This is a genomic window from Streptococcus hillyeri, from assembly GCF_041081565.1.
Classification (GTDB): Bacteria; Bacillota; Bacilli; order Lactobacillales; family Streptococcaceae; genus Streptococcus; species Streptococcus hillyeri.
Window position 1 is genome coordinate 1781027 of the sequence record NZ_CP163513.1, and the last position, 53534, is coordinate 1834560.

Sequence of the window (53534 nt, forward strand, 5' to 3'; positions counted from 1 at the left end):
TGATTCCATTTCCCGATACCTTCAAAAACAGATACAAGGTCAATGTCCTTGCCATTCAGATTTCCAGGAGCAATGGTACCACCGTAGGCGAAAATCGCAGGAATATCCATGTTAGCAATGGCAATCATGGAACCAGGCATGTTTTTATCACAGCCACCAATAGCGACAAAGGCATCCACATTGTGCCCACCCATCGCAGCCTCGATAGAATCTGCAATGATGTCACGGGACGTCAAGGAGAAACGCATCCCAGGCGTCCCCATAGCAATCCCGTCAGCTACGGTAATGGTTCCAAACTGAACAGGCCATGCTCCAGCATCCTTGACACCCTCTTTGGCCAATTTCCCAAAGTCATGCAAATGAATATTACACGGCGTATTCTCAGCCCAAGTCGAGATAACCCCAACAATCGGCTGCTTAAAATTCTCATCCGTCATCCCTGTCGCACGCAACATAGCACGGTTGGGTGACTTGACCATACTATCGTAAATCGCAGAGCGATGACGCAGGTTAGTTAGATTATTTTCAGTCATAGCACTATCCTCTTACCTTGATTTTTATCTATTTTACCATAATTCTAAAAATTTGGTTGAATTTTCTGTCAATTTATTTTAATATTATTTTTAAAATTTTTAGGAGGAACAAAGTTGACGCTATGAAAGATATTATTCTAAAATAGGTTAAAGGCCCATCACACTAGGATGGACCCTTTAGTTACTATCAATAGCGTAGCTTGATTCTAGGATTCTGTTTTTGAAAATCGTAAATGATATCATCACGATAGACATTCCAATCAGTAATCTCAAATCTGATAGCTTTGTGGTTTTTGGACTTTATTGTCATAAACATACGACGTTCAACACCTCCCTGCGACCAATGCGTTTCTTTTTCAAATCTCAGAGACACAATTTCCTGCCAGCTTAGCTTTTTTCTCCAAAAAATAAAGAATGTATAATAGATAAAATCGCTATCTCCCCAAAGGCAAGGAGCATTTCTCAAAAATCGAGCCAAAGCAGCAAGTAAGATGATGCCATAAAACATAAGAATGACATAATAGAGTTCAGACAGAAATGGAAGAGCAGCCATCCACTCATTTTTAACATTCAAACCATAACAAGCAATTCCCATAAAAAAGATTGCCACAATCATAAACTTCACATCATTAGAACGACGAACACGATAAGTAAATTGCATAAAACCTCCCTTACTATACTATTCGTCATTCAAATTGCTTTTAGCATTTTCCGACGTTATGACCTTAGATTTGAAGGAAAGGCAGATAATTCTGATGGTTTAGGTTTCCTAACAAAAGGGAGCATCCGTCTCTCTGAGGCACCCATAACTGTAAAATTTTCCCTTGCTTCTATCAAGCTAACGGTATTGGCTCCACCGCGCATTGCAGGTTTTTGCCTTTGTTGCCAATCATCTTCCCAAAAACAAACCTCACAAATTTCATAAGAACCATCTGGTACTTCATCCAAGGTATAATAGCCACAACAATGACACTGATATTTTCGAATTAGCGGCACCCGGCCCCAGGTCTGCTCTGCGATTCTGCCGTCTCCCAACTGGTAGATGGCGTCTGCTTGCTGCGTGAGGGCGTCCCAAGGTTCTGCGCCGATTCGAGCGACGATTTCCACAGACTTTTTCACAGCTTTGAGGTGCTCGCGCCCTCTGTCGGTGAATCCGAGGATATGGACGGCTTCTGGTAGCGGTTTTTCCACAGCATTGACCAAGATATAGGTCAACAATCGTCGCACGCGCGCTTTGGTATAGCGCTTGGTGGCGACTTTTTCCACAAGGTCTTCTACCGTCGCTACGCTCCGAATGGCAGAGCGGATACGACTTGCTAGTTCCTCATTGACTTGAAAAACCTGGGTTAAATCTGGATTCGTCAAAATCTGATATTTCAACAATTGGAAATAGTTATTCCAAGAAACCTGTGGAGAATTGAGTATCAAGTCGCTACTTGGTACTGACTTTTCCACAAAGGATTGGTCAGAAAGATGTTTTCGGATGGCTGTCGCAGAAGCGATGGCTACCTTTTCTTCCGAATGAAAGCCTGCTCCAATACGCTGGATGGGCTGTAGTCGTATATTCTTTCCAGCGCAGGCTTTGGCGTAAGCAAGCCCTAGAATGTGATTTGGGGTATCTCCTGAAAAGTTTATCCCAGCAAAAGTTTCCCACATTTTCTGTGTTTTCTGTGGATAAGTCATGGCATCTGGTAGCGTTTGGACAAAAGCCTCCATCTGCTCTGCCATTTCCCCATAAATAGCCGAAAACCGCTGATAATCAAGGACTTCCTCCGTGCCAAATGCCAGTGTGTCGATGCCAAGGCGATGCAAGAGGTCAACTGCGCCTCGGGCGAAATGGTCGGCGGACTGGACAGAGACGAGGAAGGGGAGCTCCACCACGAGGTCAGCCCCATGTGCCAGCGCCATCTGCGCCCGCGTCCACTTGTCAATGAGGGCAGGCTCCCCCCGCTGCATGAAATTCCCACTCATGGCAACAATCTTCATCCCTTTAGTCTGCGCCAAAAGGTGCTTGTGCCCATTGTGGAAAGGGTTAAATTCGGCGATGATGCCTGTTACGGTCATGTGTGGCTCCTTAGTTTAAATGGTAACGGTGATTGCGATTGGTACTGCTCTGTGTTAATAAATCAATCTTGACAAACTTAGCCAGATAACAGCTGGCTGACGCTTCACTAAGCCCTTCTAGTTTTTGTAATTGACTATGTGAAATCTCATCGTATTTTTGTAGGTAGGTTCTCACTTGCTCAAAAACTGCGATTTCTTTATCGCTCATCGGCGTAAACGAATACTCCTGTAAGGTTTCTAAAATGGCATCTAACATAAATTCGATAAAAACAGTAGCATCATTCTGATGATTGCTGAGGGATAAGCTGTCAATTATGCCTATAACATTATTGAAACCAGAGAAAATATAGAGACATTTTTATCTTATATAGCTTCTATAATACTATTATTCTTTTCGAAACAAGTTTCATATTACTTTTAAGATACGATACTTAGTTCTCTTGTTTCGATAATAATTTATTAAATAATTCATCATACATACTTTCTAATAAAAGTGGTTTACTCACTTCAATAATTTGTACATCTTTCTTTTCAATATACTGTAAATTATCTTTTATTATAGCGAATATAGTTTGATTAGGTAGAGTCAAAAAGTAATCATTCACAGACTGATACATATTTTTCTCAGAGGCTTTATCTAACTCGTTTTTAGTAAATGAATCAATTGAAATAGGAAATCTGTAATTTGAATGTGCGCTTAAAAGATTAATGTAAATCAGGTATAAAGATAATAATTGCTTATTCTTTTCAGTGCCACTACCACCAACTTTAGAAAATTCACCATACTTACGATTTGAGATTCCTAATGTTCCAATACTTGTCTCAATATTATTTTTAAGAATTTCAAATTCTTGATTTATATCTGACTTCTTCTTTCGTATTTCAGTTTGAATTTTTCTTATCTCTTTAGCTAAATCATCATAGGTTGACTTTAGCGCCTCTTTATCATTATTTTCTTTTCTTCTTAATTTTCCAAGTTCATTTAATACATTTTGATTTACGTATTTTTTTATACTAATTAAATCATTAATCTCTGAAATTCTCTCTTTATATTCTGCAAATTCATTTTTTAATTGCTTAAGTTGAACTTTATTTTTTGTTCCAACGTCCTGTAGTTTTACAATTTGAAAATCAATCTCTCTTTTCTTTGCATAAATTTGTGATAAATCATCATTCAACTCTAACCTAGTTAAAGACTGTTCTCGTGTAAGTATTGAATGACAATAACTACACTCATAATCAATTGTATCCAATCTTTTTTCTATGTTTTTAGATATTTTTTCTAATTCTAGACTATCTTGTCTATTTATATCCATAAGAACTTGATTATCAGAGATTTTTTTCATAATATTTGAGATTTTACCAGACAATTCATTAGTTTTATCCAAAAATTCATTGACTTGATTTTCTAACTCCTGAATATCTATAGTATCTACTTCTGAAACATTATGTTGCTTTTTATAACTATTATATACATTATCAATTTCATTAATAGAAAGAGCTTTCCCATCTATTTTCTTTTTTATTTCTACTTGTTCTTGCTTATAATTTTTTAATTCCGAATCACCTAAACCTAAGTAATAATCTATGATATCCTTCTGAAAATTTGGAGACTTATACTGCCCTAAACCATTGAATGTATTTTTAAATAGTGTACCATCCCATGATGAATCTTGATCAATATATATTGGAGCAAAAATTGCACTAGCATAAGCCTGTGATATGATATCATTTTTAACCCCTACTAAAGTCAGATTCATCTTTAGAATTTTTTGCAACCAATCTGAATACTCTCTGAAATCCTTAAATATCCTAGTTGTTTTGTTTTCATTTACAGAGATTATTTTATTCTGTCGCTCAATTATATATTCAGTCTCATCAACTATTATGACTATTTGAAATATATAACCATCAATATTCCATCCAGTTGGCAATGATTTCAAATCTGTCCCTAAGGCGTAGTATATTGATTTTATCAAACTGGACTTTCCAGTAGTATTTGATTTGCTAACTATTAGATTAGTATGTTCTCCAAAATTAAACTTGTTTGCTCTTTTGGAGCCATAATCAATTATAGTCAGACTTTTAATACTGAAATTGACCAAAACTAACCTCCTCAATAATATCACAATACGCTGAAATAATAATTGCTATACTCATGTTATCATCTAATTCCTTCAATACATCTAGTTTTAAACACTTGGCTATTAACTCTACTTCTGATAACTCATCTAGCTCTGAAACAAGCTCGGTTTGGATGAACTTTGTAACACTTTGCTTTTCATACATTTGCTGAGTAGAAATTTTTGATTTTTCTAATTTGATTTTAGACTTCTTTAATGGACTATAGGGTAAGTTATCTATAATATTACTAAACATTTCTAAAGATGAAACTTTCAGAAGTATGTCTCTTAGTTCTTTAGAAACCAACTTCTTATATTTTCTATCTGAATCTTGTTTAATAACATATTCTGATTTTCTGTAAATTATAGTTGTTAATTCGCCTAAGACCTGGCCTACTCTATTATCTACAGCAATACCAGTCTTTGCCATTTCACCAAGTAAGTAGTTTTGGGCAACTCCCATGTCATTTTCAAAAGGTGTTTTAATCAACGAAAATCTTTTTACTTTAGAGTTATTTACAATAAGTTCTTGTTCTGCAGATAACTTTAAAGATTGCTGAAATAATTCATCTTCTTCAACTGTCATTTTTTCTAAATCTGATTTAGTAAAATCATATACAACAAATTTATACTCTGAACTACTATCGCCAGATTCAAAGTGTTTGTCAAGCATCGATTTTTTCATCTTTCCCATTCTATCTTTCTTGTGGTTTATCATTTTACTTAAACTAACTGCTTTTTCTCCCTTGACTTGAATATAAGCATGGTAGTTATTATATAGGACCTCAAAATCATCATCTGCCTCAAGTACTAGTTCAAATCCTTCTTTTTCAAAATTTCGAATAGCTACTAAACTAATCACTGCATTCTGATAGTTCATTCCTTTTATAGCAATTGCTCCGCCATTATCAGCTACCATCTACACCCTCCTTATCCTAAATAAAATTATAAATCAGTGACTTTCTTTATTTGTGTATATTATGAATTTATTTTATATCAATCTTTCTCACATCCATCAATATAGTATCATTATACCACAAAAAGCCCTTGGTTTAGGGCTTTCTACTTGTTTCACAATTGACAACTAGTTTAACAGTTATCGTTTTTTGAACAAGAAAAACGTATCATATAAATATCTGATTTTTGATTAAGATGGAGTATTTATGCCTATTTAACTATCACTACAATTTTCTCAAAATTTCCGAATAAATAGATATAGGAAAGTTCCAAAAGGAGCGGGACGGAAATCCAATTTGAAGGGGTGATGCTTATGGCTAAACCTACTAAATTAAGGAGTTCCTGTCATGACTGTTGCAGAGGCGTTACAGCTGATGTTAGAGTTTGGTCTATTGATGATAGCCATTCTGACTTTTAACGATAGAAAAAAGTAAAACAGTAAAACCGCTACCTATCTAACTTTGCATGGTTCAATGTAGCGGTTTTACTGTTATCATCTATCCGTCCCGTCTTTAAAACGGTCCTATATCGGAGTTGGGTTGCAGCCCAACTCCTTTTGTATGTTTAGGATAACAAAGATAGTGTCAGTTGTCAAACGGAACCCATCTTTCATTACGGATTTATATCTGGCGTAGCATTAAAAAAACTCAGTACATATTTGTACCGAGCCTTGGGCTTTTACAGAGTAGTAGAAAATCAGATAGTTATCTATCTTCCCTACTTCTGACACACAAAGAACCATCTCTTACTTGTCTCTGTTGGCTCTTTATCTTCAAAGTCAGCGTAAACTTTGAACGATTTGAATCCTGCTTGTTCCAAGAGGATGTCGTAGGTCAACATATCGTAGGTACGTTCTTCGTGGATTTCATCGTAGCGGGTGAAGCGGCCATCCTCATCCTGAAGGAAGAAGGTCAGCTCATGCACAACAGAGTGGGGCGCTTCGTCTTCGTAAGTATCCCAAACCATGGCAAAGTCATCCGCATTTTCATGGTAGGAGTAACCTGGAAAGACCTCGTCCGTCTGATGGGTCGAGTGCACATCAAAGATAAAAACACCACCCTCATTGAGATGCGCGTAAACCTCCTTAAAGGTATCGCCAACTTCCACTTCATCCTGTAAATAGCAAAGCGAGTCAGAGTAGCAAGTCACAAAATCAAACGTTCCTAGCTCAGACAGGTCCATCATATTCCCCTGCTGAAAAGCGATGTGCTTCTTAGCAGATGCCGCTCGTTTTTCTGCAATATTCAACATCTCTTGGCTGAGGTCAAATCCTGTCACCTCAAAGCCTGCCTGCGCAAAACGAACCGACTGAATCCCAGTCCCGCAAGCCAATTCTAAGAGTTTCTTTTTATCTTTTGCTTTTGGCAAATGGCGGAGCGAAAAGTCTGTCCACAAATCATAAAGTGAGTCGTCCATGATGGCATCGTAGACCGAATGCGAATTTTTCGTAATTTTTTTCCATAATCTTTTTTATTTTTTCATTGTTGCCTTTGGTAGTGGAGTCAGAAGCGACCTGCTTCGCAGTTCCATTCTTAAATCGAAAATCTAGTTTTTTCGATTTCCCTCGAACCTAGCTCGCAAACGCTAGGTTCTTTTCACTACAGTGGCAACAATGGCCTGTCGGGCTCGCTTTTCCCGCCCTACCTCTCTCATCTTTTTTCCTTAAAAACCTTGCCATCGGCAAGGTCTATCTATTATGCAAGACATGTTGACACGTCCACAAGTGGGGCTTCGTGCCAGAGTTTTTCAAGGTTGTAGTGGGCACGTTCTTCTTCTGAGAAGATGTGAACGATGACATCATTTAAGTCAAGGAGCACCCAGCCGTTTTCACCTTCGATGTGGCTGGCATCGCCACCAGCTTCTTTGACTTTTTCACGGATGTTTTCCGCAATAGCTTCTAATTGACGGCTGTTCATCGCTGACAAGATGACAAAGTAGTCGGTCAAGCTAGTCAAACCTTCTAAGTCAAGTGCGACAATGTCCTCGGCACGCTTTTCATCAGCGGCACGGACAACAAGTTCTAAAAGTTCATTTTTATTCAAATTTATTTCTCCATTAGTTCAAATACTTCACAAAAGCATTATAGGTTTCTAGCGTTTGTGGATAAATCGGCTGCGCTTTGCTTGCCAAATGTGCGATGGTTCTAGCCGTCTCAAAAGCGACAGCCTTGTCCAAATCCTCTTGAGCGATTTGGCGAGCCTCATCAACACCAGGAAAATCACGACCTGGCTCGATGTAATCCGCCACATAAAGCACTTTATCAAGCAAAGACATGTCCTCATCGCCAACCGTATGGCGTTCTATGGCGATAAGAATCTCCTCATCTTCAAGGTTGAATTCTTGGCTAATGATAAAAGATCCCACTATACCATGCCAAATGTTGTTGCCCCATTTTTTTAGGTCAGGGTCTAAGTCACAGTCATCAATGACACTTAAAAAATCCTCATCTGGACGCTCTTTAGCGTAGTCATGCAAAAGTGCCGCAAGGCCTGCTTTGGTTTCATCTGCTCCGTAGCGCTTAGCCAATGCCACAGCAGACTCCTCTACACCAAGTACATGTTTAAACCGTTTTTCGCTCATGGCGCTTTGCACTTTTTCCAAAATAGCAGAGCGAGAAAGTCCGGTATACGTTTCATAGGTCATTTGTAGAGCCCTGCCTTTTTGATGTAATCAAGCACGGGAGCTGGCGTCATAAAGTTTGGGGTACGACCTTTTTTGATGAAATCACGGATGTTGCTCGAGCTGATGTCCATGAGAGGTACGTCAACCCAAATGACTGGATAGCTTGTCCCTGCCTTGTATTTAGGGCGTTGCACACCGACAAATTGAACCATCTCAACCAGCTCATCAATGCGGTGCCACTTAGGAAGGTACTCGACCATATCCGCACCTATGATGAAATAATAATCGGTGTCAGGATTAGCCTCTGTTAGTTGCTTCATCGTGTCGTAGGTGTAACTTTTACCCTTGCGCTCAATCTCAATCGTCTCGATATCCAGACCTTCTAAGCCATTGATAGCTAATAGCAACATATTCAGGCGGTGCTTTTCATCAATAGTCTCTTTTTCATCAACATGTGGCGGTTCATATTCAGGCATGAGATAAACGGCATCCAGACCCAATTGCTGGCGCACTTGATCAGCAACAATCAAATGGGCATTGTGAACGGGGTTAAAGTTACCACCTAAAATCCCAACTTGTTTACGATTCTTATCCTTGACCTCAGTCTCTAACTCAACCTTGGTAAAGGGAGTGAGTAATTCTATTGCCATAGGCTTTCCTTCATTTTCTAATTTTTCATTATCCGTGTTTAATCGCTTTGACTTTTGGAGACAGTTTGCGATTTTCTTTTTTAGCTGATTCTTTAAACAAAATCAAGATACGTCCAATTTTAAGAACGGTATCACATCCGATTTCATCTTCCAAAATTTCAGCCACTTCATGGATGTCCTCGTCCGTATTTTGTAAAAGAGTGACCTTAATCAGTTCACGCGCATCCAAAGCGTTACGAACACTGGTCTTGATTTGGTCGTTAAGACCATTTTTCCCGATTTGGATAATCGGTTTTAAGCTGTGTGCTTCTGATTTTAGAAAAGCACGTTGTTTTGATGTTAGCATGTTTTATTTCCTTTAATTTCTTTTTAAATCAACGCCTTACGCAAGACAACTCCGACACCTTCTGGCGCCCAGGCAGCAACGACTGTTGGTTTCTCCGCATTGCCATTGACCCGAATCCAACCAAGCCCTGAATACACGATGTCCATCTTATCTTTGATGGTAAATTCATGACGGACGAGTTTAGGAAAATCGGCAACTTCCTTAGTATTTGGCGGTGTTAGCAAGGTTCCTAAGTGCTTGTCGTAAAAAGCATCCGCTCCTTCAAGCTTGGTACGATGAAGGTTAAGATTATTGTCAAAATAAGCTGTGAAGCCCTGCTTTTCTCCAGACACGAAATCAAAGCGACCAAGACCACCCAAGAAGAGGGTTTGTTCTGGGTTCAACTGGTAAGTTTTTGGCTTGATTTCTTTCTTAGGGCTAACGTATTTGAGGTTTTTAGCCGTCAAATAATGCGCCATTTGGTGACGGTGAATAATCCCTGGCGTGTCAAAGATGTAACTTCCGTCATCCAGTGGAATTTCAATCTTATCTAGAGTTGTCCCTGGGAAACGTGAGGTGGTAATCACATCCTTGTCTCCAGTAATTTCTTTGATAATGGCATTGATAAGGGTTGATTTCCCAACGTTAGTCACCCCAACCACATAAACATCACGTCCTTTACGCAAGTCATCAATGCGTTCAATTAGCTCTTTAATGACGTGATGGTTTTGAGCACTGGTCAAAATGACATCAACTGGTCGCAAGCCCTCTTCATGAGCACGTTCTGTTAACCACTGAGTGACCTTACCATCTTTAACGGATTTCGGTAGGATATCTTTTTTATTTCCCACCAAGAGCACATCATTTCCAGACACAAAACGTGACAGTCCTGGAATAACTGAACCATTAAAGTCAAAAATATCAACAACATTAACCACAAGAGCATCGCTGTCACCAACTTCATGGAGGAGTTTCAAAAACTCATCATCTGTGATATGCACATCAACAATCTCATTATAATGACGCAAACGGAAACAGCGTTGACAGTATAGTTCACCTGTTTCTTCTGCTTTTTCAATACTTGACTTTGGGGTATAACCCGCTTTTTCTTTATCTGTGGTTTGAATTCTCGCCCCACAGCCAATACAAAATAATTCTTCCATTAAATTCCTTTTTTATAAGTAATTTTGCCATATTTGGCTTCAATTTTTTTCAACACACGACGCTCACGCCAACGATTAAACTTGGTATTCCAAGCATCTGATTTCACCAGTGGTTTCACCAAAATGGACTTAATTCCAGCTCTGTGACTGGCACGAATATCCGTCATCAATTGATCACCTACCATGACCACTTCGTCACGATCAAAGCCATAACGCTCAATAGCCATGTCAATCCCACGTGTGAAAGGTTTCATTGCACGACTGACAAAATCCACGCCAAAAGGCTCTACTGCACGCTCGACACGGCTATATTTATTATTTGAGACCACAACCACAGGAATATCAGCTTCGGTCATATCATCAAGCCACTCACGTAACTCTGGGGTCCCATCTGGATTATTCCAAGCAATCAAGGTATTATCCAGGTCCACTAAAACAGCACGAATCCCATGCTCACGTAACATCTCAGGTTTCAAATCATAAACAGCCTCAACCACAAAGGTGGGCAAATAGTCGTCTATACTCATGCTTTCTCCCATAATATTATAATCCTTATTATTATAGCATATTTTATTTTTAGTTACCAATCAATAATATTCAGTTGGTTTTGCTTGTAAAATAAGGGATTTTTGAAATTATAGATACTATTCAATTCCCGTCAATTTAAAAATAACGTATTAAATAACGTATTAATTTTTAGCGCTGGGGTGTGCTTTTTTTATTGCGCTCAAAATAAAAAAGCCCCCAGCGAATGCTGAGGCTAATTCTATGTGACTCGCTCGATTGAGAATAGGGTAAATTCTATCAAACAATCATATCTGATATAGTTATTCGAGACAACCGTTTTGTATAATTTTTAAATGTTGAAAATTTAAACCTCATTGGATCGTTCAATTTGTTACTATCAGCATTTTTGACGGCTTTATTGTAATCAGTTATAGCTTTTATTAATTTATTGATTATAACAATTTCATTATCTTGAATTTTAATAGCATCGTCTTTTTGACGGAGACGAAAAGGTTTATTAATTAAATATTTTGGGTTTTCAACAATTAAGGTTTTTCCTATATCTAGACCTTCAACAAATCCCTTTTTACTTGATGCTCTTAACTTATATTTGAGTTGATATTTATTTGGCATATAACTTCTAAAAGGTATAGCAAAATGAATGCCTTTGATAGTTACCAAAAGCACAGCAAACCCACGACCTTTGTTCATGAGCTTCTTTGTTTGAAAGTTATAATCCAATGCTTGTTCAATATCATAATCCTTACATAAAGTTAGGTCGATTTGCTGAATTTTTAACCTTTTACTTTTCACTAACAACTCCTACAAAAAAGTCCTGCGAGGGGCAGGACAGCATTTCCAATGGGATACTTCTGTTAACGAGCGCGTCCCTCCGCCCCCTCATTGCCAAACGGCTGGGAATTTAACGACAAGCAATGTCGGAACATAGAAAGGAGGTATTTTTTTACCGTTCTTGTTCGTTATTATTATTTCACACTTATATCCGACTTGTCAAGAAGTTAGCTAACTTTTTTAGCGAAAAAACCCCCAGCAATTGCTGAGGGCAGTTGTCTTATTGAAAGGATGTCCTTTCTAAACTGGTTTTTTAGAGATTGTATAGGTTACGCCATTGATTAAAATTTCAATACCCTCAATGGTTACTTCAATTTTGTCAGACTGACCGACATCCGTGACGGTCTGCTTGTCAAATTTATCAAGTGAGCCATTTTCTGCCTCAATAGCCTTGAGGCGACTTGAAGCTCCGACAATGTAATTATCATAGCCTGTGGCAGCGTAGTCATAAACTGCACCGCCTGTCTTAAACATGCCTTTGATAGCCTCGCTAAAAGTTTTGGCTCCTGAAACCTTGTAAGAGCCATCTTTTCGCAATAAGTAGAACCAGTCTGTCAAAAAGTCGTCTACAGTGGCATAGTGCATGTAGTGCCCTCTTTCGACGCTTGGTCGAGCAGTTCCTTGGGTGACTGTAACACCACTAGGTCGCTCAGCTTTTCCTGCCCATGTCATACCGCCCCAGTTGTTATCTGCTTTTCCGACTGCTGAAGTTCCCCAAAGCCCCTCAAAATGTAGGACGGTGATGGCATAGCTTGGTAAGATGTCATACTCTTTACACTTGGCCAAAATCTTGTCTAGTACATCTTTTTTAAGCACGGCACCATTATAAGATAAGTCTCCGTCTTCTTTTGCGACTGGTGTTGTTTCGGTCGGTTTAGGTTTTAACATGTCATTGACAATAGCCATAACACTATCATAGCGACCGCCTAGCGATTTCTTTCGTTGGTCACCATTGCCATGCTTGCCAGCTATAACCTCTCTAGCTAATTCTTTGTCTGTTTTTTCGGATTTATTGGCTTTTCCGTTGATAATATCCATGACAGCTTGATATTTGTCACCTAAACTTGTTATCCGTGCGTCACCGTTACCGTGTAGCCCTATGAGGGTTTCCTGGACGAGCTGATCGATAGACTTATCGGGATTTACAACCACTGCATTTGTCTCCTCAAAGACAATCTCTCGAGGTCTGCCGTTATACTCCCAAATCGTATCGTAGTCATCAATGGTAATACCATCGTTGCCATAATTGCAATGGATAACCTGATGGTCGTTGATAAAAATCATGACGTGACCAAGCGACCCAAGCGAGCTTGAGCCATCACGAGGTGCCCAAATAACGACTATACCACGTTTTGCCACAAAGGTCCCGTCAACAGCATCGTAAATCTTTGCATATCCAATTTGGGGTAAAGCTTGCTGTAATGTCTCTGTATTGTTGTTTAGGTTAATCCCTAGCGCACAACTAACGGCAGAGCTGCAATCCATCTCAATGCGACCGTCACCATCGTTGTCGTTGCCATAACGGTCTCCCATGTCATAATGGACAGGGATAGCTTGCAGACGCAACATCTCTGCGATACTTGACTCAATTCTACTCATGTTATTTTCCTTTCCACGCCTCGTTAGCTTGTTTTACAGCTGACTCGATAAATAGATTTAGGTCATCGTCTGACATGTGGATATTGTATTTTTGTAGCTCTGCTGAAATCTGAGTTTTGGCATGTGCTAACTTATCAGCTCCCTTGTAGCCGGTTTCTGTTGCTACTTGCTCCACAGCGTTGACTGCGTTCCACGCTAAAATCTCAGCAATCTTGACGGCTTTTTCCCCGCCTTTTTTAATCAAGTAAACCTTGACAGCCTGTACTGCAATGCCTACCAAAATGGTCAAAATCCCCATAGCTGAGCTTATAATAATTTCAGTAATTTGTGTCATGTTATTCCTCCATTTTTAATTGTTCATACCGCTCCATGAGCTTATCAATGTATCCGTTACCGCCAAGAGCTTTATAATTTTTGTGCATTCGGCCAATCAGCTTGTACTCTTCTGCTGATGTATTCCCTCGTTCTAAGGCGTGTTTGATGTCTCGCTCAAGTCTGAGATACATCGTTGATAGATGAGCTTCGTCGTGCAAGTCTAGCTTAGACTGCACATTTTTTAGAGCTTCGTTATTGCTATCTGCTGTTGCATTAAGCTGATTGATACTCTCACGTTGCTCGTCTAATCCAGATTTGATTTCGTTGAACTGACTCTTACTGAGGTTATTTGAGCGAGAAGCCATATAGCCAAAGGCACCTGTGGCGATAACACCAATGGTAGGAGCAAGCGCCCCTACCATGTCTAAAACTTGTTGTGGCATTATCTACCTCGCATTACTCTTGTACTTTTACGGTTGGATCAGTCCAATCTGGATTTCCATTTTCGTCAAACTTCATGATGTAAAATTCCTCGTTAAAGAGGTCAGCAACGTTGATAGTAGTCGTTGTCCCACCCCAAGGATTAAACGCCCAGACTGTTTCAACTTCCACCAGTTGACGTTTACCTTTAACAACCGCTGGACGTTTTTGTACATCACGATACATGTAAAAATCATTGTTGGCATTTTTGCAGCGGATAAACTCGCCATTTTCTTTCATATATTGCAAAGCCGTTGCTAAGTCAAAAGGTTCAGTGATTTCTTTGAGGTCTAGTAGAGTTTCTTCAGTTGTTCCGATTTGTTTGATTTCTTTTGTCATGATTATTCTCCTTTTTCTGTTTCAGTTGGTTGTGTTTGTTGGTCAAGCAGAGCTTCTAACTCTGCCTTTTGTTGATTCAACAGATTGATAGTTTCTTGTGCTTCTGTCAGTTGGACAGCTAGCAGATTTTTAGTTATTGATTCTTCGGCGAGTTTCGCCGCCAAATCGTTTACAGTCAAGCGTAACGCTTGATTAAGCTGTTGGTCTTGGTTCATTTTGTCCTCCTATTTGATGGTATTCCATGTTTCGATAACATCACCACGACCGGTGATGTTGACTAAGTGTTTAAAGTTTGTGTTGAATTGCTGTAGGATCTCCTTCAAGCTAATGTAGTTTGTGGCTGTTCTGAACAAATAAACATCACCGATGTTCAGTTTTGAACTAGGCCTGTCACTTGTACGGTGAGCATCTATGTCTAGTTTCCCTGGCAAGGTATTGATATCCCAGCCATCCGAATCTTCATAAGCAGAGCTAGCTAATCTGACCGTATCGCCTACAACATCAATCGAATCATCCTGAACGCCATTCCACGCCCTAATTCCTACAAAGCCACCGTCGTTTGATGACTCTGTTCCATTTCTGTTTGAGCCAATTACGGTAACTCCTACTCTCCTACCATTTGATGTACCAGTTGCGAATTTTACAAATTGAGTAGGATAGCCACTCAAAATTCGTTTAAGTGCAGCTTGATCAGTATAGTAAAGGATTTGACCGTTGTTCATCTGAATTTCCATGGCGTTATTGAGAGCCCTCATAACACCTCCTGAAATCTGAGTAGCTGACATAGTAACAGATTGTACTTGCGTGATAAAAGCATTTTTAGCAAACAGTTGTTTCAGGTAGGCTTCGTTGGCCATCAGTTTGTTAAACAAAGCCTGGTCAACGACGAGCTTGTCAGCAGTGACCGAGTTAGCGGCTAAAATTGCTGCAGTCACCGAAGCAGACTCAAAATTAGCTGTTTTTAGCTTATCAATCATCGCAGACTTGATTACGGCATTATCGATGAGCGTTTGCCCTGTGATGTGTGTCAGACGTCCATCGATACGATTGGTACCGTTAGCTAACAGGTTGAATTGATTAAGCACAGTACCAGCGCTAGTCAGATTTTTAACCGCCCAAGAGCCTGCAAGTTGGCTCATTTGGGTTTCCGCCGCTAACTGCATGGCAGACGTGCTGTCCACAAAACTAGTCGGTGGCACGTCGCCTCTTACGATAGATATTTGACCAATAGCTACTGTCCCGTTTTTACGTATCCAAACGTGCAAGCCATAGTCGTCTGTCGTTGTGGTTGTTTTAGAGACAGTAACAGTACCAGTAAATATTTGCGATGACCCTGTTTGGGTCAACCTGATAGGAAAAACTGCAATCTTATCAGTACCGTTTTTTATCTCAATTCCCACGATGTCGTCTGGTAAAACGTCCACCCAAAGATTAACTCGATAACTTAATTTTTCGCCTGCTGTAAAGCTTTGGGTGTGTAGCGGTACCTGGAATCCTTTCCATTTTGGCGAAGACAAACCTGTCTGCGTAATACGCAAGAGTTTATAACTGCTTGTACCTGTTAGTGCAAGAGTTGAATTAGATGTTCTAGCTTTATATTTCGAAAAATTTGTCGGGTCGTAAACTAAATTTTGACCGTCTGACAGACTTGATACACGACTTACAAGGCCTTTGGCCGTCTCAATCGCTTGATAAATGTCACCACCAGCCACAATCGACCGCTCAAACTTACTAGCCGACTGAATAGCCTGTGAAATCGCACTCCCATCACCAATCACACGCTTGTGAGCATCTACGGTGTCTTTGACTGTGTTAAAAGCAGTGACTACCGATAGCTCTTTTACCGATGGGCTCCAAGGTTGCTCAAGACGACCCTCAAGTAATTGATAACCTGCAACGCTAAAACCTCCGACGTCACTAGCCAGAATCGCAAATCTCGCTCTGATTTTGCCTGAGCGCGTTGGTACAAAATGCAATGTAAACCGTTTAAAATCAGTACCAACATCATCAATATGGTGGTTACGACGAGTTGTACTTGTGATATCGTCACCACCAAAATTATAGAGGTAAAAGTAAACAGTCCCTGTTGTCTCTTTGGCGACATACGCGCTAAAAATGTACTCTTTACCAGCCTCGACTTGCCAGGTTAACGTCGGTGATGCTTTGTTACCACTTTGCCAAGTCAACACATCCGCTCCTGCGACAGTACGACCGTCTAGTCGCCAATTGCCATCAATCCAAAAGTGAGACCCGCTAAAATCCTTTGTCCCGTCTACGAGATTGACGCTTGTTGACGTTGGTATCAGTGCTTTTGTCTCGGTGATAGAGCGCTCAAAACTGCCTGCTGTCTCTGTGACCTTATTTTCAAGCACTGTTGAGGTCACATAAGGCTGTAACGCTGATGATGTGATATAGCCACGGCCTGTGATGTTGCTATCAACCTGAGCTTTAGTCTGATAGCCCTTTCCAGTAATGGCCTGTTCAACCTGTGTACTGGTCAAGCGCTTGTTAATTTCACTGGCATTTTGCTCAATCAGTGTTTGTTGGCTTGTAACTCTACCGCTCAAACTGTCATACTCAGTCTGTGAGACCTTACTAGACACATCACCAATCAACTGTCTAATCTCAGTCTCGGCTTTTGTGATTTTACCTTGAGCCTGTGTCAGCTGTGTTGATAATTGCTCTTGACCTTGAGCGGTTTGGGTGATAGTCGTCTTGACTGATTCAATTTCGGACATTGTATCTTCAGGTGCTGGTGACCAGTCGGTTGGTAGCGTGCTGATCTCCAGCTTAGGTCGTCCAGCTTTAGCATTACCACCGATTTGGATATACATATTAGCGATGTAATCGTTGAAATCAGCTTGGTGTTTAAATGCCTGGTAGATTCTCTTTTTAGGAGTGTCTCCAAGTTTGGTCTCCCAGACCTCTAACCACGATCTGTCGTTAGTGTCTCCACGGCGGGCTGAAAGACTAATGCCCCATCGATTACGATCTGAGCTAGTGATGTTAGTTCCCTCAACTTCAATGCTGACGACAAACGATTTGCCTTTGACGTGCTCGGCAAAATCTGGATGGATTTTCACATTGTGATAGCCAGATGTTATCTCAATGTCTGAGTTTAAAAAGTAGTTCCTCCCACCAATCTCTGTCGGTATTAATGCCTTGGTCTCGGTAATTTGCCTCTCGAAACTGCCTGATGTCTCTCTAACGAGATTTTGCATTGTCGTAGTCGTCGCATAAGGTTGCAAGGCGCTATTAGTAATGTAGCCACGGCCTGTGATGTTGCTATCAACCTGAGCTTTAGTCTGATAGCCCTTTCCAGTAATGGCCTGTTCAACCTGTGTACTGGTCAAGCGCTTGTTAATTTCACTGGCATTTTGCTCAATCAGTGTTTGTTGGCTTGTAACTCTACCGCTCAAACTGTCATACTCAGTCTGTGAGACCTTACTAGACACATCACCAATCAACTGTCTAATCTCAGTCTCGGCTTTTGTGATTTTACCTTGAGCCTGTGTCAGCTGTGTTGATAATTGCTCTTGACCTTGAGCGGTTTGGGTGATGAGCGTCTTAGCATTTATCAGTTCGTCCTGTAGCTCTTCTGGCGCTACGCTGTGCGCTGTGGCAATCTCTCCTATTTCCAGCTTTAATTTATCAATATACAAGATACTGTTTGTCGTGAAATTGTATCCATAAACATAAAAAAGGACACTTTTGCCAAAGTCGCATGTAAATTTATCAAATGGTACTTTAACATTAACACGTTGCCATTTGTTAAACGAGTCTACAATTAGATTAAATTGCCCTGCGTGGAATTTTCTTGTTCCTGATTTGTCATAGTAGTATAATCCACCGAAGATTTTTGTGCCTGCACCAGTTGCAAAAACATCGACCGAAAACATAAAATTATCAGTCGTTTGAGGTATTCGACTAGTTATATTCTGAGAAAAACCTTTCCAATTTCGTTGGCCATTACTTTCATTGAAAACTCCTACAGATTGTCGCTCTGCTCCATCTCCAACATAAGCATGATAGCTTGTTGCAGGATTAGAGATACCACCATTGTATGTATTCCAGTTTTTTGCGCTTTTATCGTAAGCCTGACCGCCAACAACAAACGCAGTAGTTGTTGCTGTCTGCTCAAACGAGCTATTAAGCAATAAGTTAACTCCACCAAATTCCTTTGGTATTAAGCCTTTTGTCTCGCTAATCTCAGTCGTGATACGATTACCTAACTGAGTAATTGAGCTTTCAGCAGTCGTCAAGCGTTGTTTTGCTTGGTCAAAATCACTTGTTTTGACACGACTTGCAATTTCCCCTGCTTGGACTTGTAGGCTAGCCTCTGCCGACGAGACACGGCCTGTCAGAGCGTCTACAGTGTCCCTTGTAGCTAGTAGCTTGATGTTTTCCTTTGTCTGCGTAAGCTCTGTTGATACCCCATCAATCTGACCTGCTAAGAGACTTTTGGTCAACTCGATTAACCTGTTAGCCTCTGCCACTGCTTGACTTTTAGCTGTGGCCAGTTTACCTTCTGTCGCCTGTCTCTCAGCTATATCTAAGCGTTTCGCCTCTGCTATTGCTTGACTTTTAGCTGTGGCCAGTTTACCTTCTGTCGCCTGTCTCTCAGCTATATCTAAGCGTTTCGCCTCTGCTATTGCTTGACTTTTAGCTGTGGCCAGTTTACCTTCTGTCGCCTGTCTCTCAGCTATATCTAAGCGTTGCGCCTCTGCTATTGCCTCAGACTTGTACTGCAAAGCTTTAGTCAAGGCATTAGCTGCGTCCGATTTAGCTTGCGTGCCAATTTGTTGCGCTTGCTGGGCTAGCGTCTTTGCGTCTGTCGCTTGTGCACGGATGTCGGAGACTTGTCGGTCATGCTCAGCGCTGCTTGCTTCGATTTGGGCAGTGACTTGAGCAATTTCTTTCGCAATTCTATCACGCAAGGCTTCGCTGTCATAGGTCCTCAAGATTTCTTCCCAGACTTCTCCTGTCCATCTGAGCATAATCTTATGACCTTCGTGCTCAGAGTCGGGCTTGTACCAAATGTCATTGATAATGACCTTCCCTGGGTATTTCTTGCTAGGGTCTTCAGCGCCATACCAGTTATTGTTAAAACCATCAGCACTTGGCAGAAAGTCTGGGAGGTTTTGCACAAAGTTCGAGAACTCGTTGGCCACAAAGTTATCAATAGCCTTGTCAGCAATGATCTGAGCTTTTGCCTCATTGCTTTCTCCTACTCTGTCCCCAAGCTTGATGTCGCTTGACTGATTGTTGAGGCGGTTGAATGTAATTTCAAAAATACGGGTGTCATAGTCCAGTTTTTTGTCGTGGCGAACCACTCGGATAGTGTCTCCGACCTTCACGCCTCGTAGATAGACACTTGATGTCTTCAAGGTCAGTTGTGGCCGTGCTGTATCAATCAGGGTCTTATAGGTTCGTTCTGCTAAAATCTCTGGGTCTTCCTCTTCAGGAAATTCCACAAATCCGATTTTGGGACGCATTGAACCGTCAGCGTTTTTGATACCGTACAACTTCGTCATTGCAGGTAGTTCAAGATACTTCTGCCCCTTTGGTTTATTGACTGGTTTTCCTTTAGCTGTTGACCAGACTACATCCTCAAAAGTGATTTTACGTCCGTAACCGTCTGATTGTTGCATCGCTTGTGTTGTTTTGTTTTCGCTCGATGAACGTTCTGCTATATCCCCCGCAGAGCTGACTTGCACACCTTTACCACGTCCTACAAGAGCTGTAAAAATGTTTGTTCTTTCAATTTCTTGGATGATTTGTAGAGCGTTATGGCCGTAAACCACTCGCTTACCGATGGCTTGACCGATTTTTTTCTTAAAATCAATGTAACGGGCACCGATTTGGTTGCCGTTCATCTCAACGAAAAATTGCATTTCCAGGTCCCAGACTTCGCATACCTTTTTCAGTGCGTCAAAGGTTGAAACATAATAAAAATTGGTGCTGTGTGGAGTTGTTTCGCCAATAAATCGAACTTGCCAATTTGTATCTTTTAGCAAATCATTGATGACCTCTCTGGCAAAAGCATTTTGAGGTCGTTTGTCATAAACAACCGTTTTTCTAAGCTCCTCGATACCAGACTGGACACCGATTAATGATGTCAGATTATCAGAAGTCTTCTGAGCAACGTAAAAATAATGAAAAGTGTGAGCATCTTCTATGGTCTGTATGGCCATGTACTCCACTTTTTCCAGTTCGTCAGCGTTTAAAGCTTTCATCTCGACAGTCAACCTGTCAGAAACATAGCGCTCACTGGTTAGAGTATACTTCTGGAGAGCTGTCTTGATAGCAGGTTTATTGACAATTTTAAAGAGTTTCTCGTCTTTATCAAATAAATAAATCACGCTCGTTCGTCCCTCCAAACTACTTTTTTTACCGTGGCGTTTTTGGCTGTGATAGTATCACCATTTCGGACAGTGAATTGTTCCAGTGGACTGAATCGCTCTAGCTCGCTGAGAATATTCCTTCCGTTATAGGTGGCAGTCACTTCTTCAATCCCAAAAGTTATTACGATATCTTTTCCCGCTGCATAAGAACCTACGAAAGATAAGATTTTTGTGCCGTTAATAATCTGTACCTGGCCAACTGTCCCAGTCGGTGTGACCGTGATTGACTCAGGTAAGACTTCCGAGGCATCTGATAAAGAAACAAGCCCAGTTGAGTTCTGGGCTGATTTTTTCTTATATCCGTCTGGTACTAGCAGGGTGAACTTGCTGACAATGGAAAGTGATTTTTCCTCAATATCATCAGCGCCACTGAAATAACCGTAATAGGTGTAACCAGGTTCATCCTTAAATGTGATTTCAAGATAACCACTACTAGCATGAGTCCGCAAAATCTTGTTCAGTTTTGCAAATTTATCCCGCATTTCAGCACTGCTTTTTGCTTCAAGTTGGTACTTGATTTCTAAAGTGCGCTCATCATCAGAAATTCCTTCCACCCAAACACCACGGCGACCAGAAACAGAGGTTGTCTTGACCGACTGACCAAGCAAGCCTCTCCCAGTCACTGTCAAATGGCGATACCCCTCAACCAACTGGTTAATAGGCACTCCATTGATGGACATATTATCGCTAGGTTCCACAGGAGCACGTATCCCCTGCGAAATCGTAGTATCTACAAATTCGTACATATTTTCCTTTCTAATAATCACTTAAAATTAATTCCAAATCTTGCATTTCTGTGATGTCTTCGGTAAATGTTCTAAAGCTATGATTACCAAGCGTTAAATTAAAGTGAGCCGCTTCCTTAGTTTGGGTTAGCTCGTAAGTTGCCGACAAGCTACCAGAAACGTTGTTGGTGAATCTGCTTTGGAGTGCGTTGGACATATCGCCAATTTGCCCTTTTATTGAGTCGAATTTAGCTTTTAACAATCCAGAATCTGGAACGGCAGACAATGCCATTGCTTTGGCGGATTTGATAATCCCTTTAGTTGAGTTTTCCATACCAATCGCCATACCCTCGCCTGTGAATCCACCGATTTCTTTCATAACTCGAGAAGGAGAGTGGATATCTAAAGCTCGTCTGATTGTTGCTGCTACATTGTTGGCAATGCTATTGGCAATTGAGTAGATGTACCCAGCTTGACCAGCCAACCCACTAGCAAAACCTTGACCTGCAAAAGCACCGGCAGATTGCATCTGACCAGCTAGACTGCGAAAAATAGAAACAATCTGATTCCCGGAAGACTGTGCAGTAGATACTGCTCTAGACATTCCGGATGAGAAGCTGTTGTTTAAGTTCGACATTGCTGAGTTTGTCGCAGATTTTACCGCATTAAACACGCTAGTAAACGTTGATTTCATGCGATTTCCACCAGCAGTCACCGTGCTATTGATCTTGTTAAATCCTCTAGTGACCGACGTGGCAATACCATTCATTGATTGAGTTGCGTTCATCTTAGCTTGATTAAAACCAGTAGTAATCGCAGTCGATAGAGCCTGTGACTGGCTTTGAGCTGTTGCGGTGGCTGATGCCATCTCGCTAGAAATTCCGGTATTTAATCCGGAGATTGCCGTTGACCCAGCCCCTTGTGCAGCTTGTAGATTGCTTGAAATATTAGCATTAATCGCTTGAGCCTCAGCGGTCGCATTGGCAGAAGCAGTGGAAATGTTTTGACCGATTCCATTAGCTAACGCTAAGGTCTGATTGACACCGTCTAAATTCATTCCTGAGACTGCTTCGCTGACGCCTGTTTGCATTGCCTGTGCTTCGGATGTTGCTATTAGGCTGGCATTTGCCATATTAGATCCAGCAGCAGTTGCGAAATTTAGAAAATCGATACTTCCTTGTATAGCTAAGGCGTTGGTTTGTCCTGTAACATTTGTGTATAGAGCTGTCGCGTCAATTCCAGCCTGTGTACTAGCTTGACTTGTAGCAGTTGTGACACCAATCTTAAAGTTTTCCATGTTTATGCTAGATTGACTAGCTAAATCAGCAGTTGTCGCTTTTACGGATTCTGCTGTTGCGGTTGTGTCAGCTTTTACTTTGGCGTTGCTCTCACTACTTTTCCCAGTTATCCAGTCAAAAGCGTTGGAAAATCCATCTTTAATGCCATTCCAAACTCCCTCAAGTGCCTGCGGGATAGCTTCGAGCATTTTATCCCCTAATCCAGTTATCAAATCCCAACCAGCTTTAGCGATTGTTGGCAAGCCTTTAATCAGAGCCATGGCCAATTGGACGATTAATTGAATACCTGCCGCAACGATTTGAGGAATATTTTGAAGTAATCCCTCTAAGAGAGATCCTATAATCGATATCCCGGTTTGAATAATTTGCGGGAGATTGCTTATGAGCCCTTCGACCAATGTCATGATAATCTGGATACCGCTTTGTAGTATGCCAGGTAAGTTAGAGGATACCGAAGAGATGAAGTTTTGAACAATAGATAATGCAGTAGTTAATAACAGCGGTATGTTTTGCACTACTCCTTGTGCAAGTTGGACTAAGAATTGCATACCGACCGATAGTAATTGAGGCAAAGATGTTAGAATGCCATTAACAAAGACACCGATAATCTGAATCGCAGAGCTTATCAGATTACCAGCATTGCTCCCAACCCCTTGGACAAGGGCGGAAATCAATGCAACGGCGCCCTGGAATACTGCTGGCGCATTCGCAACGATAACTTGAGTAAACTGTTGAATCAGTTGCACGCCTTGATTTATTAATTGAGGAATTTGAGAAACAATTCCGTTCACAAAGTTAGTAATAATTTGCGGACCTTGAGTAACTGCTACTTGTACCATTTGAGCAATTTGGTCACCAAATTGGCTTTGCAATAAACCTAAACCTACTAAAAACGCTCCAAAAATAGCAACAGGTAACAAAGCTTTCATCGCCAATCCGGCGAATGTCTGAATAATAGAACCCATTCCAGAGAATGTAGAACCAAATGCCCCTGCCATTCCTGACAGAGGTCCCATCAAAGCGGTTATTTTAGCCCGAACGCTTGCCAATCCGGCAGATACCCTTGGAAACTCATAACTAAAAGCAGCCATCTTAAATTTGAGGTCATCTACAACATTCAAACCAAGCAAACCTACCTTAGCAATCTTGCTCTCTCCTGCCATCATAGACAACGCAGAGCGTGCCGCGTTAGAACCGCCAACGGCTCCCATAAAAGCGTTTTTGGTATTCAATGCAGCATTTGCCACATTGGAAAAACTTGCCGAAACTCTTGGAAATTTCGCATTAAGCGCTCCAAGACCTGCAGTGACAGGTTTAAATACGTTGGCTAAATCGCCACCAAAGGCGCTAAAGCCATTTTTGACTGCTGTAACTTTAGGTAATAGTCCAGGTATAGAACCACCAAACTTACCCAAAAGCTCAACTCCTCCAGTTATCCCTGCCATCATCGCTGTCGTTCCCAAAAATGACATGGCGCTTTTTAGTATTGGAAATTGATCTGTTAAATATTTGATTTTATTAGCAAAACCATCGATACCTTCTAATTTTGTAAGGAATTTATCAATGTTGTCTGCTAGTTGTTGAATTGTCTCGCCTTTAATTCCACTTAGCTTGTTAATAATGCTCTCGATGCCTGTTACAGCGTGCTTGCTGAAAATCTCAAAAATAGGCTGTAATTTGTTACTTACAGTCTCTTGCAGTCCACCTAAAGCTTCATCTGCTGATTTGTAATTTGTCGCCATATCTTGCATAGAAGCCCCGGCTTTTTTAAACGCTTCTGCAAAATCGCCGGTTTTTACTTCTCCGTCTTGGATTTTAGTGACCAGTTCATCTAACGATAGACCCATTTCTTTAGCAACCGCTGACATCCCCGCTGGCGATTGCTCCATCATCAATTTAAAATCTGCCCAAGTCATCGTTGGTTTTGTCAATGCTTGAACCATTTGCTGAGATAATGTTTTCATTGCTTGACTAGGGTTTTCGGCAGAAGCTGCCAAACCACCCATGGCAGTAACTAAGCTCCCTGCATCTTTACGACCAATAGCTGCTATTTGCGAGAAAGTCGTTCCCATGTCCGAAGCGGAATAGATGGTTTGTGTGGCGTAATCTTGCATATCTGCTTTAGCTTCAGCAATTTCTTTCTTGCCCCACCCTAATTGACTAAGGTTACCGTCGAAGGTTTTCCATGCTTTTGTAGATCCATTTAATTCTCCAACCAATCCAGACAATCCAGTGCTGGCTACACTTGCCATTGAAGATATTGCTGAGCCGACAAGATTAGCTCCCAGCATGCTTTTAAAAGTGCTAGAAGCTCTCCCGCCAACTGTATCAAAGAGTTTTGATTGCTTTTCTAGCCCTTCGATAGCTTTTGAGGCGCTTTTTAGAGTTGAACCGAAGGATTTGTCCACCGCTGACAGTATCGCCTCGACAGAGTACGAATCTGACATATTACCTCCTTTCTAGCTCGTATTAGCCTTAAAGAGTAGATCAAACGCAGTCTTGTCTCTAGGGACATCTGTCTCGTGAGTAATCTTCCTGATAGCTTTTTTATAATCAAAAAATTCATCAAATGTTTTATACATAGGCGTTCCGCGTTTACTATCCTTAACAGATTTTATTTGCCTGTTTAAAAAGGCTTGCATATGGATACGTCTATCAACATCAACTTCTTTTAGATTGCTTCCAGTCATCAAAAGGTCATACTCATAGAGAGTCATTCTGTCGATTTTATCAATATCGACAATCCCTAGATACCTAACGCAGTTGATTACTATTTTTTCATAGGTTTCTCGAGAAGTTTCTTTTACGCTTGGTTTGCCAGAATCTCTTTCTTCGCTTTGGCGATATACAGCTTTGACGCATTAGATGCTTCAAGTTCTGCGACAACCTCATTAAACACCGCTTCGATATCTTCGACGGTATCTAGATAATCGTCAATATCATTTTGCGATGGACGTGGCTTCTCTGTGATTGTCCCATAGTAAAGATAATCAGCTAGTGTAGTGATTTTTTGATTCAACAAAAACCCTGCTGTCGCTTCTAAACCTGCGCCAAATTCAACGCCGTTAGAATTGAGGCGATATTTTTCGTCCATAGCGCGAACAAATTTCACACCAAATCGTACTTCGTAAGTTTTATCATTGATTGTTAATTGCATTTATTTACTCCTTAAAAAATAAAAGGGGCGATAGCCCCTCTGTTGTTAACCTTCTTTGACTGTATCTTTGAATACGTACTGAACAGCGTCAGCTTGCTCTTTTGATAGAGTAGCATATCCTTCTTGTCCAACACCGTTGATAGCAAATTCAAGCTCTAGTTCAAGAGCATCTTCGGCGTTTGCAGTGGCTTTATAACTACCAATATACCCTTGGAAATACGTCGCTTTAAATTTGCCTTTGTTGGTATCTGTTCCCTCTTCCGCCTTGTCGATTTCCCAAATTTCAACAAGATCTCCGTTGATAAGAGCTTTTTTAATTTCATCAACGTGAGAGTCTCCTTTAGCAATAATTGACGTTGCCGAAAAATCATACTCGACTGGTTTCAACGTTTGAATTTTGCCATCTTTTGTATCTACGCTGTCAGTATCACGAGACAATTCGTTTTCGTGCTCTGTCTGGAATGCCATTTTCCACGCTGCTTCTTTTGTTGCGTTCTTAAGCAAACGATAAAGCAAAATGACATCAACACCTTTTTTTGCCTCAAGCGGTGTTTTTGCTTGTGTTGCAGTATCTTGTGCTGCCATATTATCACCTCATTCTAAAATTTAAAGTCACTAGCGCTCTTTTAAGCGGTGGGACGGTTGTTGTATCATCCATCAGACTAATAGATGACCCAGCTTGGTTTAATGACCAAAAATAGCCGTCTGTTTCATTGATGGACATTGCTTGCGCAAAAATAGCCGATGCCATATCTGACACCTGCTTTCTTTTCTTTTGCAATCCCCAGACGGATAAAGTTAACTCAACACTACCTTTTACATCTGTTTTATTTGGGATATGCTCTGTACTTGTAGATTCTAATTCTACAAGTGGATACGGAACGTCATCCATAGGTTTGTAGTCATACACGGTAAATCCTATCTGACTAATCCGCTTGTACATCTCGTCAAAAATTGACTGATCTCTAGTTTTAATCATTTAACTAATTCCTCTAAATCTTGACGGAATTTCTCTTTTTGGGCTTTTACCGCTGGAAGTACAAAAGGTTGCGCTGACATTTTGCGTGTTCCTTTCTCAACATATCCAGCATATTCCGTTGTCGGTCCTGTTTTTGCAGTGAATCCATCGTCTGCAAAGGTTAGATTTGTTGATACACTTCGTTTTGTTGCGCCAGTCGAGAACCCTTTAGTAAAGTTTGCATTGCGTACAATACCCTTCTGCAACTCTACAGCATTTGTTCTGACGATTCGTTTGACTTCGTCTTTTTTTGCTATAAGATTCAGTTTGTTTTTCAAGCCGTTAGTCCCTCTTATTTTTAAAGACAATTTAGCCAAGACTATCATCTCCTTCCAGGTAAAAAACTGTGTCAGATTGCTTTTCGGCAGTTACTTTATAGGTTTTGCCTTTGTACAGAATTTTTGAAAAGACAAAAGACGGCTTCCGTTTGAGAAATACCGTCTTTGTATCTTTTTTAAACTCGCCATAGACAAGTTTCTGCCTATCTAGGCTCATATCCATTACATAAGCCGGCACTCTCAAAGATTGTTCCTCTTTGCCTACATACTCGCCCAAATCGGGGTCGTAACGCTCTTTTGTGACTGCGACCAAGTCAACTCTGTCTGCAAATCTCATAAGACAAAAATCCTGCCTTTCTGAGATTGTCCAGATTGTCCAAATGCCTTCTGTAGCATGTCGTCATAAGGTAAAAACTCATTCTTGTTTTCGTAGTAAGAAACAGAATGACCTTCTACGCTTTCCGATGAAGCTCCTTCTGAACCACGTCTATTAAAGCGTTTAATCACACAATCTTCAAAGATGAAAGAATAGGCGTCATCTATTTCAGACACGCCATATTCCGCCTTGAAATGCTTGATAACACGCTGTAAGAGCATATTTAGCAAACCATCTTGCAAGTTGTCAGAAATATCCAAGTCAAGTTTTACATTTGTAATTACTGTATTTTCGTCAAGTTGCGTCATGTAACGCCTCCTGACTATTCAACAGCTTTCTTTTTGGTTTCTTTCTCCAAAAATCCAGCTTTTACCAATTCTGCGGTGCGATCACCTTCGTATTCGTCACCAATCACATAAATAACCTGAGTTTCCTTGTCACGGAAACCTGCGATAACTTTAGCCATGATCTACCTCCTAGATTTCCGGTGTCGTAGAAAGCATATAGCAATCATCCAAGTTTTCAAACGATGGCAATGCAATCATAGACACTTTTGTTTCAACATTGACTGGGTCTGTGTGTTTAGTTGTTGTGATTGCGATACCAGTATCAACAATCTTAACAGAAGCACCAGTGTTACCACCCATCAAGTCGCTTTCTTCTGGTGTTGTACCAAAAACAGTGCGACCAAGTGCTGAGTTAGGTGCAAGCGTTACACGAGCGTCTGGGAAGTATTTCTTAACTTTGCCGTCTGCGTCCTTGTAAGTACCAGATTTAACAACAATCTTCACGCCGTAATTATCAGCGATATAGTCTTTCAATTCTTGGGCGGTTACGCCGACACCGTTAGGCGCAAGAGGTTTGATAACTGTTGCTGTTGATTTAGCGTTTTTAAGCTGTGCAAATGTCACAGAGTTCATATAAGCGACTTCTGCCTTACCGCCGAGATTTTCAAGCGCTGCAAAAGCAGTATCTAAGTCAGCAAGTGGTGTTGCAGTTTCGGCATCTGACCAAGCTGTTTTTACTTTACCTTTATGGTCTTCAGCAACACCGTAGTCAAAGTCTTGCGGTACACCGTTTCCGATAACGGCAATCTTACCAGTTGCAAGAACTTGCATACGCATTGCCTCAAGCTGAGCACGAGCACCAGTTAAGAGCGTTGTTGTGTCATCAAAAAGACCACGAGTGATTGTATCAATCAAGGCTTGATTCCCTGTTTGAGCGATAAGATTAAGTTGTTGACGATCAGATTCTTTGACAAGCATTGACTCCTTGAAGAATGGCATTTCTTCCTCTGATAGAGTCACATTCATACGTTCACGAAGTGTAGCCTTTGTGTCAAACGCTGATGGTTTAAGCACTACTGGACGACCAGAAGCACCTTTTACAAAAGCGAGTTTTAAACCAAGTTGTTTCTGTGCGGGGAAGATTTTTTCACCCTCAGTAGCATTTACCTTTGCTTGTTTCGTATTCCAGTAACCAGCCACGTTAGGCGCTGTTACGATATCATAAATTAAAGCCATTAATTAAGCTCCTTTCACAAATTGAATGTGTTTCAAGGCTTTTTTAGCACCCTCTGAAACAGTACCGCCGTTTACTTTGTCCTCACGAAGAGTACCACGGTAGACTAGCGTAGCAACTGCGTCACCCTCTGTGACATCAACGTCATAAAGTAGCACGCCGTCTGGTGCATTAGCGTTGACTTTTACTTTCTTGTTACGGTCAGCGAAAACAGAAGCACCGTCACCAGCGAGCAATGCACCAGCTTTCAAGATTTTACGTGCGTTTTCATAAACTGTTCCTGTTGTTGTTTTGTCAACAGTCACAGAAATAGCTTCATAAGGCATATTGTGCAGAATCTCCGCATTGCCAAATAGTGTTTTTTTGGACATATTAGCCCCTCCTTAGATTAAAATAGTTCTCCACCAGTTGCTAGCGAACCCTCAGCAAGACGAGCTCCATAGTTCGTTTGAGAAGAACCGCTACCACCCTCTTGAGGTGCTGGCTGACGTAGTGATTCCTTAACTTTTGCATTAACAGCAGCATTAAACGCCGTTTCAAACTTTCCAACCTGTGCAAGAGCCGTTTCAGCATCTCCAACCGCAAGCATTTCAGCAAATTCAGCGGGCAAACCTTTAGCTACAAGGTCTTTTTCAACCTGTACTACAAGTTTTTCATGCTCAAACTCTGCTTTTTCTTTGGCAAGCAATGCTTTTTGGTCTTCAAATTCTTGTTGAGCCCGCTCAGCAGCTGACAAATTAGCGTAGTCTTTTTCTTTTTTGATAGCTTCTGCGATACGTTTCTGTTCGCCTGCTTTGTAATTTTCTAAAGCTTTCTGTACAGCTTTATTGGTAAGACTGTCTAATTCTGACTGTGATTGCGGAGCTTTAAAGCTGTCTGATTCTTCAGTTTGCTCTGATTGCTCTTGTGAGCTTTCCTCAGCTCCTACTTCTGCACCTCCACCGTTTCCTGTGTCTGGTGCCATCTTAAAAAGTTTTGCTAAAAGTTCTTTATTCATTTTTCCTCCCATGCTAGTCCCGTTCTATTAGATATAACTATCACGTTCATAGAGCCACGAAAACAGGCGCCTAACGCTTTCTAGTCTCGTCTGAATATAAATCTATACCTAACACAAACAAGCCACGCTAGTGACGTTTATTTGCCTAGTTTTACGTCATGCGACAGGACAAAATAAAAACCGCATGGAATTTCATACGGTTAGGTTTATTTATGATTAGACAACCTTGATATTCAATCCTTCGGTTGTTGACCAACCTAAAAACTGAGTAGTGTCAAAAGATGCTACTTTCTTTTCTTGGTGGGTATTCCCGAAATATTTAAATTTTAGTTGTCCGTTTTCTAGGTCAAAAATACCTTCTTCGACGTTCTCAAAAGCAAAAGTTTTACCGTTTGCCAAAAAAATAACGATTTTATGATTCATTTTGATTTCTCCTAGTTTTCGACTTTGTTTGTTATTTTGCATATATTATCAAAGTGTTATCTACAGAGATGTCCACAGCCACTACTTCTAGTTCGCAATTTAAAAATTGATTTGGGAAGTCACCAACTAAATATTTACCATTAGAAACTACGTTTAACGGAGTGTATTCGTTAAACACTTTAGCGAGTTCTTTTACTTTCATTCCGCCACCTCGTAAGTCTCAGCAAAAATGTCTGGTTTGCAAGGATAAAACTCGCCTTGAACGCCTTTGATAATATAGTCGCCTTTTTGGGCTACTATCTCTCCCTCAAGCGTTGGTATCACAATACTTAAATCAGAGCATAAAGTATTTTTCCCAATAAATTCTCGTATTTCTTCATAATTAGAGCCAATAAATCTAACAGCCTCGATTACAACTGGTTTCTTACGATATTTCATTACTTATTTCCTTATTTACGACCAAACAACCCTTTTTTCTTGGTTTTTCTAAACTCGATAATCGCCTCGTCTAAATCAACTCGCGTTGACTTATTTTCAGCTTCTAAATCATCAAAGCGTGCGTTAGTTGCTTGCACATTGCGCTCACCGATATTTTTCAATTCTTCGATAAGGTTATTCTGCCTGCTTACAGCTTCTGTGAGTAAAATATTGCTAGCCGTCAATTGAGCTACCTTGTTTTCAAGCCTCTCAACACGAGACCATTTCTTTTTAATGCGTTTGTTCATGATTTTCTCCTTCAAAATCTACATTGTCTGTGATAATTTCATAAAGCTTCCCATTAAACTTCACAACTGCAACAGGATAAGCAAAGGGATTCCCAAAGCCCATGTCAGTCCCAGCCTTCTGGAAAATGCCGTAAAATTCAACCTTCTCCCACGAAGTGCCAATCTTAGCTAAACAAGTTTCTGTATTGTTGTATATTCTAATTCCGTCGAAATTCATTATTTTTGATTCCTTCCTTGAAACCTTCAAAGGTTGCTTCTGATAATTTTTTATATAAAACAATCGAAGGATTGGGTGGTGCCAGCTTATTTCTAAGATATTCAATGATTTTCATTTAAAAATTACATCTCCTTGAAAAACATAATCAAAAAATCAGCTAGTCCTTTGATTGCTGCCAACACTAAAATAATTGAAAGTGCTCCTACAACCACAAAAATTGTGAATTGCAGTATTAGCCAAGTCAGACTTAAAATCATATCTCCTCCTGTTTTTGGGTACAAAAAAAGCACTTAGATTTCTCTAGGTGCTTAAAAATTCTGTTGCGGTTAAGTTGGGATGCTTTTTGAGCAATTGGGTAAGCTTCATCCCTTTACTCTTATCGATCGAGGTAAAACTTTCTCTCAAAGAATACACTTTCCTAAAGTCGTCAATAAAAGAATAATCTACCTCACTTGACTTCTTGTTCCCGAATTGTCCTCTGACCTCTTCAGGATAGATGTATAACAACCCCCAGCCTATTTCTGTAATTTGCTTATCAGTTGCAGACTTTAAAAAGCGAATACATCTTTCAGGGTCTAGACCACTTAGCGCAAGGTCGACTTTGACTCGAAGGCTATTATCAAAGGGTTTTAAAAATCTCGTTTTAATCATTTAAGACCTCCGCCACAACATTCGTTGTCATTCCTTTTTTGTTGATACTCTTGATTCTAAAAATAGAGTCCGGGCTAAATAAGAATTCTTTCTCTGACGATATATCGCTCAACTCTGAAATATAAGCTCCTTTAGAAAAACCTTTAGGGACTATAAACTCAAAACGATACTCTATCCCACCAACCGCAAAATCATTGATAGCTTTTTTATCCAAGCTAGAACTTATAAACGCCTTGTCTAGTTGCAATATTTGGCTTTCGGAAAGATTTTTATACACATCGTCATCATTATCCCAAAAAGAAACTCCTCGATATGTCTTAAATGGTTTTTCAGTCTTAAAGCCCTTGATGGATTCTTGCAGAACAGAAATAACGCCTATTCTTTCATCTAAAACAGCTTTTGCAAAAAGCAAGTCATCTCCTTGGAAATTCGAAAGGTACTCTTTTTCATAAGTTGCCACCCCTTGACGTAGTGCGTTATTGATGGTTTCGTGCGCCGTTGTTGTATAGAGATTAATTGCCTTTTTACCTTCATCTTCAAGACTATTATACCACTTTTGATAAGATTTCTGCTCTCTAAAAAAGTTGTCAATCTCTTCTGGTGTTTTGGCTTCAAAAGGCTGATCTTCTTTTTCCAAATACGGCACTGTCGTACACCTACAATTTGGATGAAATGGCGGTGCGTTGTGACCTGGTATCATGTCGTCAGTTTTGTAGTGTTTTTCGTCGTATGGCCTGCAGATGTTACAAGCTCCGCTTTCAGCTAGTATCTCATATTCCTCAAAGCCGTTAGCTTTATAATTGGCTTTCTGAGCTTCCGAGTAAACCCTTGCCGTCTCTGTTACCGCCAAACGCCTTGCATAACCGTAAGAGACTTTAAACTCTTTTTCTAGCTGCCTGATTAGAAGCGCTGTTCCTGTACCACGCAAGATAGTATCCGCAACGCTTTTTCTTACAACCTCTCTGAGAGCGTCTTGACGTTCCCAAATCTTACTTGACCAATTAGAGCCGTGGAAGTTTGCGTAAACCATCGTCTCAGCGCTCGTCTTAGCCGTCTGGTAGCTTCCTAGCGTGTCCCTTAATATTCCACTGGAATATAAGTTCTCTTGCCGTACAGCTTCGATTAAGTGCCTTTCCGTAGCTTCTAGTTCATTCATAGCTAGTTCATACTGATGTAACTTCAAATTAGCCTGCAAAACCTCTAAACGGCTCGTTTTCATTTTGAGGTTATAAAGCTTCATCAAGTCATTTTCAGCCTTAGTAAAGTCTTTCTGTGTGACTTTACGACCTTCTTTGCGCCATTTTTCAGCTCTTGCGACTAATTGCTTAGCTTTGTAACTAACAACGTCTATATCAAGCTTATCAGCCTGCTTTTTAGCTTCTAGCTTGGTAATGCCATTCTTATCCGCATACCGTTGCCAAAAAGCATCTATTTCTTTCTGGATTTCGGCGATATGTTGTTTGTAGATAGCATCTAACTGACGTTCTAGCTCTTCGTCTGACTTCGCTCTACGCTGTTCTTCTGCTTCATAACGTTCTTTCCAGTGCTTATTCAGATTCGTTGTCATCAGACATCACTTCCCGACTTAAATCTTTATCGCTAAATCGCTGATTTTGTTCAATTTGGCGTGCCAATTTGCTTGCTGCTTCCTCGGCGCTTTCTATCCGTCCCATTTCAATCTCTTTGGCTACTCCTGTAACAACTTCAAGTGTCCCTAAAACAGTTTCGTCGCTGACCATGCCATAAAGGTTTTTAGCGTTGTTGATAATGTCTGTTGTGTTAGTTGGCAAGTTAGGGGTAAATGTAAACGACAGATTTGTAATATCAAAATCAGTGAGTTCGCTTGCGATTTTTCCAATAGCAGCAATCAACTTATACCTGCGACGTAGCGATTTTTCAAACAAGGCTTGCATATCAACACGAGCTTGATCTAATGCAAAAGTTTTCCAAGCTAAAGCGACACCAGATTGAGTGCCTCCGAAGTTTTCGTCAGACATGTCTGGGAACATCGTAAACTTGTGAATATCATCTACCACACGCTTTTTGTAGGCTTCTGTTCCGCTAACATCGTACTGCTTATACAAATACTTAGCGTCTACATGTCCCTCACGTCCATCTGCATCTACAGGCGGTTCAAGGTTTAACAAACGAGCCTTGCGCATTTTTCGCATAAACTCAATCTGTTTTTCCGCTGTATCACAATCTTCAGGAAATGAGATGCGCCCAACAATCGCTAAAATGGCATCTGATAAATCTTGCATGTAGTTAGCTGTGTCTGATTGAGAAGAATCGTATAGATCAATTAAACTAAGCTCAGTTTCATAGTCCCCGAGACCGTCGCTGTTGTTAAGGTATTCTGTGATTGGCACCATTCCAAAACTATGTGGATTATCATCACCGATTTGTTTTAAATCTTTCGACCAATCAAACTTGATAATCTTATCAGCAGTGTAAACCTCCACTGTTTTCTTGCTATCGTCAAATTGATTTTGATTATAGTAACGCACACCAGCGACTGAGTGTTTTTCCGTAGTCGTGTCGTAAATAACAAAGGTGTTAAGAGGATCTAGCTTTACTGATTTTGTAACGTCATCTTTTGAGCGATAGGTTAGCTCATAAGCTCGACCAGTTTTAGACAAATCAAGGACAAGCGTTCTGTTAAGCTGATGCAATCCTGCTTTATTTTCAAGCTCATCTAGCATTCCCTGAACAGCTTTATCTGATTTCTCGTTACCGCTGTTATACTCAACTTGGATAGGCTTACCGACAAGATATCCTTGCTTAAATGTCGCAATAGCCTTACCAAAATTGTGTATCGCTCTAACATCTGCCATATCTTCCTCACGTCGTCTACCTACTTTGCTGACTTCGTGGTTGTTTCCCTCTGCGTAGTCTAACAACTCTTGGATACGTGGACGTTGTATGTTCTGGTGATGTTCCAAGATTGTTTTTAGCAATTTGTAATTATCGGCTAGTAAAGCCTCGACAGATTCAGCTTGATATCTCAATCTAGCTTCACGATGGAAACGCAACTCTAAAGTTCTACTTTTTCCCGTGCTGTCAACAAACGTTTCTTTATATGTCATATCTCCCTTTCTACAAACCAAAACCAGCTCGAAGCATGTCGAACTGGTTGGAAGTTGCATTTGATTTTAAATGGTATTTTTCAGTAGCGTATCTGATAGCATCGATAATATGATTGTTTTTATCTATTGGTCTATTCAACCAGTTTCCTTCTTTGTCTTGCTCGAATGTATAGGTATTAAATTCTTCAATGGTGTGTTCACAAGATGGATGAATGATAATTTCAAAACCTTGCAAAAATTGAATCCCTTGCATAATAGAGTTACTCCCTTTAATAGATGCTCTAATTCCAGATATACCCTTTTGCTTAATTTCAGCAATTAAACGCTTTTCGGCGCTATCAGCAGATATATATGACTTGTGTAATTCTTTTTTCTTTATCATCGCTACAATATCATCGGTCAGCATTGCTTTTTGGTAGTGCTCGTTGTATAGCCAAATCCGCTTGCCTGTCAAATCAATGGCCAAGCAAATTAACGTAGTTGGGTCATGAGTGAAACCAAAGTCCATTCCAGCAGAAGTGTCATCTGCCTGTTGTATGATTTTGGGGATATCGAAATCTTCAACCTTAAATTTTTCAAAAACCAAACCTTCAGCGACGCCCCACTCGCCATCACATACGATTTTGGCACGTCTGGGATTTGTTTTGTATAAATCTAAGTATCGTTGTTTGTCGACCTCATCAAGCCATTCATTACACCTAAACGTTGTCGTCAATGATAAAGTATCAGCTCTTTTTGTCTCCTCATCAAAAAAGACACGCTTTAACCAATGACGTTCAGACCAAGGGTTAAAACTGATAGTGACTTGCTTAAAAAACGTTGGATCATCAATCGTTCCACGAATGGATTCAACTACAGTAGAGAATTTGTCCTCTGTTTCGACTTGGTAAGCTTCTTCCACCCACAGCCATGACAGTATGCCGACATCAACAGTAATAGAAGTAATCTTCAAAGGGTCGTCCAATCCTCTAAATAGAATCTTTTGGCCTGTGGCTTTTACTGTAATTTCAGGCAAGCTCTCATTGAACTTAAAAAGGTGTGTAACCTTTAGCTGATTACACGCCCATTTAAAATCGGTATAAGTCGACTGCTTGTTAGTGTTCGAAAATCTCCTAATAACTAAAATATTGGCCCAAGGATATTTCAGTAACCTAGTAACATAATTCAAGACAATTGTTTTAGACTTTTTAGAACCACGGCTACCCTTTACCACCCTATAGAAATTCTTAGACCTCCAAAAAGTACCGTAACCACCACCTACCATTTGCGGGAGATTGATAACGATATTCTTAGTCTCTGATGTCGTCTTCATTAGCAAACACCACCGTTCCTTGAATTTCTGTTTCAACTTTGTCCGTCCAAAGTCTGTACCGCTTGCCAAGCAATTCAGCAGCCTTGATGCGGTCCTTAGCTCCAACATCAATATCTACAATCTCTTGTCCAAGCTCCCCGATACTGATCAACGTTTTTTCCTGCTGATCACCACGCATGATTGAGGTAAGATATTGCAGAACCTCTTCTTGTGTTGCGATTTTGTCAGATTCTAGCTTTTTCAACCGTTCATCTATATATGATTTTATTCTCGTATTTTCTAGTAATTTATGCGAATTTGTTTTTGCATACTTTTCGCTATAACCAGCATTTACTGCTGATTTATGTGCATTCCCTGAGATGATGTACTCATCTGCAAATCGTTTCTGTCTCTCGTTGATTTTCCACCACCTCCAATCAAAAAAGCCACTCAATGAGTGACCATTGTTGTCGTCTAGCGACCTTAAAATAATACGTTGTCATCTTGAGGTGTGACCTAACCTAAAGCACCTAGCGGAATCAAACCGCCCAGCCTATAACTTAGCTAGCATATAAGTAGCCGTGCAATCATGCGGTGCTTAGTCCCAGCCGGAACCTTTTCTTAAGTTCTTGAGTGATATATGAATGCTAAGCCTACTGCCTACCCCATTCTGGGACACAAACACTCTACGGAAACAGCAGGATTCGAACCTGCGACTAAACTATCTCGTGACCTAGGACTATCAACGAAATAGAGGAGTCTCACATGTTTCCAAAATACGAACACTGAGATTACATGTTCACCCGATTGTCTTTCTAAGCCTTATGTTTTAGCTTATTATCCACATCAATCCCTTGATGTAACAATCATGCACGGTTGGTTAGACCAACCACCTCTTACGTCACAATCTACTAAGCCATTTTTCAATTAACGAAAACCCCGCTAAAGGTCTAAGCTGCTTTACTCTTTGACTTTGCTATCATCCTTGCGAGAATCAAGCAGGCAATCTAATTGCCGAAGTACACTTTCAATTATGACGGGCGATGACTTTTGCTTTTAACAATATTCATCATTTTTATAAATATCAAACCAATGCTTTGTTTGTTAGCATATCACAGACGTGCATCGCCTTGCGTTTCGTTTCCTTTTGAGAAACAAAATGCGCAACGCCTGTTGTTATCATTGTGCTGGCAACACACTGACTCGTTACATATCCGTGGGAAGTCATCCCAAAGACAAGTAACATGGCATCCGCCTTTGGCGCGACCCTCAGACTTTGATACCTTCTTCCTCTTACCTATTCGCCTCACGCACTACTGACGTAGCCTCTCACCGATTGGCTCTGAGATAAACGCTTTGACTTCATAGATTGACACCTATCAGATGTCATTCGGATTGGATTGCTTAGATTGACCATTGCTGGCGCTAAAGTTGATATGCCTTAACTATAGCTTTCCTGTGTTACCACAGATTATCTAGGCTAAGCCCTTAATTTCAGCAGTTCGATGTCTCGATAGGTGTTCCCTTTATTTAAAAAGGCTCTATGTAAAAGATTATCTCTTCTGCTAATTATTTGATAATACTATTTTATCGCCAAAAAACGCTCATTTACTCTCAATTATCTTGCAAATGTCTCCCAAACTTACGAAATACAAGCAATTTACCACTTTTATAGTTCTCTGCAAATTCAATCGCTCCTCGTTCGAGGATACGATAAAACTCGCTCTCGGAATAACCTAAATCCATGTAAATCGCTTTATCTGACTTGATGTGCCACTTGCAGTATTTTTCAATCAGCACTTGCCTTGTGTATGGATCTATGATTGCATTGATAGCTTTTATAATGGCGTCTGCTTCATTTTGAGCTTGAACGCGCTGTATGACCTGCGTCTCTGTTGCCTGATTAACCTTTCCGTTAAAACTTTTGGGCTCAAAGGAGTAAGTAGCTGTTACTTTAGGTGCGTACTCAACTCCAGCAATTCGAATATAGCGACGATATAACTCTAAGACTTTGTAAGCATTTTTTTTGGTGAAATGACTATCTATTTCCTTAAATAACAGCACGTAGCATCTCCTTTTATGGTAAAATATAGGTACTGATTATATTTACCAAGGAGCTAGCGCAAGCTGGCTTTTTTTATGTCCCGAGGCAACAGCGGGACGGTGTATTATTTTTAGGATTCCTTTCTTTTTTATTTAAAACGTTGCCTTGGATAATCACGACCAGCCTATCAATCGCTTTAGATTTGTTAACATTGAGAAAAAGAGTGTTTCCTCGTTTCTTTTTTTTATTTAGGCTGTGATACCTGCCAGACCTTTGACAGTCTGGTAGGTTGGTTTATTTGCACTCTATTTTATAAAAAGCATTATGCTTGCCATAATCGATAGTCCAAATGTTCCCTATAGCCCACATACGGAAATAAGGGCTAGCATTGATATCTCTTGCTTTAATGTGGTATTTAACGGCTTCTTGAGCCGCTTTTAAGGTGTCAAAACTACCAATTTCGTTTACTATTTTGCTACTATTGTTATAAATTTCCCAAGTCACTTTAAATTTTGTCATTGTTCACCTCTAAAATCTGGGTGCTCTAGCAGTTCTGGATTTTCAAAGATATTCCCAACTTTTTCAAAAACTTTGCTGAGGTAAAAACAGACAGGCTCAAACATGCCGTGGTTAAGTACGACAGGTAAAAGTTCGCCAGAATACATCTTGACAATATCGCCTTCAAAGATTTCTTGGCCTCGCTTGTCTTTTACATCGCTAAAATACATAAGCTTTTTTCTTTCAACGGGGTAGTATATACCTAACTCGTTGGCATAAACTATTTCATTTGTTGAGTAATTAATCTTATAAACATCAGTGATTTCTCCGTTATGGAATGCTCTTAATTTAGTCATTTATCCCTCCAACAGCTCCGGATTTTCGTAGATGTTGCCTATTACTTTTATGTCTTCTTTAAAATCTTCGTACATACCAATAACATCAAATGTAGCAGTTCCTTTGGTTGCTTCAATGTAAAATCCTATATGTTTCGGTTTCTCCTCAAAGACAGAGGCTTCATCTGTATGCTTTCCATACCTAATTATTACATTTTCTGATATCTGTTCATCGCTATCAAAATATGCAACCACATCCCCCTCAAAAATCTCTTTAGGCGGATTTGAATTGTCAAACAGATATGTTGACATCATAGGGATTTGTTTGTGGTCAAAATGTGTTATAACACCTTCCTTATACCCAAGTAACAGATAGTCATCTCCCTTTTCTTTATTGATGATAATATCTTCCCAAGAGTACATCTTTTTCATTTCTGTATCCCAAGTTCTAATTTTTGGAATCATTGCTTACCTCCTCGCTTAAATACTGGATTTTTCTTTTCAAGCTCTTTCTGCTTATGATAGTCATTTTCTTTCCACATAACCCCATCAGCTCCTCTTAGAGTAGATAGTATATAAGGACTTAATCTTTCCATCACTCGTCCTCCACAGGCTCAGCCCACTCTCGATAGCAAGCAGGGATATTGTTGTCTACCTCTGTTTGTGTAAAGGTTTGTTTTAAACTATAATTCCTTCTGCTAGCAAAATACCTACCTACTTTACCAGTCAAATACTGCTGATGTCCATCTGTAGTAATAAGACCCTTCAAAGGGATGGTGTACAGCTTTTCTTTTTCGACCTCGTAGCCGTCAAGCCAAGCGCGGGCAAAAATTTCTTGAGGTGTAGCAGTATCGCCAATTTCTTTTACCCAGTCAATCCACGGAGAATTATTCCAATCAGCGCCACTTAATGCCGAGAACAGAGTTTTGTGTCTGTTTTGTTTGATCCACTCCGCAACAAACTTCGGAATCACAACTTTCTGCAGTCCATCAATTTGGTTGATGATATCTAATACTTGATTTTTAATAACCATGTCAACTTGTTGACCTGCAATTATATCGTTAATGTTCAACGTATCTATGTTATTTATTAATTTAATCGCTTCTTGTTTGTTCATCTTATTTCCCTAACTCTTTACCACATTTCACGCATTTATATCTAATCTTAACTACTCCCGTCCGTAGATTAACAAATCTAGGCAATTCTTTCCATTTGTGTTTACAAATCAATTGTTTTAGGCCCTTTATAAACTTCATTCTTCCCCTCCTGGGGCATTACTCTCCATCCCTCTCTGCTTCAAATATTCTGGTATTTCGTCACCGACGTGCAAACTCTCGTACTGTTCTTTGGTCACAAGAAACTTGCCATAAGCGCCAGCTGTGACTGTGTATCTACCATCTATGATTTCCTTATCAGTTATTCTCCCAAACATTACAGCGCCTGCGTTGTCGACCTGATAGACGATAGTTGGTGTTCTCGCCTCTAAATCAGCTACTTTATCTTTTAACTGATTGATTTTAAGCATAGCTGCAAGTAATATGATGAGCCATAAAGTTCCAAAAAACAGTAATGGTTGATAGTCTTTCATTCCATGACCTCCACTTCTACCTCAATTCGTGGCTTGAGGCTGTAAAATTTACCGACATCATGCAAAGCAATCTGACCGTCATCTTGAAAGACGATACCGCTCATGCTGTCGTATAGCGCCTTTTCGTAGTTATCCACATCAGGCTTTTTACCTACTGGTATAATCTCATCAATGAGTGCCTGCTGGTTCTTTTTGACTTTGGCGATATATTGAGGGGGCTTGATGTAAAATCTCACCTTAGCCCTCAGTGCTCCCTCAAGAATAGGCTGACCCATGTAATGATTAGCAATGAGTAACCTGCATTGATTGCGCCAGGCTTTCATGTCCTTGTCTTCATAGGTCGTGGTAAAATTGCCACGCCTAGCAAATCTTGGCCGTGACTGTGGTTTTGGTTCGATAGGTATTGTTAGTTTAGTCATAAAAAATCAAAAATAGTTGTTTGTTCCATTGTTTCAAAATAAACTAACTTGAAACGTATACAACATTTGCTCCTTAGCTTTTTTATAAAAATCCTTCTTGATTTCAAATCCGTAAGCATTACGGTTCATTTCGATAGCAGCTCTTAGAGTTGAGCCACTACCTGCTACTGGATCAATCACAACATCACCCTCATCTGTAAAAATTTCAATCAATCTTTTTAAAACCGGGATTGGTTTCTGTGTCGGGTGAATAGTTGGGTAAGAGCTATCTTTTTCCCATGGTGCATGATTAAGTATCATTGCCCCACCATTATTAAATTTAGGTAGCTTATCACGATATAAAACCGTTGCCTCCTCAACTGCTCCTACTATTTTCATATTAGCTTTTAGCACTTGTGGACTTGATTTCTTTGTAAAATAAAGTGGATAGGCGTTATTAAAACCATGCTTTTTACCACATTCAATTACCATCTCCCTTTGCTGCCAAGCATGGAAAACAATCATAGCTGGTGCTTTGCCTTTTTCTTTAGGTTCTTTCTTTAAAAGACGACTACAAAAATCAAAAAAGTTGTTGATTTTAAAATCATTATCTGTATCAAAGAATGATTTACCTGCCAACTTACTTTCACCATTCTTGTTATCTCCATCTTTATACCATCTTGGGTCAGAGGCATAAGCATTATTTCCTAGATTATAAGGAATATCCGCTATGATGAGTTGCGCCCGTGGGATGTTATAGCGTTTTGCATTCTCAAAATGGTCATTATAAAGTTCACATTTCATTGCTTTTCACTCTTTCTATCAGCTCTGGATGATTAAACAAAACATCAACATAATATCGTCTAGCTAATTCTTTCGCGCTTCCAATTCCGATTAATTCATCGCCTTTATAGAGGGCGTACTCTTCTTGATGTCTGCTCATCACTTAAAAACTGCGACTGCCATTGTGTGAGTTTTGGCTAAATACGGGCAGTCGCAACATTCGTCCAATGGTCACACGACCGATTTTGACGCTTTCTAGTTCGCTTTTTACATGGTTCACGGCATGTTTTTTATTTGTCTTTTTTATTGCTGTTCTTCATCCATCAAATACTTGTAAGCTCTACTATATGCATCTAGGTAAAGTTCAAAGACATCATTGACGTATCGGCCAGCCCTTGATAGAAATTCATAGACCTCATATTCTTCCATATCTTCGCTAAAACGTTCAAAAGCATCTGGAAGAATATAAGTAAATCCTTTATCTTCGTCAAAATTGTCAAATAATTGATCAAGTAGGAATTCATCCTCAAAATCTAGATCATCATAATCAGCACCATCAAAGAATCTATTGAGAATCTCTCTTTTAGCCTTGTCGGTATCGTAGTAATGAACTGGCCTACTTGAACATAGTAATTTTTCAAGAAAATACCCCAGATTATCAGTGTAGTGCTTGTAGAATGTGTCCCATTCACCCATATTGTAGAAATTGCGTGCAACTAATTCCCCAAAGTCTCCTGTGATAGCAAGGGATGAATTTTTTCTATCGAAAATGTAACGTAAGTTATACTCATAGCCCTTTTCTGGATTGTAATAGTCAACAATGGTTACTGTGTCTGATTCGGTTTTTACAGCAATATGGTTGCTGAAATAGTGGTCAAATTTCTCCATCTTCTTCCTTCTCAATCGTGACATTAAACTTCGTGCCGTTTAGTTCAATCGGCAAAATTACTCCGTTTCTGTTTTTGTCAGTGTGTAACTCAAACAATTCCTTCATAACTTGCTTGCCAATCTGTAATTGTGCGCCTATCAAGGCCTCGTCGTTTCCAATTTCAATTCTCTTATTTGCCATTTTTCCTCCTAAAACGGTAATATCTCTATACAAATCCAATCACGGGCAACTTCCCAAACCTTGTAAACATAAGCATTGAGCAGGTCACTTTCTGAATGGCAGCCTGTTTTGTTCTTGACTTCACCGTTCCATCTCCGAAAAATTACTTCACCATCTCTATCGTGACCCTCCGGAAACTTCAAAAATATAGCTACACACTCATTTTTGTTTTGGTGGATAGCAAAATTGACACAGTGCCTTTTGCAAATATGCTCATCAATTACTTGCTTTACTTGTTTGCTCATAGTTTCGTCCACTCCCCGAGCTTCTCGACCTCAACACCATACTGCTCATATAACCCACCAGGCGCACCAAATTTTTTAGCAGTCTCCAAATCTGGGAAAATAATCTTAAAATCACCTTGCCATTTTGTAACGCTCTTATTCAGCTCTATTTTGCCCTCTACGGCGTTTTCTTGTTCAGTGGTATTATTTATCACCTTATCTGTTTGAGGTTTGTTTTCGCTTAATTCTGCCCCCTCAGACGTCATTTGAGTCAGTTCGGTTTGTTTCTGATGGATTTCTGCAGGTTTTTGAGCTATCTCAGCCTGCATTTTTTTAGAATCATCCATTAACGTCTCAAAGACAACTAGAGCAGTTTCCCCATCCTCTAGCAACTTAACGTATTTATCTGGTTGCAATCCTTCACGTTGTGCTAAGTTCTGTATCTCTTCCACGCGCTTAGACAGCTCTGCTTTACGCTTTTCTTCTTCGCGGACCTTGTCAGCTAGTGCCTTGTCATCTGCTATTGCCTGCAAGATATCGGATAGCTGCGCACCGCCCTCAAATCGTTTGATGTAACTTGCTGGACCAAAATCTGCTTTTGCAGCAGCTTCCGAAATCTGGACAAGCGCCTGCTCACGCTCTTGTTTTTTTGTAACTTCTTCGGCGACCAGCTCCTTGATAGTCTTTTTGGTAGCTGTATTAACCCGTACGTTATCAGCCATAAAGCACCCTTTAGCTGACATGGTATCAAACTGCGCCTCAAATAACCGAATATCAATGCATACACCTGTTTCAGCGATAGCTTCTTCAAAGGTCTTTTTGATAGTGTTTGCGCGTTTTTGACGTTCTATCTCCTCGTATTTTTTTACTCCCCTATCAATTTCATCACGAATTTTTTCGATAGGTTCGATTAGTCCATTCACCCACTCCTTGACTTCGTCAAGAGGCTTATTGTAGTCAGCTAACTGCTCAGATACAAAACCTTTTACTTGCTTTTGTAATTTATTGAGTTCTGCTCGTACCTTTGCATCAGAATCAAAGGTTTCTTCCGTGACTATATAGTTATCGTACTTCCGCTTGTACATCTCTAATGCCAACTCAAGTTTTTCTTTGCCATTGATTTTGATTTCAGCTGGTGTGTAATCAAAAGTAATTTTCAATTCAGATACATCTACCAATTTTTCAGCTGGCTTGATGTCGTTCAAATTCTCAAAAAGTGTAATGTCTTCACTCATTAGAATGGCTCTTCCTCACTTTCTAAAATTTCCCCAGTTTCGACATTGATAGGTGACTCATATAAAGGTGCGTCCTCTGCGTTCATTTTTTTAACCGGCTCATTTAGTTGTTGTTCTTGTTTCATCTGTTCAATCTGTGCCATTTTGCGTGCTCTGACCTCTTCTTGGGTTTCTTGTGGTGTTACATCTTTAGGTTCACGCAGTTCATCAGCCTCATACAGACCGCCCAATTCGTTCGGGAAGGCATTTCTTAAAGCTGTGACCATTGCAACCTTATGAATCATAACAGCCGGTTTCTCATCCCATGTATTAGCCTTTGTAGGTTTTCCATATTGATCAGTAGGACCATTCTTTCTGATCTTTGAGTTGTCGTACTCTGAAAAAGTAACTTCAGCTTTTGTTGGGTGATTGCGGTCTTTGCGATAGACAATCGCCCAACCACCGAGTATTTCAGCGCCTTTAGGAAGAAAAGCTCCTTCTGATCGTTCGATCAATCCATCTTTTTCGTAAATGATTCCAGAATCCATTCCGTCATATTGTGGATGTGCATCAGCTTTCTTCTGGAAAGCTTTTAGCGCTACCACAATATGAGCTGGTTGATTGCCATATTTGATAAAGTATATTTCTTTTGTGAACGGATTTAGATTTTGCACTTTAGCTTGTGCGATAAAATAAGCCAATTCTTCATCAGTCGCCGTCCCTTTAGGGTCTAGGTATTTTCTAACAATATTGCTGTTTAAAGATTGCGGATTTTCCAAGAAGTTTTTTTCCGCTATCTGAATATCTGTAACTGTCATAATTCTTCTCCTTTTATTTTTAAAACTGGTCAAACCAGCTCATGCTTAATAACCTGTTTGACTTCTCCACTCTTCATTCAAGACGTGTATCATTTCAGAACATGTCATTTTAAAAATTCGTACTTTGTCTTGGTGGGAACCATCCCAAATGTTACAGAGAATGTCCTGTCTTAGCTCGTTTTTCCATCGTTTGCGTTCTAGCCGTCGTTTCATCTCTTTCTCCTGTTCTTCGTATTCCACAACTCAGCTTCTAACTGAGTTCGTTTGCGACGTTCTTTTTTTAACTCTTGTTCTAGCAACGTGATCCTACAATCTTTTTCTTCGAGTCCGACAGCCATGTCACAACAAAGCTCTATATATCTCTGTCGCCAATAAGCGTCGCTGTCGTATGTCTCTCTACTTACCATTGCTCATCCTTCCAACGCTCGTAAGCTTCGTCTTCATTTTCAGCATCTTCGTGCACGCAGTAATCTGGCTCATTTGCTAGCCAGTCGTCATAGTCAAAAGTGCCAAACAATCCCTTAACCATAACTATAGACCTGCTTGTGCCAACGAAATTTCGATAGCTAATTGACCCATGGATAAGGTTAAAGCTTGTTTTTCAAAGTTGTCACTAAAAACTTGACCTTGTTCCAGGTATATCGACTTTAATTTTGCGACCATTTTGTTCTTGTTAACCATGACTTCCTCCTGTTTCGTTTAATTCTGCAAGTTTTCGCTCACAATCTGCTATTTCTTCTTCTGAGTCATCCGCCCATAGTTTCAACGCTGCAATCCAAAAACGGTAAAAATCAGCATCAAGCTCAACATTCTTCGTCTGCTGTTTTTCTCTTTCGCTCGCTTTTAACTGCTGGACTGTTGTAATTCCCCTTGATTTCATACGTCTTAGGACACCTGAAACGTAGTTCACGAAATATTTACCATTGCCGATAGCAATTCTTAGTGCTTCGTTAATGAGCTCCGGACTGTATCCTTCCTCAGTCACTAATTTTTGGATGTCTTCAATCTCGAACGGTGATAGCATTCTTCCGAAATTTTCCTCAAAATTTTCAAGCAGTTTTTTTACTGTAATTTTTTCTGCTATATTATTCATCACTACCACCACTTATTGTTAGTTAGTATTTATTTAATATTAGTTTTTATTGTTAGTTAGTATTTATTAGTGTGCGAAAATCTAACTTTAGAAAATCTAACTTTAGAAAATCTAACTTTAGAAAATCGCATTTTAGTCAGTGAGTTCTTTTTCTAGTTCTGCGACTAATTGACTAAAAACTTCGTCGCTAATCTTAGTATCTGAGCAAAAACGATAATGTTGCAATCCTTCAGAACGTCTTACGATTTTTTTGTATGTTCTAATGTAACCAGTCTCTTCTAGTTCTTTTAGCCCCGTCCTTACAGACGCTATGCTATCCTTATGCCGTCTAGCTAACTCCTCCGGATACACTCGCCACTCGTCGTTGTTTCTAAGTATCGTCAGCAACAATCCAACAGCTTTGTAAGATAGATTCTTGTCGTCTATAAACTCATTACTAACGCTTGTGTAGCTCCCTCTCAAAGTTTTGAAAGATGTACTGTGTCACTCTGCTACCTCCTCGTCTATGTAGTAAAACCAAGCAATCCGAACGATGTCTAAGATATGCTCAAAATTCCGTGTCGCTCTAAAGTTGCGATAGGATAATCTAATCTGATGTAGCATTGTCAAACACCACCTTTTCCAAGTTCTGCAAACGAGTCAAAATATCACTCGTATCATCAACTGTCTCAAACACAACTCTTTCAAGTCGGCTAAGACGTTCTAAAATACTATACACACTAATCGCGTTCATCACTCTACTCCCGTTTTAAACTTGATCAGATTTAAAAAATTATGCAATCCTTGCCATTCCTCGTGTTTTAAAGTTGTGTATGAGCTGTCGATATGACTGCTGATAGTTTCAAATGCCTTTTGTACTTTTTTCTTTCTGTTAAACATTTTTACGCTCCTGTTCTTTGCCAATTTTGGTGATACCACTCAATAACAGCATCACGAGGGTATTTCTCACGAGCATTGGCAATTCGTGGGAAATCTTTATGTACTAGAAATCTGATCTCTAATGTCTCAGGAGCAATCCCAAACATTTCAGCACATTTCTTTTTAGTGAGCTCTAATGGATACCTTGCTTTTTCGTCGCTGACATGTTGAACAACCAAAAGCATTCTATCCATCAATCCAGCTTGAAATTGATCTAATAGTTGATTCATAAGTTCATCCATGGTAGAATCTCCTTAGGTATATTTGTTAAGCGCATGTTCCCGCATGTGCTTTTTGTGTCCTCTCAAGCATATCCGCTTGTTTTAGCGTAGACTGTCCAAATTCCAGTGTCTAAATGACCGCAAGCGTAGATTGTTCCAGTCAAACCTGCTTCGTCAACTAAATAAAGGTTATCGGAAGGTTGTATTTTATCTTTATATTTTTTATAAATTTCTCCAAAAGTTGGAGTTTCGCACAAACTAAAATATTCAAGTTGCACCAAGTTTCCAAGCATGATATCGCCTGCCAAGAGATTCCCAACCTCGGTATGTACCGAAGCGTTATCGTCTACAATATCGCCAAGCCTAAGGTTGTTATTCCCACAACAAAAACCCTTAAAAGTCATTTGATTCTCCTTTCTATGCTGTCTCCTCTCCCAATAGCTTCTCAGCAAAGTATAATTGACCTTTTCCTGTGATTTTAGGGGTTTTACTTATACTGATGTGTCCATCAGCGTGATTGATTGTTGTCTCTTTAATCTCAAACAACCCCAAATCCATCGCTTTCTGTGTCGGCATGTTCCAGCTGTTACCTTTACGACCAATCAGATAGCCATTTGCACGCAACCATGCAAACATTCGATTTTGTCCAAAGTCCAAGCCGTTTTGACGCATGAGTTTTGCAAAGTCACCGACCAAAATTGAGGTATGGCTAGCTGACACTGCATCTGCAAAAATGACTTTAGGTTTTTGTTCCTCAATCTTCGCTTCAAGACTGACAATTTTCTTATCGGCAATAAGCAGAGCTCTAGCCATGATTTTCTCAGGACTGTTAAAGTCCTTTTCGACTTGGATAAAATACTGACGGACTTCTTTGCCTCGGTCGGTCCGTTGGATCATTGCAATCTCTTTTGCCATGTCAAGTTTTAGGATGTGGTCAACTTTGTTGTGTCCACCTCGTCCTGTTTGCTTCACAAAATTGTTAAGCAAAAAATCTTGATTTTCTGTAAAGCCATATTCAACCATTCTGTCAAACCACATTGAATATGGTGTCTTTACTCCCAGCGCTTCATGTAGCTGACGACCAGACACGACAGGCTCTTGGTTGTCGTTTAAATTTACTGTGATAATTTCGTTCATTTATTCTCCTCTCTAAATTCATCCAAGCTGACCTCTAAAGCGTCAGCAATTTTGACCACAGTGTCAAAATATAATCTTTTTGTTCGTCCTGCTTTAAGCGCAATCAAAACATTCTGTCCGATACCAGCCTTCTTACTGACTGCGTACATAGTTGTATCTTTCTCAGTGATTAATTGCTCAATTTTATCCCACATTTTATCTGCCCCTTTCCAGAAAACACAATATATTGTGTTTTAAAAAGTTATCCACAACTATATATTGACAAATAACTATATTTTAGTTACAATATAACTATGACAAATCAGTTCAAATTTGAAGAATCCTACCGCTTCAAACCTCCTTATGAATTGACAAGTCAAATAGATTGGAAAGGAGTTGTTAATATGGAAAATAACGAAATTTTAAGAAGTATCAATGATTCTATCAACGATAATTTTAATGTTGATAATCAACTTGTTGATTTTGTAGTGAACGAGCTAAACCAAATGAACACCGGATTAACTCAAGAACAAGCTCAACATCTATTTAACGTTATCGAATATGTTTCCAAAGCATCAGCTAAAAATGGAGCTGTCGCTGCAATCAACGCTATCAACTCGATAGCTGAATAGAACAGGTATCAATAGTCCCTGTTTTTATATTTTCAGAGTCTACAATTTGCGTAGGCTCTTTCTTAATGTCGCCGAATTCTATATCCAGCTCAATACCATTAAGTCGTTGAATTGCTTGTTCCAATTCTTCGGCTTTTTGTTTTACTTCATCAATTGCTAAGTTAAATTCTTCCAAACCTACTAGAGATGCTGAAATTTTAAAACTCATTCTTTCTTTCCTCCTATGCGGTTACTTTTGTCTAAGTATTTGTTGCAACTTCGACAACCGAACACTGTACCGTTCTAAAAAGAATTGCTTGAAATCGTTGTATGTCTCCAATGCTTCTCGAAATTCTTCATCATCTAATTCTTTGATCAGAGTCGCACCGTGTAAAGCTAAAGCTAGCGCCTTTAACGCTTCATGGATATTAGATGTATATAAGCTACTTTTTGAATGATAATAAGCGTTCTTAACCCTATTTAAATGCCTTGTTGTGGAATAGATGGAACTAGTGCTACCGATGTTATCGCTTATTCTCCCCGTTTCGTTTAACGGCATCGTATCATTAGTAAAACTGTTGTAGAAAGGCAAATGCATCTTGTTGTAAATGTCAGGATATAATCGATTAACACCCTCCAAATCGCTGTGATCTATCATGACTTCTCTAAAATCCCGTCTAGTTTTACAAGTTCTATTAGCTATTTCTCTAGCAATCAATTCCTGAAGCTCTGATTTACTGATTGTAATTACATCTTCCATCTCTTTCTCCTATCGAATCTTAAAATCTTCAATTACACGGGCGATAAAACGATTAGCCTGTGGATTTTTTAGTTTGCCGTTAAGAATGTTTGTAACATCTTGACGAACCATTCCATATTGGACAGCTAATGTTGTCATTGTCAGATTATTTTCTTCAAGATATTTCAAAATCTTTTGACGTCCACTCTCTGTGTCTGGCATAGTTTTCTCCTTTGATTTTTATTTGTAAGCGAAAGAGTTAGAAAATTTTATATAATTTCTTGACAGCTTACACCTTTTAGGGTAAAATCAAAGCATAATAAAAACAACGTTTAGAACACTTCTAATCAATTATAAATACAGTTTGGCGACCGTGTTATATTTAATTTTAGAATGTTTTTTGACTTCGTTTTTTTCTAACTCAATCATTTACAAAACATATTTTACACCTTTTGGGATAATAGGTCAACGATTTTACACCAAATTTGTTAAAATATTTTTTGGAATGCTCTGGAAAGGTTGATAAATCAATGTTTTCAACATTTGAAAAAATTAAAGAACTAGCAAAAAAGCAAGGAAAATCCCTTGGTTCAGTAGAAGAAGATTTAGGCTATGGCAGAAATACACTATATAAGATAAAAAATTCTACTCCTAACGCCGAACGTATTGCTGAGATAGCTAGCTACTTCAACGTCTCGACAGATTACCTGCTAGGACGTACGGACAATCCAAGGATTGCGACAGGCGGTGATACACCATCAGAAGTAGATTTAAAGGAATTAGCCAAGGAATCCTTCTTCTATGATGGTCACCATCTCAACGCTGAAGATATCGACTTGATTTCTTCGCTACTTGAGACACGAATAAAAAACAGACAGGACTGATGCTACATGACCCAAATTGCCTACTTTGATGGCAGAGACACCGGTATCAAGGGTGTCTATAATAAACCAATTGATACAATCTTTATTGACGTCTACCTTGACGACCTAGAAAAAAAGAAGGTCACTTACCACGAACTGGGTCACAAACATCATACCAAAACTGATTACGAGTTCAATCGTGAGCGTTGCGAACTCCAAGCAGACAGAAATATGATACACCATCTACTAAAGGAAGAGCTAGAAAATATGGATGATCATAAAGATTTTAACTACGTCCACTTTATGGAAAAATACAAACTAAAAACCATTGCAGATGAAGCAATAGTGAAAGAAGAATTTTATAAATTGGTAAACTAAAAATAAAAAAATACGTGTAAAAAATGAACCACGTTAAAAGCAAAAAAAGGAGATTGAAATGTTAGATTTTATTAACAATGTTGCTACAGCATTAGTTTTGGTTGGTTTATTCGGTATATGGTGGTTTATAAAAAAACAACCTAATACAAAAATGTTGCTAGGTTCAATAGCGCTAGCTATTATATCGTTTATTTTATTCGGAGTTACAAAAGATAATATCAAACAATCAAATGGGCAGGCTACACAAGTTACTTTAGAAACCACTACAACAGAAACAACAACGATCCCTACTACTACAACAGAAACAACAACTGTAGCAGAAACTACAGAAAGTAAGCTGTTAGAATATACCGATGAAGCAAACGCCCAATTTGCGAATTACCTAAAAGATAGAATGAATGAACAGCTTTCTTCAGCGGGTATGCAAGTAAACAGCCGAGCTGTCGGTGGCAACATTGTTTATGTATATGTTCCACAAGATATCAAGTATAGTACAAATGCAGAAATTCAAGAAATCGCTGATACATTATTTAATGTCAAGGAAAATCTATTCACTCAATGGATAATCGACAACGGTTATAGCATGGAATCTAACTCTCCTGCACTTTATGTAAAATCAGAAGACGATACTACTCTTGCTAAAGAAAGTGGTATTTTAAACAGAAAAATGAAACGTGAAATTGATAATTAAACAAAAAATCCCCACACTCTCCGCCGGCAAGCTTGAGTGTGAGGTATCTCGTACAATAAAGAATAGGCATTAAATGGCCCTCTTTACTGTACCCATTTTACCAAGAAATGAGGTATTTTACAATGGCATTTTATCGAAAACTAGACTCTGGTTGGGAATATCGTATTACTTACCGAGATATCCACGGTAAGAAACGTGAGAAGTCCAAACGTGGTTTTAAAACCAAGAATCTAGCTAAAGCTGCAGCTCAACAAGCAGAGTTAGAATTGAATACACTTACTGCTGATTTACTGGATATTACAGTCTTAGATTATAATAAACGCTGGGCTGATATCTACAAACGCCCTCATGTTACACCCAAAACATGGCAAACTTACAAAAAGAATTTTAAACACATAGAAAAATTGTTTGGTGATCGCAAGCTAAAAAGTATCACCCATACCTTTTATCAACAGATTATCAACAGCTTCGGGGAAAAAGTTGCTCAATCGACTTTAGAAAAATTCCATTACCAGATTAAAGGTGCTTGCAAGATGGCGATACGTGATGGAATCATTCGTGATAACTTTGCTGAAGGTGCAATAATAAAAGCACAAAAGACTGGTAAGCAAGAATCTGATAAGTTTATGGAAGAAGATGAATACCTTAACTATATCAAAGTATCTTCAAACAAAATCAAGTATGTATCCTATTTTACAACTTATCTCATTGCCGTTACTGGTATGCGTTACGCTGAAGCTGAGGGACTGACACCCGATGACTTCGATTTCCAGAACAACTACATTGATGTAAATAAAACTTTTGACTATTCTATCTCTCAAGACTTCGGACCAACGAAGAATGAACAATCAAAAAGACAACTTCCAGTCTCTCAAAAAACAATGGATATAGTCCGCTACTATTTGAATAACCATTATCAACCTAATGACCTTAATCGTGTCTGCTACGGAGCGTCCAATAACGCCACTAATAAGGTCATAAAAAGAGTGACTGGTAGAAATCTAACCAATCACTCTCTAAGGCACTCCTACGCCTCTTATTTAATCGCTCAGGGCGTGGATTTAATTTCAGTCTCCAAATTACTAGGTCATGAAAATCTTAACATCACCCTCAAAGTTTATGCTCACCAGATTGAAACACTGAAGAATAAAAACGATGACAGGGTAAAAGAAATTTTTCAAAACTTGAATTTTGACGG

77 protein-coding genes and 2 pseudogenes (2 of these 79 running past the window's edge) are annotated in these 53534 nt (G+C 39.7%); 7 read left to right on the forward strand and 72 right to left on the reverse strand.

Features of this window, described 5'->3' with window-relative positions; genetic code table 11:
- The 7 genes and pseudogenes from ilvD to AB6M99_RS08620 form a co-directional block, all read right to left on the reverse strand.
- Nucleotides 1-533 carry the beginning of a dihydroxy-acid dehydratase gene (ilvD, locus tag AB6M99_RS08590; RefSeq protein ID WP_121835461.1) on the reverse strand. The gene continues 1180 nt to the left of window position 1, outside the view, so only the first 533 of its 1713 coding nucleotides appear in the window; it begins with the start codon at nt 531-533; the stop codon falls past the left edge of the window.
- Between the two features lie 187 nt (nt 534-720).
- Nucleotides 721-1194 (reverse strand): hypothetical protein, encoded by a 474-nt coding sequence (locus AB6M99_RS08595; protein WP_369351230.1) that lies wholly within the window; start codon nt 1192-1194, stop codon nt 721-723.
- Between the two features lie 56 nt (nt 1195-1250).
- Nucleotides 1251-1529, reverse strand: a complete 279-nt coding sequence (locus AB6M99_RS08600; RefSeq protein WP_245962700.1) for a CPCC family cysteine-rich protein — start codon at nt 1527-1529, stop codon at nt 1251-1253.
- A pseudogene (locus AB6M99_RS08605) lies at nt 1512-2597 on the reverse strand (nucleotidyltransferase); the annotation flags it as partial. The gene AB6M99_RS08600 and the pseudogene AB6M99_RS08605, both read right to left, overlap by 18 nt.
- Before the next feature lie 10 nt (nt 2598-2607).
- Entirely contained in the window at nt 2608-2805 is a 198-nt protein-coding gene (locus tag AB6M99_RS08610) for a hypothetical protein (protein ID WP_121835455.1), read from the reverse strand.
- Nucleotides 2806-3028: 223 nt separating this feature from the next.
- On the reverse strand, nt 3029-4702 hold the full coding sequence (locus AB6M99_RS08615) for an endonuclease (RefSeq protein ID WP_121835453.1): 1674 nt from the start codon (nt 4700-4702) through the stop codon (nt 3029-3031).
- On the reverse strand, nt 4683-5639 hold the full coding sequence (locus AB6M99_RS08620; protein WP_121835451.1) for a DUF4297 domain-containing protein: 957 nt from the start codon (nt 5637-5639) through the stop codon (nt 4683-4685). The genes AB6M99_RS08615 and AB6M99_RS08620 overlap by 20 nt, the downstream gene beginning before the upstream one ends.
- Before the next feature lie 385 nt (nt 5640-6024).
- On the opposite strand from AB6M99_RS08620, the gene AB6M99_RS08625 reads away from it, so the two are divergent.
- Entirely contained in the window at nt 6025-6111 is an 87-nt protein-coding gene (locus AB6M99_RS08625; RefSeq protein ID WP_220702227.1) for a putative holin-like toxin, read from the forward strand.
- 283 nt (nt 6112-6394) lie between these two features.
- On the opposite strand, the pseudogene AB6M99_RS08630 reads toward AB6M99_RS08625, so the two are convergent.
- The 56 genes and pseudogenes from AB6M99_RS08630 to AB6M99_RS08905 all read right to left on the reverse strand — a co-directional run bounded on the left by AB6M99_RS08630 (nt 6395) and on the right by AB6M99_RS08905 (nt 46799).
- Nucleotides 6395-7139: pseudogene (locus AB6M99_RS08630) on the reverse strand (class I SAM-dependent methyltransferase).
- Between the two features lie 232 nt (nt 7140-7371).
- On the reverse strand, nt 7372-7719 hold the full coding sequence (gene rsfS, locus AB6M99_RS08635) for a ribosome silencing factor (protein ID WP_121835448.1): 348 nt from the start codon (nt 7717-7719) through the stop codon (nt 7372-7374).
- Nucleotides 7720-7732: 13 nt separating this feature from the next.
- Complete coding sequence (gene yqeK, locus AB6M99_RS08640) at nt 7733-8320, reverse strand: bis(5'-nucleosyl)-tetraphosphatase (symmetrical) YqeK (protein ID WP_121835446.1); 588 nt, start codon at nt 8318-8320, stop codon at nt 7733-7735.
- Entirely contained in the window at nt 8317-8949 is a 633-nt protein-coding gene (locus AB6M99_RS08645) for a nicotinate-nucleotide adenylyltransferase (RefSeq protein ID WP_121835444.1), read from the reverse strand. The genes yqeK and AB6M99_RS08645 overlap by 4 nt, the downstream gene beginning before the upstream one ends.
- A 28-nt stretch (nt 8950-8977) precedes the next feature.
- Nucleotides 8978-9295 carry a ribosome assembly RNA-binding protein YhbY gene (gene yhbY / locus AB6M99_RS08650; protein WP_121835442.1) on the reverse strand — a complete coding sequence of 106 codons (318 nt, stop codon included), beginning with the start codon at nt 9293-9295 and terminating at the stop codon, nt 8978-8980.
- A 23-nt stretch (nt 9296-9318) separates the two neighbouring features.
- Nucleotides 9319-10437 carry a ribosome biogenesis GTPase YqeH gene (gene yqeH / locus AB6M99_RS08655; RefSeq protein WP_121835440.1) on the reverse strand — a complete coding sequence of 373 codons (1119 nt, stop codon included), beginning with the start codon at nt 10435-10437 and terminating at the stop codon, nt 9319-9321.
- Nucleotides 10437-10964 (reverse strand): YqeG family HAD IIIA-type phosphatase, encoded by a 528-nt coding sequence (locus tag AB6M99_RS08660; RefSeq protein WP_121835550.1) that lies wholly within the window; start codon nt 10962-10964, stop codon nt 10437-10439. Before AB6M99_RS08660 ends, yqeH begins: the two co-directional genes overlap by 1 nt.
- 277 nt (nt 10965-11241) lie before the next feature.
- Nucleotides 11242-11757 (reverse strand): hypothetical protein, encoded by a 516-nt coding sequence (locus tag AB6M99_RS08665; RefSeq protein WP_369350535.1) that lies wholly within the window; start codon nt 11755-11757, stop codon nt 11242-11244.
- A gap of 279 nt (nt 11758-12036) precedes the next feature.
- Entirely contained in the window at nt 12037-13395 is a 1359-nt protein-coding gene (locus tag AB6M99_RS08670) for a peptidoglycan amidohydrolase family protein (protein WP_369350536.1), read from the reverse strand.
- 1 nt (nt 13396) lies between these two features.
- Nucleotides 13397-13729 carry a phage holin gene (locus tag AB6M99_RS08675; RefSeq protein WP_369350537.1) on the reverse strand — a complete coding sequence of 111 codons (333 nt, stop codon included), beginning with the start codon at nt 13727-13729 and terminating at the stop codon, nt 13397-13399.
- A gap of 1 nt (nt 13730) precedes the next feature.
- On the reverse strand, nt 13731-14153 hold the full coding sequence (locus tag AB6M99_RS08680; protein ID WP_369350538.1) for a hypothetical protein: 423 nt from the start codon (nt 14151-14153) through the stop codon (nt 13731-13733).
- A gap of 13 nt (nt 14154-14166) precedes the next feature.
- Nucleotides 14167-14529, reverse strand: coding sequence for a hypothetical protein (locus AB6M99_RS08685; RefSeq protein WP_369350539.1), 363 nt, complete (start codon nt 14527-14529; stop codon nt 14167-14169).
- A 2-nt stretch (nt 14530-14531) separates the two neighbouring features.
- The gene (locus AB6M99_RS08690) at nt 14532-14744 is read right to left on the reverse strand and encodes a hypothetical protein (protein ID WP_369350540.1); all 213 of its coding nucleotides are present in this window, start codon (nt 14742-14744) and stop codon (nt 14532-14534) included.
- A 9-nt stretch (nt 14745-14753) separates the two neighbouring features.
- On the reverse strand, nt 14754-20891 hold the full coding sequence (locus tag AB6M99_RS08695; protein ID WP_369350541.1) for a phage tail spike protein: 6138 nt from the start codon (nt 20889-20891) through the stop codon (nt 14754-14756).
- Nucleotides 20888-21679, reverse strand: a complete 792-nt coding sequence (locus AB6M99_RS08700; protein ID WP_369350542.1) for a distal tail protein Dit — start codon at nt 21677-21679, stop codon at nt 20888-20890. Before AB6M99_RS08700 ends, AB6M99_RS08695 begins: the two co-directional genes overlap by 4 nt.
- Nucleotides 21680-21689: 10 nt before the next feature.
- Nucleotides 21690-25403, reverse strand: coding sequence for a tape measure protein (locus AB6M99_RS08705; protein WP_369351231.1), 3714 nt, complete (start codon nt 25401-25403; stop codon nt 21690-21692).
- Nucleotides 25404-25415: 12 nt separating this feature from the next.
- A complete protein-coding gene (locus tag AB6M99_RS08710) occupies nt 25416-25646 on the reverse strand; it encodes a hypothetical protein (protein ID WP_369350544.1) in 231 nt (76 codons plus the stop codon).
- Between the two features lie 113 nt (nt 25647-25759).
- The gene (locus AB6M99_RS08715) at nt 25760-26113 is read right to left on the reverse strand and encodes a tail assembly chaperone (protein WP_369350545.1); all 354 of its coding nucleotides are present in this window, start codon (nt 26111-26113) and stop codon (nt 25760-25762) included.
- A 45-nt stretch (nt 26114-26158) separates the two neighbouring features.
- The gene (locus AB6M99_RS08720; RefSeq protein ID WP_369350546.1) at nt 26159-26698 is read right to left on the reverse strand and encodes a phage major tail protein, TP901-1 family; all 540 of its coding nucleotides are present in this window, start codon (nt 26696-26698) and stop codon (nt 26159-26161) included.
- Nucleotides 26699-26702: 4 nt separating this feature from the next.
- Nucleotides 26703-27092, reverse strand: a complete 390-nt coding sequence (locus AB6M99_RS08725; RefSeq protein ID WP_369350547.1) for a phage capsid protein — start codon at nt 27090-27092, stop codon at nt 26703-26705.
- Complete coding sequence (locus AB6M99_RS08730; protein WP_369350548.1) at nt 27089-27457, reverse strand: HK97-gp10 family putative phage morphogenesis protein; 369 nt, start codon at nt 27455-27457, stop codon at nt 27089-27091. The genes AB6M99_RS08725 and AB6M99_RS08730 overlap by 4 nt, the downstream gene beginning before the upstream one ends.
- Complete coding sequence (locus AB6M99_RS08735) at nt 27441-27746, reverse strand: hypothetical protein (protein ID WP_369350549.1); 306 nt, start codon at nt 27744-27746, stop codon at nt 27441-27443. The genes AB6M99_RS08730 and AB6M99_RS08735 overlap by 17 nt, the downstream gene beginning before the upstream one ends.
- Nucleotides 27743-28093 carry a phage head-tail connector protein gene (locus tag AB6M99_RS08740; protein ID WP_369350550.1) on the reverse strand — a complete coding sequence of 117 codons (351 nt, stop codon included), beginning with the start codon at nt 28091-28093 and terminating at the stop codon, nt 27743-27745. Before AB6M99_RS08740 ends, AB6M99_RS08735 begins: the two co-directional genes overlap by 4 nt.
- A 14-nt stretch (nt 28094-28107) precedes the next feature.
- Nucleotides 28108-28251, reverse strand: a complete 144-nt coding sequence (locus AB6M99_RS08745) for a hypothetical protein (protein ID WP_369350551.1) — start codon at nt 28249-28251, stop codon at nt 28108-28110.
- 10 nt (nt 28252-28261) lie between these two features.
- Nucleotides 28262-29308: a major capsid protein gene (locus AB6M99_RS08750; RefSeq protein WP_369350553.1), complete on the reverse strand. Its 1047-nt coding sequence runs from the start codon at nt 29306-29308 to the stop codon at nt 28262-28264.
- 3 nt (nt 29309-29311) lie between these two features.
- Entirely contained in the window at nt 29312-29677 is a 366-nt protein-coding gene (locus AB6M99_RS08755) for a hypothetical protein (RefSeq protein ID WP_369350554.1), read from the reverse strand.
- Between the two features lie 17 nt (nt 29678-29694).
- On the reverse strand, nt 29695-30303 hold the full coding sequence (locus AB6M99_RS08760) for a DUF4355 domain-containing protein (protein WP_369350555.1): 609 nt from the start codon (nt 30301-30303) through the stop codon (nt 29695-29697).
- A gap of 216 nt (nt 30304-30519) precedes the next feature.
- The gene (locus AB6M99_RS08765) at nt 30520-30726 is read right to left on the reverse strand and encodes a hypothetical protein (RefSeq protein WP_369350556.1); all 207 of its coding nucleotides are present in this window, start codon (nt 30724-30726) and stop codon (nt 30520-30522) included.
- A 31-nt stretch (nt 30727-30757) separates the two neighbouring features.
- Nucleotides 30758-30928, reverse strand: a complete 171-nt coding sequence (locus AB6M99_RS08770; RefSeq protein WP_369350558.1) for a hypothetical protein — start codon at nt 30926-30928, stop codon at nt 30758-30760.
- Nucleotides 30925-31164 (reverse strand): hypothetical protein, encoded by a 240-nt coding sequence (locus AB6M99_RS08775; RefSeq protein WP_369350559.1) that lies wholly within the window; start codon nt 31162-31164, stop codon nt 30925-30927. The genes AB6M99_RS08770 and AB6M99_RS08775 overlap by 4 nt, the downstream gene beginning before the upstream one ends.
- 11 nt (nt 31165-31175) lie before the next feature.
- On the reverse strand, nt 31176-31451 hold the full coding sequence (locus tag AB6M99_RS08780; RefSeq protein ID WP_369350560.1) for a hypothetical protein: 276 nt from the start codon (nt 31449-31451) through the stop codon (nt 31176-31178).
- Nucleotides 31435-31668, reverse strand: coding sequence for a hypothetical protein (locus tag AB6M99_RS08785; RefSeq protein ID WP_369350561.1), 234 nt, complete (start codon nt 31666-31668; stop codon nt 31435-31437). Before AB6M99_RS08785 ends, AB6M99_RS08780 begins: the two co-directional genes overlap by 17 nt.
- Nucleotides 31649-31783, reverse strand: a complete 135-nt coding sequence (locus tag AB6M99_RS08790) for a hypothetical protein (RefSeq protein ID WP_369350562.1) — start codon at nt 31781-31783, stop codon at nt 31649-31651. The genes AB6M99_RS08785 and AB6M99_RS08790 overlap by 20 nt, the downstream gene beginning before the upstream one ends.
- A gap of 7 nt (nt 31784-31790) precedes the next feature.
- The gene (locus AB6M99_RS08795; RefSeq protein WP_369350563.1) at nt 31791-31925 is read right to left on the reverse strand and encodes a hypothetical protein; all 135 of its coding nucleotides are present in this window, start codon (nt 31923-31925) and stop codon (nt 31791-31793) included.
- Nucleotides 31926-31968: 43 nt separating this feature from the next.
- Nucleotides 31969-32319 (reverse strand): hypothetical protein, encoded by a 351-nt coding sequence (locus AB6M99_RS08800; protein WP_310892403.1) that lies wholly within the window; start codon nt 32317-32319, stop codon nt 31969-31971.
- The gene (locus AB6M99_RS08805) at nt 32312-33886 is read right to left on the reverse strand and encodes a minor capsid protein (RefSeq protein ID WP_369350564.1); all 1575 of its coding nucleotides are present in this window, start codon (nt 33884-33886) and stop codon (nt 32312-32314) included. Before AB6M99_RS08805 ends, AB6M99_RS08800 begins: the two co-directional genes overlap by 8 nt.
- Nucleotides 33867-35405, reverse strand: coding sequence for a phage portal protein (locus tag AB6M99_RS08810; protein WP_369350565.1), 1539 nt, complete (start codon nt 35403-35405; stop codon nt 33867-33869). Before AB6M99_RS08810 ends, AB6M99_RS08805 begins: the two co-directional genes overlap by 20 nt.
- Before the next feature lie 10 nt (nt 35406-35415).
- Entirely contained in the window at nt 35416-36717 is a 1302-nt protein-coding gene (locus tag AB6M99_RS08815) for a PBSX family phage terminase large subunit (RefSeq protein WP_369350566.1), read from the reverse strand.
- Nucleotides 36695-37150: a terminase small subunit gene (locus AB6M99_RS08820; protein WP_369350568.1), complete on the reverse strand. Its 456-nt coding sequence runs from the start codon at nt 37148-37150 to the stop codon at nt 36695-36697. The genes AB6M99_RS08815 and AB6M99_RS08820 overlap by 23 nt, the downstream gene beginning before the upstream one ends.
- Nucleotides 37151-38310: 1160 nt before the next feature.
- Nucleotides 38311-38760 (reverse strand): ArpU family phage packaging/lysis transcriptional regulator, encoded by a 450-nt coding sequence (locus AB6M99_RS08825; RefSeq protein WP_369350570.1) that lies wholly within the window; start codon nt 38758-38760, stop codon nt 38311-38313.
- A gap of 274 nt (nt 38761-39034) precedes the next feature.
- Nucleotides 39035-39259 carry a hypothetical protein gene (locus AB6M99_RS08830; RefSeq protein WP_369350572.1) on the reverse strand — a complete coding sequence of 75 codons (225 nt, stop codon included), beginning with the start codon at nt 39257-39259 and terminating at the stop codon, nt 39035-39037.
- Nucleotides 39256-39594, reverse strand: coding sequence for a YopX family protein (locus AB6M99_RS08835; protein WP_369350573.1), 339 nt, complete (start codon nt 39592-39594; stop codon nt 39256-39258). The genes AB6M99_RS08830 and AB6M99_RS08835 overlap by 4 nt, the downstream gene beginning before the upstream one ends.
- A complete protein-coding gene (locus tag AB6M99_RS08840; RefSeq protein WP_369350574.1) occupies nt 39595-40038 on the reverse strand; it encodes a YopX family protein in 444 nt (147 codons plus the stop codon).
- Nucleotides 40035-40169 carry a hypothetical protein gene (locus tag AB6M99_RS08845; RefSeq protein WP_369350575.1) on the reverse strand — a complete coding sequence of 45 codons (135 nt, stop codon included), beginning with the start codon at nt 40167-40169 and terminating at the stop codon, nt 40035-40037. Before AB6M99_RS08845 ends, AB6M99_RS08840 begins: the two co-directional genes overlap by 4 nt.
- On the reverse strand, nt 40169-40690 hold the full coding sequence (locus tag AB6M99_RS08850) for a DUF1642 domain-containing protein (RefSeq protein ID WP_369350576.1): 522 nt from the start codon (nt 40688-40690) through the stop codon (nt 40169-40171). Before AB6M99_RS08850 ends, AB6M99_RS08845 begins: the two co-directional genes overlap by 1 nt.
- Before the next feature lie 135 nt (nt 40691-40825).
- Nucleotides 40826-41161: a DUF1372 family protein gene (locus tag AB6M99_RS08855; RefSeq protein ID WP_369350577.1), complete on the reverse strand. Its 336-nt coding sequence runs from the start codon at nt 41159-41161 to the stop codon at nt 40826-40828.
- Nucleotides 41158-41580, reverse strand: a complete 423-nt coding sequence (locus AB6M99_RS08860) for a RusA family crossover junction endodeoxyribonuclease (RefSeq protein WP_369350578.1) — start codon at nt 41578-41580, stop codon at nt 41158-41160. Before AB6M99_RS08860 ends, AB6M99_RS08855 begins: the two co-directional genes overlap by 4 nt.
- Before the next feature lie 33 nt (nt 41581-41613).
- Complete coding sequence (locus tag AB6M99_RS08865) at nt 41614-42363, reverse strand: site-specific DNA-methyltransferase (protein ID WP_369350579.1); 750 nt, start codon at nt 42361-42363, stop codon at nt 41614-41616.
- A gap of 282 nt (nt 42364-42645) precedes the next feature.
- A complete protein-coding gene (locus tag AB6M99_RS08870) occupies nt 42646-43230 on the reverse strand; it encodes a hypothetical protein (protein WP_369350580.1) in 585 nt (194 codons plus the stop codon).
- Nucleotides 43217-43411, reverse strand: coding sequence for a hypothetical protein (locus AB6M99_RS08875; protein WP_369350581.1), 195 nt, complete (start codon nt 43409-43411; stop codon nt 43217-43219). Before AB6M99_RS08875 ends, AB6M99_RS08870 begins: the two co-directional genes overlap by 14 nt.
- Before the next feature lie 8 nt (nt 43412-43419).
- Nucleotides 43420-43695, reverse strand: coding sequence for a hypothetical protein (locus AB6M99_RS08880; RefSeq protein ID WP_369350582.1), 276 nt, complete (start codon nt 43693-43695; stop codon nt 43420-43422).
- Complete coding sequence (locus tag AB6M99_RS08885; RefSeq protein WP_369350583.1) at nt 43692-44909, reverse strand: DUF1351 domain-containing protein; 1218 nt, start codon at nt 44907-44909, stop codon at nt 43692-43694. The genes AB6M99_RS08880 and AB6M99_RS08885 overlap by 4 nt, the downstream gene beginning before the upstream one ends.
- Nucleotides 44909-45706 carry a phage recombination protein Bet gene (gene bet / locus AB6M99_RS08890; RefSeq protein ID WP_369350584.1) on the reverse strand — a complete coding sequence of 266 codons (798 nt, stop codon included), beginning with the start codon at nt 45704-45706 and terminating at the stop codon, nt 44909-44911. The genes AB6M99_RS08885 and bet overlap by 1 nt, the downstream gene beginning before the upstream one ends.
- Before the next feature lie 400 nt (nt 45707-46106).
- A complete protein-coding gene (locus AB6M99_RS08895) occupies nt 46107-46235 on the reverse strand; it encodes a hypothetical protein (protein ID WP_369350585.1) in 129 nt (42 codons plus the stop codon).
- A 2-nt stretch (nt 46236-46237) separates the two neighbouring features.
- Nucleotides 46238-46387: a hypothetical protein gene (locus AB6M99_RS08900; protein WP_369350586.1), complete on the reverse strand. Its 150-nt coding sequence runs from the start codon at nt 46385-46387 to the stop codon at nt 46238-46240.
- Entirely contained in the window at nt 46380-46799 is a 420-nt protein-coding gene (locus AB6M99_RS08905; RefSeq protein WP_369350587.1) for a DnaD domain-containing protein, read from the reverse strand. The genes AB6M99_RS08900 and AB6M99_RS08905 overlap by 8 nt, the downstream gene beginning before the upstream one ends.
- Before the next feature lie 71 nt (nt 46800-46870).
- Between AB6M99_RS08905 and AB6M99_RS08910 the strand changes: the two genes are divergently transcribed.
- Nucleotides 46871-46942, forward strand: coding sequence for a pentapeptide repeat-containing protein (locus AB6M99_RS08910; RefSeq protein ID WP_369351213.1), 72 nt, complete (start codon nt 46871-46873; stop codon nt 46940-46942).
- Here the strand turns inward: AB6M99_RS08910 and AB6M99_RS08915 are convergent.
- The 6 genes from AB6M99_RS08915 to AB6M99_RS08940 all read right to left on the reverse strand — a co-directional run bounded on the left by AB6M99_RS08915 (nt 46932) and on the right by AB6M99_RS08940 (nt 49269).
- Nucleotides 46932-47189, reverse strand: a complete 258-nt coding sequence (locus tag AB6M99_RS08915; protein ID WP_369350588.1) for a transcriptional regulator — start codon at nt 47187-47189, stop codon at nt 46932-46934. The two genes, AB6M99_RS08910 and AB6M99_RS08915, sit on opposite strands and share 11 nt — an antisense overlap.
- 196 nt (nt 47190-47385) lie before the next feature.
- Nucleotides 47386-47532 (reverse strand): hypothetical protein, encoded by a 147-nt coding sequence (locus tag AB6M99_RS08920; protein WP_369350590.1) that lies wholly within the window; start codon nt 47530-47532, stop codon nt 47386-47388.
- A 148-nt stretch (nt 47533-47680) separates the two neighbouring features.
- Nucleotides 47681-47959, reverse strand: coding sequence for a DNA-binding protein (locus AB6M99_RS08925; protein ID WP_369350591.1), 279 nt, complete (start codon nt 47957-47959; stop codon nt 47681-47683).
- 62 nt (nt 47960-48021) lie between these two features.
- Nucleotides 48022-48342, reverse strand: coding sequence for a hypothetical protein (locus tag AB6M99_RS08930; RefSeq protein ID WP_369350592.1), 321 nt, complete (start codon nt 48340-48342; stop codon nt 48022-48024).
- Nucleotides 48343-48355: 13 nt separating this feature from the next.
- Complete coding sequence (locus AB6M99_RS08935; protein ID WP_369350594.1) at nt 48356-49075, reverse strand: phage antirepressor KilAC domain-containing protein; 720 nt, start codon at nt 49073-49075, stop codon at nt 48356-48358.
- Complete coding sequence (locus AB6M99_RS08940; protein ID WP_369350595.1) at nt 49072-49269, reverse strand: helix-turn-helix domain-containing protein; 198 nt, start codon at nt 49267-49269, stop codon at nt 49072-49074. Before AB6M99_RS08940 ends, AB6M99_RS08935 begins: the two co-directional genes overlap by 4 nt.
- 189 nt (nt 49270-49458) lie before the next feature.
- On the opposite strand from AB6M99_RS08940, the gene AB6M99_RS08945 reads away from it, so the two are divergent.
- Nucleotides 49459-49686, forward strand: a complete 228-nt coding sequence (locus AB6M99_RS08945) for a hypothetical protein (protein ID WP_369350596.1) — start codon at nt 49459-49461, stop codon at nt 49684-49686.
- On the opposite strand, the gene AB6M99_RS08950 is transcribed toward AB6M99_RS08945, so the two are convergent.
- Genes AB6M99_RS08950 through AB6M99_RS08960 form a run of 3 tightly spaced genes read right to left on the reverse strand, consistent with a single transcriptional unit; the run spans nt 49667 to nt 50626 of the window.
- On the reverse strand, nt 49667-49894 hold the full coding sequence (locus tag AB6M99_RS08950; protein WP_369350597.1) for a hypothetical protein: 228 nt from the start codon (nt 49892-49894) through the stop codon (nt 49667-49669). The two genes, AB6M99_RS08945 and AB6M99_RS08950, sit on opposite strands and share 20 nt — an antisense overlap.
- Nucleotides 49895-49915: 21 nt before the next feature.
- The gene (locus tag AB6M99_RS08955) at nt 49916-50425 is read right to left on the reverse strand and encodes a hypothetical protein (RefSeq protein ID WP_369350599.1); all 510 of its coding nucleotides are present in this window, start codon (nt 50423-50425) and stop codon (nt 49916-49918) included.
- Nucleotides 50426-50434: 9 nt separating this feature from the next.
- Complete coding sequence (locus tag AB6M99_RS08960; protein WP_369350600.1) at nt 50435-50626, reverse strand: hypothetical protein; 192 nt, start codon at nt 50624-50626, stop codon at nt 50435-50437.
- A 308-nt stretch (nt 50627-50934) separates the two neighbouring features.
- On the opposite strand from AB6M99_RS08960, the gene AB6M99_RS08965 reads away from it, so the two are divergent.
- From AB6M99_RS08965 to AB6M99_RS08980, 4 genes are all read left to right on the forward strand, one after another.
- On the forward strand, nt 50935-51288 hold the full coding sequence (locus tag AB6M99_RS08965) for a helix-turn-helix domain-containing protein (RefSeq protein WP_369350601.1): 354 nt from the start codon (nt 50935-50937) through the stop codon (nt 51286-51288).
- A 6-nt stretch (nt 51289-51294) separates the two neighbouring features.
- Nucleotides 51295-51645, forward strand: a complete 351-nt coding sequence (locus AB6M99_RS08970) for an ImmA/IrrE family metallo-endopeptidase (RefSeq protein WP_369350603.1) — start codon at nt 51295-51297, stop codon at nt 51643-51645.
- Between the two features lie 58 nt (nt 51646-51703).
- Entirely contained in the window at nt 51704-52336 is a 633-nt protein-coding gene (locus AB6M99_RS08975; RefSeq protein ID WP_369350604.1) for a hypothetical protein, read from the forward strand.
- 122 nt (nt 52337-52458) lie between these two features.
- A protein-coding gene (locus AB6M99_RS08980) for a tyrosine-type recombinase/integrase (protein ID WP_369350605.1) crosses the window boundary here: on the forward strand, nt 52459-53534 show its 5' portion. 4 nt of this gene lie beyond the right edge of the window; 1076 of the gene's 1080 nt are visible here — the first part of the coding sequence; the start codon lies at nt 52459-52461; its stop codon lies off the right edge, out of view.

What these genes read in the sequence shown, in the direction of transcription:
- AB6M99_RS08800 (WP_310892403.1), bottom strand. Translation starts at nt 32,319, where the DNA reads ATGATTAAAACGAGATTTTTAAAACCCTTTGATAATAGCCTTCGAGTC.
- AB6M99_RS08645 (WP_121835444.1), bottom strand. Translation starts at nt 8,949, where the DNA reads ATGGCAATAGAATTACTCACTCCCTTTACCAAGGTTGAGTTAGAGACT.
- yqeH (WP_121835440.1), bottom strand. Translation starts at nt 10,437, where the DNA reads ATGGAAGAATTATTTTGTATTGGCTGTGGGGCGAGAATTCAAACCACA.
- AB6M99_RS08835 (WP_369350573.1), bottom strand. Translation starts at nt 39,594, where the DNA reads ATGACTAAATTAAGAGCATTCCATAACGGAGAAATCACTGATGTTTAT.
- AB6M99_RS08965 (WP_369350601.1), top strand. Translation starts at nt 50,935, where the DNA reads ATGTTTTCAACATTTGAAAAAATTAAAGAACTAGCAAAAAAGCAAGGA.
- AB6M99_RS08785 (WP_369350561.1), bottom strand. Translation starts at nt 31,668, where the DNA reads ATGAATTTCGACGGAATTAGAATATACAACAATACAGAAACTTGTTTA.
- AB6M99_RS08760 (WP_369350555.1), bottom strand. Translation starts at nt 30,303, where the DNA reads ATGAATAAAGAACTTTTAGCAAAACTTTTTAAGATGGCACCAGACACA.
- AB6M99_RS08735 (WP_369350549.1), bottom strand. Translation starts at nt 27,746, where the DNA reads ATGAGATTTGCAGACAGAGTTGACTTGGTCGCAGTCACAAAAGAGCGT.
- AB6M99_RS08740 (WP_369350550.1), bottom strand. Translation starts at nt 28,093, where the DNA reads ATGACGCAACTTGACGAAAATACAGTAATTACAAATGTAAAACTTGAC.
- AB6M99_RS08805 (WP_369350564.1), bottom strand. Translation starts at nt 33,886, where the DNA reads ATGACAACGAATCTGAATAAGCACTGGAAAGAACGTTATGAAGCAGAA.
- AB6M99_RS08830 (WP_369350572.1), bottom strand. Translation starts at nt 39,259, where the DNA reads ATGACAAAATTTAAAGTGACTTGGGAAATTTATAACAATAGTAGCAAA.
- AB6M99_RS08610 (WP_121835455.1), bottom strand. Translation starts at nt 2,805, where the DNA reads ATGAGCGATAAAGAAATCGCAGTTTTTGAGCAAGTGAGAACCTACCTA.
- AB6M99_RS08620 (WP_121835451.1), bottom strand. Translation starts at nt 5,639, where the DNA reads ATGGTAGCTGATAATGGCGGAGCAATTGCTATAAAAGGAATGAACTAT.
- AB6M99_RS08745 (WP_369350551.1), bottom strand. Translation starts at nt 28,251, where the DNA reads ATGGCTAAAGTTATCGCAGGTTTCCGTGACAAGGAAACTCAGGTTATT.
- AB6M99_RS08850 (WP_369350576.1), bottom strand. Translation starts at nt 40,690, where the DNA reads ATGAACAAACAAGAAGCGATTAAATTAATAAATAACATAGATACGTTG.
- AB6M99_RS08680 (WP_369350538.1), bottom strand. Translation starts at nt 14,153, where the DNA reads ATGCCACAACAAGTTTTAGACATGGTAGGGGCGCTTGCTCCTACCATT.
- AB6M99_RS08670 (WP_369350536.1), bottom strand. Translation starts at nt 13,395, where the DNA reads ATGAGTAGAATTGAGTCAAGTATCGCAGAGATGTTGCGTCTGCAAGCT.
- AB6M99_RS08775 (WP_369350559.1), bottom strand. Translation starts at nt 31,164, where the DNA reads ATGAAATATCGTAAGAAACCAGTTGTAATCGAGGCTGTTAGATTTATT.
- AB6M99_RS08855 (WP_369350577.1), bottom strand. Translation starts at nt 41,161, where the DNA reads ATGAAAGACTATCAACCATTACTGTTTTTTGGAACTTTATGGCTCATC.
- AB6M99_RS08880 (WP_369350582.1), bottom strand. Translation starts at nt 43,695, where the DNA reads ATGAGCAAACAAGTAAAGCAAGTAATTGATGAGCATATTTGCAAAAGG.
- AB6M99_RS08705 (WP_369351231.1), bottom strand. Translation starts at nt 25,403, where the DNA reads ATGTCAGATTCGTACTCTGTCGAGGCGATACTGTCAGCGGTGGACAAA.
- AB6M99_RS08900 (WP_369350586.1), bottom strand. Translation starts at nt 46,387, where the DNA reads ATGGTTAACAAGAACAAAATGGTCGCAAAATTAAAGTCGATATACCTG.
- AB6M99_RS08625 (WP_220702227.1), top strand. Translation starts at nt 6,025, where the DNA reads ATGACTGTTGCAGAGGCGTTACAGCTGATGTTAGAGTTTGGTCTATTG.
- AB6M99_RS08875 (WP_369350581.1), bottom strand. Translation starts at nt 43,411, where the DNA reads ATGGCAAATAAGAGAATTGAAATTGGAAACGACGAGGCCTTGATAGGC.
- AB6M99_RS08870 (WP_369350580.1), bottom strand. Translation starts at nt 43,230, where the DNA reads ATGGAGAAATTTGACCACTATTTCAGCAACCATATTGCTGTAAAAACC.
- yhbY (WP_121835442.1), bottom strand. Translation starts at nt 9,295, where the DNA reads ATGCTAACATCAAAACAACGTGCTTTTCTAAAATCAGAAGCACACAGC.
- AB6M99_RS08860 (WP_369350578.1), bottom strand. Translation starts at nt 41,580, where the DNA reads ATGACTAAACTAACAATACCTATCGAACCAAAACCACAGTCACGGCCA.
- AB6M99_RS08725 (WP_369350547.1), bottom strand. Translation starts at nt 27,092, where the DNA reads ATGATTAAAACTAGAGATCAGTCAATTTTTGACGAGATGTACAAGCGG.
- AB6M99_RS08975 (WP_369350604.1), top strand. Translation starts at nt 51,704, where the DNA reads ATGTTAGATTTTATTAACAATGTTGCTACAGCATTAGTTTTGGTTGGT.
- AB6M99_RS08930 (WP_369350592.1), bottom strand. Translation starts at nt 48,342, where the DNA reads ATGACTTTTAAGGGTTTTTGTTGTGGGAATAACAACCTTAGGCTTGGC.
- AB6M99_RS08840 (WP_369350574.1), bottom strand. Translation starts at nt 40,038, where the DNA reads ATGATTCCAAAAATTAGAACTTGGGATACAGAAATGAAAAAGATGTAC.
- AB6M99_RS08660 (WP_121835550.1), bottom strand. Translation starts at nt 10,964, where the DNA reads ATGAGTATAGACGACTATTTGCCCACCTTTGTGGTTGAGGCTGTTTAT.
- AB6M99_RS08885 (WP_369350583.1), bottom strand. Translation starts at nt 44,909, where the DNA reads ATGAGTGAAGACATTACACTTTTTGAGAATTTGAACGACATCAAGCCA.
- AB6M99_RS08685 (WP_369350539.1), bottom strand. Translation starts at nt 14,529, where the DNA reads ATGACAAAAGAAATCAAACAAATCGGAACAACTGAAGAAACTCTACTA.
- AB6M99_RS08595 (WP_369351230.1), bottom strand. Translation starts at nt 1,194, where the DNA reads ATGCAATTTACTTATCGTGTTCGTCGTTCTAATGATGTGAAGTTTATG.
- AB6M99_RS08935 (WP_369350594.1), bottom strand. Translation starts at nt 49,075, where the DNA reads ATGAACGAAATTATCACAGTAAATTTAAACGACAACCAAGAGCCTGTC.
- AB6M99_RS08750 (WP_369350553.1), bottom strand. Translation starts at nt 29,308, where the DNA reads ATGGCTTTAATTTATGATATCGTAACAGCGCCTAACGTGGCTGGTTAC.
- AB6M99_RS08810 (WP_369350565.1), bottom strand. Translation starts at nt 35,405, where the DNA reads ATGACATATAAAGAAACGTTTGTTGACAGCACGGGAAAAAGTAGAACT.
- AB6M99_RS08940 (WP_369350595.1), bottom strand. Translation starts at nt 49,269, where the DNA reads ATGTGGGATAAAATTGAGCAATTAATCACTGAGAAAGATACAACTATG.
- AB6M99_RS08960 (WP_369350600.1), bottom strand. Translation starts at nt 50,626, where the DNA reads ATGCCAGACACAGAGAGTGGACGTCAAAAGATTTTGAAATATCTTGAA.
- yqeK (WP_121835446.1), bottom strand. Translation starts at nt 8,320, where the DNA reads ATGACCTATGAAACGTATACCGGACTTTCTCGCTCTGCTATTTTGGAA.
- AB6M99_RS08920 (WP_369350590.1), bottom strand. Translation starts at nt 47,532, where the DNA reads ATGAACGCGATTAGTGTGTATAGTATTTTAGAACGTCTTAGCCGACTT.
- AB6M99_RS08720 (WP_369350546.1), bottom strand. Translation starts at nt 26,698, where the DNA reads ATGGCAGCACAAGATACTGCAACACAAGCAAAAACACCGCTTGAGGCA.
- AB6M99_RS08815 (WP_369350566.1), bottom strand. Translation starts at nt 36,717, where the DNA reads ATGAAGACGACATCAGAGACTAAGAATATCGTTATCAATCTCCCGCAA.
- AB6M99_RS08770 (WP_369350558.1), bottom strand. Translation starts at nt 30,928, where the DNA reads ATGAAAGTAAAAGAACTCGCTAAAGTGTTTAACGAATACACTCCGTTA.
- AB6M99_RS08925 (WP_369350591.1), bottom strand. Translation starts at nt 47,959, where the DNA reads ATGGATGAACTTATGAATCAACTATTAGATCAATTTCAAGCTGGATTG.
- AB6M99_RS08765 (WP_369350556.1), bottom strand. Translation starts at nt 30,726, where the DNA reads ATGAATCATAAAATCGTTATTTTTTTGGCAAACGGTAAAACTTTTGCT.
- AB6M99_RS08715 (WP_369350545.1), bottom strand. Translation starts at nt 26,113, where the DNA reads ATGCAATTAACAATCAATGATAAAACTTACGAAGTACGATTTGGTGTG.
- AB6M99_RS08970 (WP_369350603.1), top strand. Translation starts at nt 51,295, where the DNA reads ATGACCCAAATTGCCTACTTTGATGGCAGAGACACCGGTATCAAGGGT.
- AB6M99_RS08795 (WP_369350563.1), bottom strand. Translation starts at nt 31,925, where the DNA reads ATGATTTTAAGTCTGACTTGGCTAATACTGCAATTCACAATTTTTGTG.
- AB6M99_RS08690 (WP_369350540.1), bottom strand. Translation starts at nt 14,744, where the DNA reads ATGAACCAAGACCAACAGCTTAATCAAGCGTTACGCTTGACTGTAAAC.
- AB6M99_RS08700 (WP_369350542.1), bottom strand. Translation starts at nt 21,679, where the DNA reads ATGTACGAATTTGTAGATACTACGATTTCGCAGGGGATACGTGCTCCT.
- AB6M99_RS08945 (WP_369350596.1), top strand. Translation starts at nt 49,459, where the DNA reads ATGGAAAATAACGAAATTTTAAGAAGTATCAATGATTCTATCAACGAT.
- AB6M99_RS08675 (WP_369350537.1), bottom strand. Translation starts at nt 13,729, where the DNA reads ATGACACAAATTACTGAAATTATTATAAGCTCAGCTATGGGGATTTTG.
- bet (WP_369350584.1), bottom strand. Translation starts at nt 45,706, where the DNA reads ATGACAGTTACAGATATTCAGATAGCGGAAAAAAACTTCTTGGAAAAT.
- AB6M99_RS08730 (WP_369350548.1), bottom strand. Translation starts at nt 27,457, where the DNA reads ATGATAGTCTTGGCTAAATTGTCTTTAAAAATAAGAGGGACTAACGGC.
- AB6M99_RS08845 (WP_369350575.1), bottom strand. Translation starts at nt 40,169, where the DNA reads ATGGAAAGATTAAGTCCTTATATACTATCTACTCTAAGAGGAGCTGAT.
- AB6M99_RS08895 (WP_369350585.1), bottom strand. Translation starts at nt 46,235, where the DNA reads ATGGTTAAGGGATTGTTTGGCACTTTTGACTATGACGACTGGCTAGCA.
- AB6M99_RS08955 (WP_369350599.1), bottom strand. Translation starts at nt 50,425, where the DNA reads ATGGAAGATGTAATTACAATCAGTAAATCAGAGCTTCAGGAATTGATT.
- AB6M99_RS08950 (WP_369350597.1), bottom strand. Translation starts at nt 49,894, where the DNA reads ATGAGTTTTAAAATTTCAGCATCTCTAGTAGGTTTGGAAGAATTTAAC.
- AB6M99_RS08905 (WP_369350587.1), bottom strand. Translation starts at nt 46,799, where the DNA reads ATGAATAATATAGCAGAAAAAATTACAGTAAAAAAACTGCTTGAAAAT.
- AB6M99_RS08710 (WP_369350544.1), bottom strand. Translation starts at nt 25,646, where the DNA reads ATGACTGGAAGCAATCTAAAAGAAGTTGATGTTGATAGACGTATCCAT.
- AB6M99_RS08865 (WP_369350579.1), bottom strand. Translation starts at nt 42,363, where the DNA reads ATGAAATGTGAACTTTATAATGACCATTTTGAGAATGCAAAACGCTAT.
- AB6M99_RS08790 (WP_369350562.1), bottom strand. Translation starts at nt 31,783, where the DNA reads ATGAAAATCATTGAATATCTTAGAAATAAGCTGGCACCACCCAATCCT.
- AB6M99_RS08780 (WP_369350560.1), bottom strand. Translation starts at nt 31,451, where the DNA reads ATGAACAAACGCATTAAAAAGAAATGGTCTCGTGTTGAGAGGCTTGAA.
- AB6M99_RS08755 (WP_369350554.1), bottom strand. Translation starts at nt 29,677, where the DNA reads ATGTCCAAAAAAACACTATTTGGCAATGCGGAGATTCTGCACAATATG.